The organism is Pigmentiphaga aceris (genome assembly GCF_008119665.1).
Lineage (GTDB): Bacteria > Pseudomonadota > Gammaproteobacteria > Burkholderiales > Burkholderiaceae_B > Pigmentiphaga > Pigmentiphaga aceris.
The window spans coordinates 5,983,607-6,039,449 of the sequence record NZ_CP043046.1; the positions used below are offsets into that span (position 1 = coordinate 5,983,607).

At 62.0% G+C, this 55,843-nt stretch carries 52 protein-coding genes, 1 tRNA gene and 1 pseudogene (2 of these 54 cut by a window edge); 20 read left to right on the plus strand and 34 right to left on the minus strand.

The window, feature by feature from the left end:
• Positions 1 to 151: the 5' portion of a hypothetical protein gene (locus tag FXN63_RS26855; RefSeq protein ID WP_187395036.1), read on the minus strand. Its footprint begins 14 nt before the window's first position; 151 of the gene's 165 nt are visible here — the first part of the coding sequence; the start codon lies at positions 149 to 151; its stop codon lies off the left edge, out of view.
• 387 nt (positions 152 to 538) lie between these two features.
• Between FXN63_RS26855 and FXN63_RS25845 the strand changes: the two genes are divergently transcribed.
• A complete protein-coding gene (locus tag FXN63_RS25845) occupies positions 539 to 1,150 on the plus strand; it encodes a helix-turn-helix domain-containing protein (RefSeq protein ID WP_148818477.1) in 612 nt (203 codons plus the stop codon).
• A 27-nt stretch (positions 1,151 to 1,177) separates the two neighbouring features.
• Here the strand turns inward: FXN63_RS25845 and FXN63_RS25850 are convergent, their stop codons facing one another.
• Positions 1,178 to 2,512: an aminotransferase-like domain-containing protein gene (locus FXN63_RS25850; protein WP_148818480.1), complete on the minus strand. Its 1,335-nt coding sequence runs from the start codon at positions 2,510 to 2,512 to the stop codon at positions 1,178 to 1,180.
• A gap of 86 nt (positions 2,513 to 2,598) precedes the next feature.
• Here FXN63_RS25850 and FXN63_RS25855 point away from each other — a divergent pair, with 86 nt between their 5' ends.
• Positions 2,599 to 3,216 carry a DJ-1/PfpI family protein gene (locus FXN63_RS25855; RefSeq protein WP_148818482.1) on the plus strand — a complete coding sequence of 206 codons (618 nt, stop codon included), beginning with the start codon at positions 2,599 to 2,601 and terminating at the stop codon, positions 3,214 to 3,216.
• Positions 3,217 to 3,322: 106 nt separating this feature from the next.
• On the opposite strand, the gene FXN63_RS25860 is transcribed toward FXN63_RS25855, so the two are convergent.
• Both FXN63_RS25860 and FXN63_RS25865 read right to left on the minus strand, forming a co-directional pair.
• Positions 3,323 to 3,904: a TetR/AcrR family transcriptional regulator gene (locus FXN63_RS25860; RefSeq protein ID WP_148818484.1), complete on the minus strand. Its 582-nt coding sequence runs from the start codon at positions 3,902 to 3,904 to the stop codon at positions 3,323 to 3,325.
• Positions 3,905 to 4,059: 155 nt separating this feature from the next.
• A complete protein-coding gene (locus FXN63_RS25865) occupies positions 4,060 to 4,992 on the minus strand; it encodes a 2-hydroxyacid dehydrogenase (protein ID WP_148818486.1) in 933 nt (310 codons plus the stop codon).
• A gap of 346 nt (positions 4,993 to 5,338) precedes the next feature.
• Between FXN63_RS25865 and FXN63_RS25870 the strand changes: the two genes are divergently transcribed.
• Positions 5,339 to 6,154: a hypothetical protein gene (locus FXN63_RS25870; protein WP_148818488.1), complete on the plus strand. Its 816-nt coding sequence runs from the start codon at positions 5,339 to 5,341 to the stop codon at positions 6,152 to 6,154.
• Positions 6,155 to 6,234: 80 nt separating this feature from the next.
• Here FXN63_RS25870 and FXN63_RS25875 read toward each other — a convergent pair whose 3' ends face one another.
• The 4 genes from FXN63_RS25875 to FXN63_RS25890 all read right to left on the minus strand — a co-directional run bounded on the left by FXN63_RS25875 (position 6,235) and on the right by FXN63_RS25890 (position 9,525).
• Positions 6,235 to 7,035 carry an ABC transporter ATP-binding protein gene (locus FXN63_RS25875; RefSeq protein WP_425468637.1) on the minus strand — a complete coding sequence of 267 codons (801 nt, stop codon included), beginning with the start codon at positions 7,033 to 7,035 and terminating at the stop codon, positions 6,235 to 6,237.
• Positions 7,032 to 7,895: an ABC transporter permease gene (locus FXN63_RS25880; protein ID WP_148818490.1), complete on the minus strand. Its 864-nt coding sequence runs from the start codon at positions 7,893 to 7,895 to the stop codon at positions 7,032 to 7,034. The genes FXN63_RS25875 and FXN63_RS25880 overlap by 4 nt, the downstream gene beginning before the upstream one ends.
• Positions 7,896 to 7,912: 17 nt before the next feature.
• The gene (locus tag FXN63_RS25885) at positions 7,913 to 8,878 is read right to left on the minus strand and encodes an ABC transporter substrate-binding protein (protein WP_148818492.1); all 966 of its coding nucleotides are present in this window, start codon (positions 8,876 to 8,878) and stop codon (positions 7,913 to 7,915) included.
• Positions 8,879 to 9,138: 260 nt separating this feature from the next.
• The gene (locus FXN63_RS25890; RefSeq protein ID WP_148818493.1) at positions 9,139 to 9,525 is read right to left on the minus strand and encodes a VOC family protein; all 387 of its coding nucleotides are present in this window, start codon (positions 9,523 to 9,525) and stop codon (positions 9,139 to 9,141) included.
• A 27-nt stretch (positions 9,526 to 9,552) separates the two neighbouring features.
• Here FXN63_RS25890 and FXN63_RS25895 point away from each other — a divergent pair, with 27 nt between their 5' ends.
• A complete protein-coding gene (locus tag FXN63_RS25895) occupies positions 9,553 to 9,693 on the plus strand; it encodes a YpsA SLOG family protein (RefSeq protein ID WP_148818496.1) in 141 nt (46 codons plus the stop codon).
• Here FXN63_RS25895 and FXN63_RS25900 read toward each other — a convergent pair.
• Both FXN63_RS25900 and FXN63_RS25905 read right to left on the minus strand, forming a co-directional pair.
• Positions 9,660 to 12,128, minus strand: a complete 2,469-nt coding sequence (locus FXN63_RS25900; RefSeq protein ID WP_148818498.1) for an ADP-ribosylglycohydrolase family protein — start codon at positions 12,126 to 12,128, stop codon at positions 9,660 to 9,662. The two genes, FXN63_RS25895 and FXN63_RS25900, sit on opposite strands and share 34 nt — an antisense overlap.
• Before the next feature lie 145 nt (positions 12,129 to 12,273).
• Positions 12,274 to 12,945 (minus strand): glutathione S-transferase, encoded by a 672-nt coding sequence (locus FXN63_RS25905; RefSeq protein WP_148818500.1) that lies wholly within the window; start codon positions 12,943 to 12,945, stop codon positions 12,274 to 12,276.
• Positions 12,946 to 13,108: 163 nt separating this feature from the next.
• Here FXN63_RS25905 and FXN63_RS25910 point away from each other — a divergent pair, with 163 nt between their 5' ends.
• Together FXN63_RS25910 and FXN63_RS25915 are read left to right on the plus strand one after the other, a co-directional pair.
• Positions 13,109 to 14,383: a winged helix-turn-helix domain-containing protein gene (locus tag FXN63_RS25910; protein WP_148818502.1), complete on the plus strand. Its 1,275-nt coding sequence runs from the start codon at positions 13,109 to 13,111 to the stop codon at positions 14,381 to 14,383.
• Complete coding sequence (locus FXN63_RS25915; protein WP_148818504.1) at positions 14,380 to 15,084, plus strand: metallophosphoesterase family protein; 705 nt, start codon at positions 14,380 to 14,382, stop codon at positions 15,082 to 15,084. The genes FXN63_RS25910 and FXN63_RS25915 overlap by 4 nt, the downstream gene beginning before the upstream one ends.
• A gap of 93 nt (positions 15,085 to 15,177) precedes the next feature.
• Here the strand turns inward: FXN63_RS25915 and FXN63_RS25920 are convergent, their stop codons facing one another.
• A complete protein-coding gene (locus FXN63_RS25920; RefSeq protein WP_187395037.1) occupies positions 15,178 to 16,518 on the minus strand; it encodes an aminotransferase-like domain-containing protein in 1,341 nt (446 codons plus the stop codon).
• Between the two features lie 132 nt (positions 16,519 to 16,650).
• On the opposite strand from FXN63_RS25920, the gene FXN63_RS25925 reads away from it, so the two are divergent.
• Together FXN63_RS25925 and FXN63_RS25930 are read left to right on the plus strand one after the other, a co-directional pair.
• Positions 16,651 to 17,592: a 3-hydroxyacyl-CoA dehydrogenase family protein gene (locus FXN63_RS25925; RefSeq protein WP_148818509.1), complete on the plus strand. Its 942-nt coding sequence runs from the start codon at positions 16,651 to 16,653 to the stop codon at positions 17,590 to 17,592.
• 338 nt (positions 17,593 to 17,930) lie between these two features.
• Positions 17,931 to 18,155 carry a hypothetical protein gene (locus FXN63_RS25930; protein WP_148818511.1) on the plus strand — a complete coding sequence of 75 codons (225 nt, stop codon included), beginning with the start codon at positions 17,931 to 17,933 and terminating at the stop codon, positions 18,153 to 18,155.
• Between the two features lie 66 nt (positions 18,156 to 18,221).
• On the opposite strand, the gene FXN63_RS25935 is transcribed toward FXN63_RS25930, so the two are convergent.
• The 5 genes from FXN63_RS25935 to FXN63_RS25955 all read right to left on the minus strand — a co-directional run bounded on the left by FXN63_RS25935 (position 18,222) and on the right by FXN63_RS25955 (position 24,493).
• Positions 18,222 to 19,175, minus strand: a complete 954-nt coding sequence (locus FXN63_RS25935) for a metallophosphoesterase (protein ID WP_148818513.1) — start codon at positions 19,173 to 19,175, stop codon at positions 18,222 to 18,224.
• Positions 19,176 to 19,293: 118 nt separating this feature from the next.
• Entirely contained in the window at positions 19,294 to 21,858 is a 2,565-nt protein-coding gene (locus tag FXN63_RS25940) for a TonB-dependent siderophore receptor (RefSeq protein WP_187395038.1), read from the minus strand.
• Positions 21,859 to 22,022: 164 nt separating this feature from the next.
• Positions 22,023 to 23,063, minus strand: coding sequence for a FecR domain-containing protein (locus FXN63_RS25945; RefSeq protein ID WP_148818517.1), 1,041 nt, complete (start codon positions 23,061 to 23,063; stop codon positions 22,023 to 22,025).
• Between the two features lie 38 nt (positions 23,064 to 23,101).
• Positions 23,102 to 23,611: a sigma-70 family RNA polymerase sigma factor gene (locus FXN63_RS25950; RefSeq protein ID WP_148818519.1), complete on the minus strand. Its 510-nt coding sequence runs from the start codon at positions 23,609 to 23,611 to the stop codon at positions 23,102 to 23,104.
• A 282-nt stretch (positions 23,612 to 23,893) separates the two neighbouring features.
• On the minus strand, positions 23,894 to 24,493 hold the full coding sequence (locus FXN63_RS25955; protein WP_148818521.1) for a TetR/AcrR family transcriptional regulator: 600 nt from the start codon (positions 24,491 to 24,493) through the stop codon (positions 23,894 to 23,896).
• 105 nt (positions 24,494 to 24,598) lie between these two features.
• Here FXN63_RS25955 and FXN63_RS25960 point away from each other — a divergent pair, with 105 nt between their 5' ends.
• Positions 24,599 to 25,339 (plus strand): SDR family NAD(P)-dependent oxidoreductase, encoded by a 741-nt coding sequence (locus FXN63_RS25960; RefSeq protein ID WP_148818523.1) that lies wholly within the window; start codon positions 24,599 to 24,601, stop codon positions 25,337 to 25,339.
• Positions 25,340 to 25,621: 282 nt separating this feature from the next.
• Positions 25,622 to 26,209: a BPSL1445 family SYLF domain-containing lipoprotein gene (locus FXN63_RS25965; protein ID WP_148818525.1), complete on the plus strand. Its 588-nt coding sequence runs from the start codon at positions 25,622 to 25,624 to the stop codon at positions 26,207 to 26,209.
• 133 nt (positions 26,210 to 26,342) lie between these two features.
• On the opposite strand, the gene FXN63_RS25970 is transcribed toward FXN63_RS25965, so the two are convergent.
• Together FXN63_RS25970 and FXN63_RS25975 are read right to left on the minus strand one after the other, a co-directional pair.
• Positions 26,343 to 26,726, minus strand: a complete 384-nt coding sequence (locus FXN63_RS25970; protein WP_246164973.1) for a Rap1a/Tai family immunity protein — start codon at positions 26,724 to 26,726, stop codon at positions 26,343 to 26,345.
• Positions 26,727 to 26,835: 109 nt separating this feature from the next.
• Positions 26,836 to 27,663, minus strand: a complete 828-nt coding sequence (locus FXN63_RS25975) for a tetratricopeptide repeat protein (protein ID WP_148818527.1) — start codon at positions 27,661 to 27,663, stop codon at positions 26,836 to 26,838.
• Positions 27,664 to 27,862: 199 nt separating this feature from the next.
• Here FXN63_RS25975 and FXN63_RS26860 point away from each other — a divergent pair, with 199 nt between their 5' ends.
• Complete coding sequence (locus FXN63_RS26860) at positions 27,863 to 28,018, plus strand: hypothetical protein (protein WP_187395039.1); 156 nt, start codon at positions 27,863 to 27,865, stop codon at positions 28,016 to 28,018.
• Between the two features lie 9 nt (positions 28,019 to 28,027).
• Here FXN63_RS26860 and FXN63_RS25980 read toward each other — a convergent pair.
• The 12 genes and pseudogenes from FXN63_RS25980 to FXN63_RS26035 form a co-directional block, all read right to left on the minus strand.
• Positions 28,028 to 28,911 (minus strand): annotated as a pseudogene (locus FXN63_RS25980) (PDDEXK nuclease domain-containing protein).
• Between the two features lie 225 nt (positions 28,912 to 29,136).
• Positions 29,137 to 30,228, minus strand: coding sequence for a redox-regulated ATPase YchF (gene ychF / locus FXN63_RS25985; protein WP_148818529.1), 1,092 nt, complete (start codon positions 30,226 to 30,228; stop codon positions 29,137 to 29,139).
• A 254-nt stretch (positions 30,229 to 30,482) separates the two neighbouring features.
• Complete coding sequence (locus FXN63_RS25990; protein WP_148818531.1) at positions 30,483 to 31,550, minus strand: SDR family oxidoreductase; 1,068 nt, start codon at positions 31,548 to 31,550, stop codon at positions 30,483 to 30,485.
• A 48-nt stretch (positions 31,551 to 31,598) separates the two neighbouring features.
• Positions 31,599 to 32,672 (minus strand): acyltransferase family protein, encoded by a 1,074-nt coding sequence (locus FXN63_RS25995; RefSeq protein ID WP_148818533.1) that lies wholly within the window; start codon positions 32,670 to 32,672, stop codon positions 31,599 to 31,601.
• Between the two features lie 167 nt (positions 32,673 to 32,839).
• Entirely contained in the window at positions 32,840 to 33,622 is a 783-nt protein-coding gene (locus FXN63_RS26000; RefSeq protein ID WP_187395040.1) for a CPBP family glutamic-type intramembrane protease, read from the minus strand.
• 50 nt (positions 33,623 to 33,672) lie between these two features.
• On the minus strand, positions 33,673 to 34,275 hold the full coding sequence (gene pth, locus FXN63_RS26005) for an aminoacyl-tRNA hydrolase (RefSeq protein ID WP_148818538.1): 603 nt from the start codon (positions 34,273 to 34,275) through the stop codon (positions 33,673 to 33,675).
• Between the two features lie 165 nt (positions 34,276 to 34,440).
• The gene (locus FXN63_RS26010; protein WP_148818540.1) at positions 34,441 to 35,043 is read right to left on the minus strand and encodes a 50S ribosomal protein L25/general stress protein Ctc; all 603 of its coding nucleotides are present in this window, start codon (positions 35,041 to 35,043) and stop codon (positions 34,441 to 34,443) included.
• 137 nt (positions 35,044 to 35,180) lie between these two features.
• Positions 35,181 to 36,131, minus strand: coding sequence for a ribose-phosphate pyrophosphokinase (locus FXN63_RS26015; RefSeq protein WP_187395041.1), 951 nt, complete (start codon positions 36,129 to 36,131; stop codon positions 35,181 to 35,183).
• A 134-nt stretch (positions 36,132 to 36,265) separates the two neighbouring features.
• Positions 36,266 to 36,339: transfer RNA gene (locus FXN63_RS26020), tRNA-Gln, on the minus strand.
• Positions 36,340 to 36,441: 102 nt separating this feature from the next.
• Positions 36,442 to 37,434: a 4-(cytidine 5'-diphospho)-2-C-methyl-D-erythritol kinase gene (ispE, locus tag FXN63_RS26025; protein WP_148818542.1), complete on the minus strand. Its 993-nt coding sequence runs from the start codon at positions 37,432 to 37,434 to the stop codon at positions 36,442 to 36,444.
• A gap of 154 nt (positions 37,435 to 37,588) precedes the next feature.
• A complete protein-coding gene (lolB, locus tag FXN63_RS26030; protein ID WP_246164974.1) occupies positions 37,589 to 38,185 on the minus strand; it encodes a lipoprotein insertase outer membrane protein LolB in 597 nt (198 codons plus the stop codon).
• Entirely contained in the window at positions 38,185 to 40,032 is a 1,848-nt protein-coding gene (locus FXN63_RS26035; protein WP_148818544.1) for a tetratricopeptide repeat protein, read from the minus strand. Before FXN63_RS26035 ends, lolB begins: the two co-directional genes overlap by 1 nt.
• Before the next feature lie 106 nt (positions 40,033 to 40,138).
• On the opposite strand from FXN63_RS26035, the gene mutM reads away from it, so the two are divergent.
• The 8 genes from mutM (at position 40,139) to mutY (ending at position 49,738) form a co-directional block, all read left to right on the plus strand.
• Entirely contained in the window at positions 40,139 to 40,963 is an 825-nt protein-coding gene (mutM, locus tag FXN63_RS26040; protein WP_148818546.1) for a bifunctional DNA-formamidopyrimidine glycosylase/DNA-(apurinic or apyrimidinic site) lyase, read from the plus strand.
• A 277-nt stretch (positions 40,964 to 41,240) separates the two neighbouring features.
• The gene (locus tag FXN63_RS26045) at positions 41,241 to 41,837 is read left to right on the plus strand and encodes a GbsR/MarR family transcriptional regulator (protein ID WP_148818548.1); all 597 of its coding nucleotides are present in this window, start codon (positions 41,241 to 41,243) and stop codon (positions 41,835 to 41,837) included.
• Positions 41,818 to 43,425 carry a cytochrome ubiquinol oxidase subunit I gene (locus FXN63_RS26050; RefSeq protein WP_148818550.1) on the plus strand — a complete coding sequence of 536 codons (1,608 nt, stop codon included), beginning with the start codon at positions 41,818 to 41,820 and terminating at the stop codon, positions 43,423 to 43,425. Before FXN63_RS26045 ends, FXN63_RS26050 begins: the two co-directional genes overlap by 20 nt.
• A 16-nt stretch (positions 43,426 to 43,441) precedes the next feature.
• On the plus strand, positions 43,442 to 44,578 hold the full coding sequence (gene cydB, locus FXN63_RS26055) for a cytochrome d ubiquinol oxidase subunit II (protein WP_148818552.1): 1,137 nt from the start codon (positions 43,442 to 43,444) through the stop codon (positions 44,576 to 44,578).
• Between the two features lie 31 nt (positions 44,579 to 44,609).
• The gene (gene cydX / locus FXN63_RS26060; RefSeq protein ID WP_148818554.1) at positions 44,610 to 44,768 is read left to right on the plus strand and encodes a cytochrome bd-I oxidase subunit CydX; all 159 of its coding nucleotides are present in this window, start codon (positions 44,610 to 44,612) and stop codon (positions 44,766 to 44,768) included.
• On the plus strand, positions 44,765 to 46,912 hold the full coding sequence (locus FXN63_RS27225) for an ABC transporter ATP-binding protein/permease (RefSeq protein ID WP_425468638.1): 2,148 nt from the start codon (positions 44,765 to 44,767) through the stop codon (positions 46,910 to 46,912). Before cydX ends, FXN63_RS27225 begins: the two co-directional genes overlap by 4 nt.
• Positions 46,909 to 48,546, plus strand: coding sequence for a thiol reductant ABC exporter subunit CydC (gene cydC, locus FXN63_RS26070; RefSeq protein WP_148818556.1), 1,638 nt, complete (start codon positions 46,909 to 46,911; stop codon positions 48,544 to 48,546). Before FXN63_RS27225 ends, cydC begins: the two co-directional genes overlap by 4 nt.
• Positions 48,547 to 48,577: 31 nt before the next feature.
• Entirely contained in the window at positions 48,578 to 49,738 is a 1,161-nt protein-coding gene (gene mutY / locus FXN63_RS26075; RefSeq protein ID WP_148818558.1) for an A/G-specific adenine glycosylase, read from the plus strand.
• 16 nt (positions 49,739 to 49,754) lie between these two features.
• Here the strand turns inward: mutY and FXN63_RS26080 are convergent, their stop codons facing one another.
• Together FXN63_RS26080 and FXN63_RS26085 are read right to left on the minus strand one after the other, a co-directional pair.
• A complete protein-coding gene (locus FXN63_RS26080) occupies positions 49,755 to 50,699 on the minus strand; it encodes a nitrate- and nitrite sensing domain-containing protein (protein WP_148818560.1) in 945 nt (314 codons plus the stop codon).
• Between the two features lie 78 nt (positions 50,700 to 50,777).
• A complete protein-coding gene (locus FXN63_RS26085) occupies positions 50,778 to 51,977 on the minus strand; it encodes a methyl-accepting chemotaxis protein (protein ID WP_148818562.1) in 1,200 nt (399 codons plus the stop codon).
• Positions 51,978 to 52,361: 384 nt separating this feature from the next.
• On the opposite strand from FXN63_RS26085, the gene FXN63_RS26090 reads away from it, so the two are divergent.
• Positions 52,362 to 52,808, plus strand: a complete 447-nt coding sequence (locus FXN63_RS26090; protein WP_148818564.1) for a CHRD domain-containing protein — start codon at positions 52,362 to 52,364, stop codon at positions 52,806 to 52,808.
• A gap of 65 nt (positions 52,809 to 52,873) precedes the next feature.
• On the opposite strand, the gene rodA is transcribed toward FXN63_RS26090, so the two are convergent.
• Together rodA and mrdA are read right to left on the minus strand one after the other, a co-directional pair.
• Positions 52,874 to 54,004: a rod shape-determining protein RodA gene (rodA, locus tag FXN63_RS26095; protein ID WP_148819840.1), complete on the minus strand. Its 1,131-nt coding sequence runs from the start codon at positions 54,002 to 54,004 to the stop codon at positions 52,874 to 52,876.
• A gap of 49 nt (positions 54,005 to 54,053) precedes the next feature.
• On the minus strand, positions 54,054 to 55,843 hold the 3' portion of the coding sequence (gene mrdA, locus FXN63_RS26100; protein WP_148818566.1) for a penicillin-binding protein 2. The gene runs 106 nt beyond the window's last position; 1,790 of the gene's 1,896 nt are visible here — the last part of the coding sequence; the start codon falls outside the window, past its right edge — the gene reads right to left on this strand; it ends in the stop codon at positions 54,054 to 54,056.

A 55,843-nucleotide genomic window follows, 5' to 3' on the forward strand; every position in this document is an offset into this window, starting at 1 on the left:
CGCAAAACAGCGAGGGTTCATATATCGGCATGCGGGTCGCTTGAACCGTACGCATGCCGCCTTCCCCGACATTGACCAGTCTGCCGCCAATGATGTGCCCGGTGGGCGCCACCACGCGGGCGGGATCGAAATCCAGAGTCATACGGGTCATGGAGTGTCTCGCTCCGTGTGGCGGGCGCTTGGCACCCTGCCGTTTTCATGGCGATCACGGGTGATCGCGGCCTTGATGTGATGCAAGCACCTTGCTTCACCCAGCAGTAGCAGCAATTCTACTTAGTGAAATCTTCACTAAAGTGAAGCATTCATACGTTCAATGTATGCACTCTAGTGAATACGCCGCCACAATTTTATTAGGGTTTTCACCAGTCTATCTGAAGTTTTTGATTTGTTCAGCTGCCTGAAAACTTATATCCCATGCGGCAATCGTACAGATTGGTGCCAAGTTCATTTATTGATTGCTTCATCAACATATTGAACGTATCTTCAATTTCTCTGCAAGATAAAATCGTCGGGTCGAAGGCTCGACCGAGACCACACCATGAGTCAACACAAGTTCTCTATCGACCAGACGACTGATGTGCAGTCGGAACGCCGCGTTGGCGCACGGCTGCGCGCATTGCGCTTGGCCAAGCGCCTGTCGATCAGCGGCTTGGCAGAACTGGCAGGGGTCTCGACCGGCATGGTCAGCCAGATCGAACGTGACCTGAGCAACCCATCGGTACGCATGCTGGAACGCCTGCGTGTGGCATTGGATGTGCCACTGACGGCGCTGCTTGAAGACGACACGCAGCAGCGCCCCATGAAGGAGTTCGTGCGCCGCGCCAATCAACGCCCGCACTTCACCGTCGGTCCGAACGGATTGGTGAAGGAACTGCTGTCACCGCAGGGCGATCACGACCTGCAATTCATGCTGATCACCATTCCACCGGCCAGCCGCTCGGGCGAAGTCATGCTGGGCGATGGCGAGAAAGCCGGGCTGGTGCTACAAGGCCAGGTGGCGTTGCGGGTGGGCGATCAGCAGCAGATATTGTCCGAAGGCGACAGCTTCCAGTTCAGCAGCAGGCTGCCGCATCAGGTTGAAAACCCCACCGACGAAGATGCACAGGTGCTGTGGATCATGAACACCCGGGTGCCGGTGATTCATCTTTGATATGGGTGGGTAAAGTCAGCGCAGCCGTCAATACCCCTGCGCATCCACCGCACGCCTGACCTTGCGCAGCGCGTCGCCCAAGCTTTCCAGACTGACCGACCCCAGTGCCAGCCGAATCGCATGCGGCACATGGTCCGTGGTTGCAAAAGGCTCGGCGGTGGACACCGCAATCCGCTCACGCAGCAACGTCGCGGCCAGCTGATCGGCACGACACTCCTCGCCAAGCGGCAACCAGACGAAGTAAGACGTCGGATGCCGCACGATCGGCAGTCCGTCCAGCGCCTTGGCGGCAATGGCTTGTCGCGTGGTTGCGTCCAGGCGCTTTTCTGCCTCCAAGCGCGTAACTGTGCCGTCATCCAGCCAGCCGCAGGCGATTGCCGTCATCACGCCCGGTGTATTCCAGGTGGTAGACCGGATCGCGCGTTCAAGCTTCGGCACCAAGGCCAGCGGCGCGGCGACAAACCCGACCCGCAAACCGGTAGCAACAGTCTTGGACAGGCCCGACACGTATACCGTGATGTCCGGTGCAAGCGCGGCCAAGGGCGGCAAGGAATCGTCGGCCAGAAACGCATAGGCCGCATCTTCGATGATCAACAACCCGTGCTTGCGGGCAAGCGCCACCAGTTGCGCACGTTGGTCCGCATCCATCACCCAGCCAAGTGGGTTGTGCAGCGTTGGCATGGTGTAGACGGCGCGCACGCGACGTTTGCGACACAGGCGGTCCAGCGCATCCAGATCGGGACCGTTTTCCGCTGGTGAGATCGGTGCCAGTTCCAGCCGGTGGGCTTCTGCCAGTACCTTGAAACCGGGATAGGTCAGCGCATCCGCCGCCACCACATCGCCCGGTTGCAGCAGCGCCATCACAGCAGTCGCCAGACCTTGCTGGGCACCGTTCACAATCATTACCTGCTCGGCGCTCACCGTCAGCCCGCGCGACAGCAAATGCCTGGCCACGCTTGCCCGCTCGTGCATGCGGCCACCATGCGGCTGGTAGCGCAGCAAGGCGTCCAGGTCACCCCCGGCTGCCAGCTGGCGCAAACCATCACGCAGCAGGTTCGCCTGACCGGGCAAGGACGGATAGTTGAAATTCAGATCGACCATGTCCGGTGCCACGGCATGCTGATCGATGCCCTGGTTGCGCGGAAGGTATGTCTCGCGCACAAATGTGCCCCGGCCCGGCTCGCCACTGACCAGGCCCATGGTTTCCAGCTCCGCATAGACGCGGGTGGCAGTGACCAGCGCCAACCCATGTTCATCGGCGAGCTTTCTGTGGGTAGGCAGGCGTGTACCCGGCGACAGCCGCCCGCTGCGGATATCCGCCGCAAACACATCCACCAACTGCTTGTAGCGGGCCTGAGCCATACGTCAATGTATCCATGACAATTATTTGATTGTATTGATTCCCACACCTAGGATGTCTTATCGCCATCCACCTGAACACCCCCACCATGCACATTGCCATCCTGACCTTCGACGGCTTCAACGAACTTGATTCACTGATCGCGCTCGGCATTCTCAACCGCGTGAAATTGCCGGGTTGGCGGGTGTCGATCGCCAGTCCTGCAGCGCGTGTGCGCTCGATGAACGGGGTCACGATGGAAGCGCAATGTTCACTGCAGCAGGCGAACACGGCAGATGCCGTGATCGTCGGCAGTGGTGCGCTGACGCGCGAGGTGGTTGAAGACGCGGGCCTGATGGCGCAACTGCAGTTGGACCCATCAAGGCAACTGCTGGCGTCGCAGTGTTCCGGCACGCTGGTACTGGCCAAGCTGGGGCTGCTGGAGGGGGTGTCGGCATGTACTGACCTGACCACCAAACCCTGGGTCCAGGCGGCAGGTGTCGATGTGTTGAACCAGCCGTTCTTTGCGCGCGGCAATGTGGCGACTGCGGGTGGCTGTCTGGCATCGCAGTATCTGGCGGCGTGGGTGATTGCGCGGCTGGTCAGCGTGGAGGAGGCCGAATCCGCGATCCACTATGTCGCGCCAGTGGGCGAGAAGGAAGACTATGTGACGCGTGCGATGCGCAACATCACGCCGTATCTGGAGACGTCACGGGCAGCCGCGTGACGGCCTTGCTGTCTTGCGACACAGGCAGCTGCATGACGGCGTAGCGGCCCGCGATATGGGCGGCACATGCCACCCGAGTGCAGTCCCACATCGCGCAGATCGAGCTTTAAAGCGTGCTCAGCGCCACGCCAATCACATCCGACATGCATTGACGGCGTTGCTGCGCAGGGGTTCCCTTGCCCAGTACCCGCAGCCCCTGCATGGTGCTGATCAGAAAGCGCGCCTGCGCCCGTGGATTTTTTTCAGCGGCGATGTCGCCTTCGCGCTGTCCGCGTCGGATCAATGTTTCCAAAGCCTTTTGCAGACGCTGGAAGTTGGCGGCCACCACCTTGGCCACGGCATCGTCCTGGCCCGCCAGTTCCAGCGTGGCATTGGCAACCAGACAGCCCCGCCGCTGCGGGTCACCAAGCTCATCTTCGGCGATTCGCGTCAGCAATTGCCGGATCAGCTCCTTGGGCGACCCCGGGCCGGAGACCAAGGCCACATTGACGGCAGTCAGCGCCAGATAACGCTGCAAGGCCTGTTGGTACAGCCCCTGCTTGTTCTCGAAGGTGCTGTAAAGGCTGCTGCGCGACAGGCCGGTGCCATCGACCAAGTCCTGAATCGAGGTCGCGGCATAACCGCGCTGCCAGAAAACATGCATGGCGGCATCGGCGATCTGATCGGGCTCGAAGGCTTTGGTGCGCATGGCAATTCCTTGGAAACTGGAATGCGGGTTCCAGAAAATGTAGCGCGCAATCGTCAAGCGGGATGCAGGCCGAATCACCACCCATCCGCCAGCATGAGCCAGAGCAGCAACATGGCGACAGCCGTGGAAACAGCCGTGTCCTCAGCCTGCCGGAATCACACAGGCGTGACCGGCCCCTGCCCCGAGAAAACCCCTTCCAGATTGCGCAAGAAGATGTCGAACTGGGCATCAATCGCTTCTGGCGACCAGCCTCCCACATGCGGGGACAGGATCAGCCGATCGAGCCCGATCAATTCAGCCGGTGGTTCGGGTTCGCTTTCATAGACATCAATCCCTGCCCCGGCAATCTGTCCGGTTTGCAGCGCAGCAGCCAATGCCTGGGTATCGACAAGACTGCCCCGTCCGACGTTGACCAGAAAGCCTTGCGGCCCGAGTTCACTCAGCACCTGCTCATTCACCAGATGATGGGTGCTTGCCCCGCCTGGCGCAGCGCACACCAGTACGTCGCACCAGCGGGCGAGTGCAGCCAGCGTGTCGAAGTACTCGTAGCCAAACTCGGGGCGCGGCCGCCGGTTGTGATAACCGATCTGCATGCGAAACGCCTGCGCGCGATGCGCGATGCGTTCGCCGACCGCCCCCATGCCCAGGATGCCCAGACGCTTGCCCGACACGTTGGGCGGCAGCGGAATCGAGGTGCGCCACACCCCTGCCCGACACGCGCGATCCAGCTCGCGGAAATTGCGCATGGTGGCAATCACCATGCCCATGGCGTGGTCGGCCACACACTCATCGTTGGCACCACGCCCGTGGCTCACCGGGATGCCTCGCGCACGCGCGGCATCGACCTCGACACGTTCGTAGCCGGCCCCCATGCACGCGATCAGCCGCAGCTTGGGCAGCGCATCCATTTCCTCTGCACGCAGGCCGAGCATGCCGATCGTCAACACCGCCTCGAACTCGGCCCCACGGGTCTGTATGGCCTCGGCCCGCTGCGCGGGCGTCAGCGCAAAGGTCGGACGGTAACGTTGGGACAGCAGCGCTTGCTGCGCAGCGCCGATTTCACACAGCACAAGGATGGAGATACTCATTGGGGAAAGCTCATTGGATGAAGCCCGTGGGGAGAAGCTCAGTCGTCGCGTTCGGAAAATCGAGATGGCTTGTCATGGCAAACAGGGCGCGACTTGCGCGCTAAGAGAAGCGCACAACAACACATGCAGGCAGAACATTCACCCGACAATACTGCGCGCCCCTCATGCCACCACCGCGACAATCTGGAACGATCGTTCCTGACAATGTACGATGCAGCCTCTGGTGCGTCAATGAACCGGGAATCGCGCAAGCATCGAAGACACTGACGCCGGATATCCGTACACCTCGTTCGAGGCGGCACACCACCGCAGCACCATCGGCGTGCTGTCTTTTCAGGTGCAAGGCATGGCTTTACTGGACGCGTTTCTTTCCACCATCCCGGTGGAAGCCCTGGCCGTCAGAATGCTGACCACAGCCTTGGTGGTGATGGCGGTGTCATGGGCTGTAGGCGTCTTCGGACCGATCATCGGCGGCGCGCTGGCGGGTCTTCCCATCGTGCTGGGGCCCGGGTTCTATTTTCTGGCAGCGCAAGCGCCTGCGTCGTTCGTTTCGCAGGCGGCAACCTACGCCTTGTTCTCGCTGTGCGCGACGCAGTGCTTTGTGCTTGCCTACATCGCGATGGCGAACCGACTGTCGCCCTGGACCTGCCTGATGAGTGTGGTGGGCGTGTGGGTGCTGGCAACCTTCGCGTTCCAGCTTGCGCCGGGCCAGGTGCACGTCGGCATCATCTTGTTCATCGTGACAACCGCATTGTGTTGGCACCTGGGCCGACGCTTCCTGTCGTCCACCAATTCGGCGAAGGGAAAAACCGGGTGGGGCCTGCTTGCCGCCCGGGGCTTGCTGGCCGGTGCGCTGGTGGCGGTGGTGACCAGCGCCAGCCAGACCCTGGGGGCCACCGGTGCGGGGCTGTTGATGGCTTTCCCGATCGGTTACAGCGTGGTGGCGGTGACGATTCACCAGCGCTTTGGCAGCGCAAGCCTCATCGCCACCTTGCACTCCGCGCTGCTGGGGACCAGCAGCCTGGCGGGGTTCTGCGCCGTGGTGGCGCTTGCCGTGCCGCACTGGCCAATCAATGTGGCGCTGGGCAGCGCGTTGATCACATCCGTGCTCATCACATCAGGGCTGGTACTCAGGCGGCATTTGATGGCCGCCCGCCGTTAACCTTGGGTGGGAAGTACCAAGGAAGTACCAAGGAAGTACCAAGGCCACAGACCAAACCCACAGCACCAAGCCGTCAGCGATCAGTGCGCCGACGCCATCGACTCTGCCCGGATCTCTTCCGTGAGCGTCGCCTTGATCGCCATGAATTCCGGCGAGGTCTTGATGGTGTAGTGACGCGGATGCGGGAAGTCCACCGCGAACTCGCTCTTGATGCGGCCCGGGCGTGCACTGAACACCGCCACGCGGTTCGCCATGAAGATGGCTTCGTCGATATCGTGGGTCACGAACAGCACCGTCTTGCGGGCCGATTCCCAGATGCCCAGCAGCAGTTCCTGCATCAGCACGCGCGTCTGGTTGTCCAATGCGCCGAAGGGTTCGTCCAGCAACAGAATCTTCGGATCATTGGCCAGTGCACGCGCAATCGCGGTGCGTTGCTGCATGCCGCCCGACAACTGCTTCGGGTAGTGATTCTCGAAACCGCGCAGCCCCACCTTGGCGATGAAATACTCGCTGCGTGCTTTCTGGTCGGCATCAGACATGCCGCGTTCGCGCAGGCCGAAGCAGATGTTCTGCGCGACCGTCAGCCACGGGAACAGCGTGTAGCTCTGGAACACCACGCCACGGTCAGCACCCGGGCCTTCGACTTGTTTGCCGTCCAGCAGCACCTGGCCGGTGGTCGGGTAGTCCAGGCCAGCCACGATGCGCAGCAAGGTGGACTTGCCGCATCCCGACGGGCCCAGGATGGTGACGAAGTCGTTTTCCTGAACCCTGAAGTCGATGGGCAACAGTGCCTGGGTACGTTGCCCCTTGGCACCGGTGAAAATGCGCGACACGCCTTCAACAGACAGGTGCAACCCAGAAGAATTAGACGAGCTGCTCACAACACGCTCCAGGCAAACAGGCGGCGGTTGAGCCACTTGAAGGCAAAGTCGGAAATCAGACCGATGATGCCGATGACGATGATGCCGAAGATGATCTGTCCGGTATTCAGCAGTGCCTGGCTGTCGGTAATCATGTGGCCGATACCCGACGACGACCCGATCAGCTCGGCCACGATCACGTAGGTCCAGGCCCAGCCCAGCACCAGGCGCAGGGTTTCGGCAATGCCGGGCGCGGCACCCGGAATCATCACGCGTGCAATCACGCCGCGACTGCCGGCACCCAGGGTGTAGGCGGCTTCGACCAGATCACGACGCGTGCTGCCGACGGTGACTGCCACCATCAGCACCAATTGGAAGAAGCAGCCGATGAAGATCACCAGCAGCTTCTGGGTCTCGCCGATCCCGGCCCACAGGATCAGCAAAGGAATGAAGGCCGATGCCGGCAGGTATCGACAGAAGGACACGAAGGGCTCGAAGAATGCCTCGACCCCCTTGTACGCACCCATTGCAATACCCAGCGGCACCGCCAGCACGGCAGCCAGCACAAAACCGCCGAACACACGCCACACGGTCATGCCGATGTCGTGGATGAAACCGTACTCCACGAACAGCAGCCAGGCTTCGCGCACCATCGTGACCGGGCTGGCCAGGAAGGTGGGCGACACATAACCGCCCAGCGTGAACCCCGCCCACACCGCGACGAACAGCACAAAGAACCCCAGCCCCAGCACCCAGCGGGTGGTGGCGCTGACGGGCTCAAGCGGCACGAACAGGCGATTGCGGCGAACCGGCTTGGCGGCCACCAACGCGGGAAGCGCGGGCGGTGCGACGTCGGTCGCGCGGACGGGGTGTACAGACATGGTTGAGCGCCGAAAAATTACTTGATGAAGCTGGCGTCGAAGGTCGTTGCCAGGTCGAGATCGGTTTTACGGATGACACCGGATTCCAGCAGAATCGGCGTGGCGTCCTTCATAAAGGCCGTCAGTTCGCCTGCGAAGAATTTCTGGTTCGCAGCCTTGTCCTGCCAGCGCAGGAATTCCGCCGACTTGGCGAACTGTTCGCCAGTCTGCTTCACCGCCGCGCCCATGATTTCATAGGACTTGGCCGGATCGGCCTTGATCATTTCCAGTGCTGCGAAGTAGGAATCGGTCAGCGCCTGGGCCAGCTTCGGGTTGGCCTTCAACCATGCGGGCGAGCAACCCACGGTGTCCATCACCATCGGGTAGTCGAGCGTGGTCGCCAGGATCTTGCCTGCCGACGGGTTGGCGCGCACGGTGGACAGGAAGGGCTCGTAGGTCATTGCAGCGTCGTTCTGGCCGGCCACGAAGGCTTGCGCAGCCGCTTGCGGCGACATGGTGGCCGTCTTCACGTCTTTCAGCGTCATGCCGTTCTTGTTCAGCATCCAGGCCAGGCCGAAGTACGGCGCGGTGCCCGGTGCGTCGACACCGATTGTCTTGCCCTTCAGGTCGGCAAAGCTGTTGATGTTGCCACGCACCGCGATGCCGTCGGCACCGTAGGACTTGTCCATCTGGAAGATCTGCACGATCGGCACGCCATTGGCGTTCCAGGCAACGTGCGTCTCGATAGTGGTGGCTGCACACTGAATGGCGTTGGACGCCAGCGCCAGGTGGCGATCCTTTTGCGGGATCAGCTTCAGGTCCACATCCAGGCCGTGCTTCTTGAAGATGCCGGCCTTGTCAGCCAGCGTCAGCGGCGCAAAACCGGTCCAGCCGGACATGCCCAGTGCGATCTTGGCTTCCTGCGCAGATGCACCGAACGCCAAGCCCATCAGGCAGGCACCCACGGCGAATTGCGCAACACCCTTGCCCATCAGCTTTTTCATGTTGACTCGACCCTTAATAAGGAAGGCTTATGCCTGGAAACAATGTGCTTACATTCGGATGAAATATACAGGCAAAACCCTTAGCATCGCCCACCCTGTTGTCACATAGGCAAGGCGTGGTGCAGGCGCAAAAAGACGCGGGCGCATGATACATGTGCCCGCGTCTTTTTCGTTGAATGAAACTCGGCCGATTGGATGGCGACATCGTTGATGTCGCTACCACCTTGGCCGGTTAATCCAGCCGCCAGATACACGCTTGGCTATGCGTCGTCGCCGTGGTGCACGGCTTCGATGTTGTAGCCATCCGGGTCAAACACGAAGGCCGCGTAATACCCGGCGTGATATTGGGGCCGCAGCCCAGGCGGCCCATTGTCGCGTGCCCCTGCCGCCAGCGCAGCGGCATGAAACGCATCGACCTCGGCGCAGTTGCGGGCATTGAAGGCGATATGCTTGCGCGGGGTTTGCGGCGCTCCCTGGCTGATCCAGAAATCGCCGTGCGGATCGCCGCCATTGTGGCGGTCATCGACAAAACCCGCCGCGTCATCGAACTGCCGGCTGATCGAATAACCCAGGGGTGCCAGCGCGGCTTGATAAAACGCCGTGCTGACTGCGAGTTGGCTGACGCTGATGTCGGTGTGATCGATCATGACTCACCCTTTCACTGGAATGAACGCGTGTATTTCGTCGAGAAGATCGTATCGGGTGGCCAGACCGGCAGCGACCGCGCCGCCCTGGATTGGGCCATCGTACATAAGGTGCCCCACGGTGACGGCTACGTTGCTCAGAAGCCCGGATACTTGTCCCAGGTCTTCTGATTTCGCACCGAATCTTTCGCGTATTCGCCCACGTCCCAATCCGCAAAATCGTACAGATCGCCGGCCAGTTCGGCGATCACGTCACTGAGTTCAAGCTGGGCCAGCCAGTGCGATGGAATGGCGTCCACGCCCCACTTCGCTCCCAGCAGATTACCTACCATCGACCCGGTGGAATCCGAGTCACCGTCGTGATTCACGGCCATCACCACGCCGTGCTTGAAGTCGATGGCCACCAGCGCGCAATAGATGGAAATTGCCAGTGCTTCTTCGGCCACCCAGCCTTGGCCAAGCTCCGCGATCGCGTCTTGCGAGGGTCGGCCACTGGCGGCCAGACGTTCGGCGTGTTCAATGGCCGCCAGCGTTTCCTGGTGCGTGGGAGCGGCTCGCAAGCAGGCCTTGGCGATGTCGAGCGCATCGGTCCAGCTCGCACCACCCACAGCGGCCTGGACCAGTACCGCAAACACGCCACCGGTCAATGAACCCGTTGGGTGGCCGTGCGTCAGTGCGGCCAATTCCGTGCCTATCTCGAAAGTCAGTTGCGGCAACTGCTCGAAGCGCTGCGCGAACAGGCCCACCGGTGCCATGCGCATGACCCCGCCGCAGCCCTTGCTATTGTTTTTCGCCGGAACCCCCAGGCTTGGCATGTCACGCAGCGACGACAGGCAGGTATGGCCCGGCGCGCGACGCGCATGCAAGGCATGGTGGCCAAACAACCAGCCGGACTTGTCTTCGCCGAAGACGACGTCGCATTCGCCTTGTTCACCCTGCGTGTGCAACCAGCGCAGATAGGCGTGTGCCACCACGCCAGGGTAGGTTGTGATGCCCTTAAAAGCCCCGCGCACCCAGGCACGCAACAGACCTTCAGCGGTGAACAGCGTCATCTGCGTGTCGTCGGTGATCGTGCCCAGCCCGCCGTAAGCAGGGGCGTAGTCGGTAATGCCATCGGGACCGAAGCGATGCAGGATTTCCGCGCGTTTCATGAACTCGACCGGTGCGCCCAGCGCGTCTCCCACGGCACCGCCCAGCAGGCAACCGAGGAAACGCTTGCGCAGGATGGCAGGGGTGGCGAGCTGTGTTTGGGATGCTTCGATCGATGTCTCTCCAGACGACGAAGCCGAATGCCCGCTGGTCATGGCACCCAATGCGATATTCATTGCAGCAGTCGTGGCGGATACATCGCCAGATGCCACATCAGACGCACTCTTCACCGCATGATCGGTCACCGGCTTGTCGCTGACAGTCTTACGCCGTTCCGCAGCGCCCCGCCGACACAGCATGTCCAGCCACGTGAACAGCCGGGCAAGCCCGGCTTCGCTGGTCGCGTCGGCCATGTTGTGCTGACGCGGATGCATGTTGATATCCACCGCCGTGGCGCGCCAGCCATCAGCGAATTGTGCAAAGTTCACCCGATAAATGCAGTTGCCTGTCCAGCTGCGGTGCAGATACAGCACCCCATCTTCGTAGTACACAAACCACTTGTCTTCCATCTCTTTGGGCAGCAATCCGCAGCGGATATCTGCCATATCGGTTTCGTCGAATTCATGCCCGATATTTCTTGGAATGGATATCGATCTACGCAATGCCGGCATCGGCCGGGTCTTCCAGTCTTCCCGGCTTGCAATGGGCGATGCCAAGGGTTGCGGCAAGCATGCCAATGCGGCTTCCAACACTGCCAGGTCACGCTTTCTGCCGGTGGCATTCGTAGTGAGCCCAAGCCGCTCGCGCGCCTGGTCGGGCGTGGCCCAGCACAGGGATGACGTTTCCGCGTTATCGAAAGCCAAGGTCACGTCGGGCGTGGCCAGCATCAGGAAATAACGGTTGATGGTGGTGCCGCCAAGGAACTCGCCAGGCACCGGTGTGAGTATCCGGGCAACGACACCGGTTTCCTCGAACACTTCCCGCAATGCAGTCTGACGCGGTGTCTCGCCAGGGTCGGGCCGACCTTTGGCGAAGGTCCACACATAACCGTCATAGTGGTTTTTAACTTCGCGCAGCAGCAGATTGCCACGCGCATCCATGATCACGGCACCGTAGGCAACTGCCTTCCCTGCAGGCATCGCAGCCGACCAAGGCAGGCCATCCCAAGGTGATGCGGCAGGTATCTGTGCATCGTCAGTTGTACCGGAGAGCATCGACCATGCCTTGCCACCAGCCGCTGCACGCGATGCACCCAGGCTATGCGACAACTCGTCCTGCACCACCGGGTAATCGATGTCTTTGGCGATCAAGGCCAGGGCTTTGGCGAAAGCGTCGTGCGTGGCCTTGGCACGCCACGGGTATTCGCTGCCTGGCTGCGATTGGCTGTCGGTCAGCGAGGGCAGGTAATGCTGGCGCAGACGCGTCAGGTCGTCGCGATGCCGGCTACGAATCGTCAGATGCTGGTTATCGGGTTTCTGCACCACACTGAAGAAACCGATCCGGGTCATGAGCCACATGAGACTGTCACTTTCAAGGCGCTAAAGGACAAGCCTAGCAAATCCCGATGCAGCGCATCGGCCGGCACCTTTTCCAAGTGTAGCGATGGGCTGCCGATAAAAATGGCGACATGACCGCAGCCGCCATCATCCTCCACTACCCCCATCAAGACAGCGTGAACGGACCACCGCGCGCCAAGGCTTTCTGATACGCAGGCCGGGCATGAATGCGCGACAGCCAATCCATCAGGCGCGGCCGTGACGCATCCAGGCCACCCCGCGAGGCGGCAGCTTCCAGCGGAAAACTCATCTGAATATCCGCGCCGCTAAAAGCCTCACCGGCGAACCACGTGCGCTTGCCCAGCTCGCCTTCCATGAAGTCCAGGTGCGTTTTCAGCTGCGGCGAGATGAAGCCGCTTTTGACCTTGCCTGCAATCGCCTTGGCAATTGGTTTGATAAAAAACGGCATGGGGGCTTTTTCGACCTTGTCGAACACCAGCTTCAGCAGCAGTGGCGGCATGGCCGAGCCTTCCGCGTAGTGCAGCCAGTAGCGATAACGGTCGAAGTCGGGCGATCCGGCAGGCGGTGCCAGGCGGTCGCGTCCCAGTCGTTCGACCAGGGTTTCGATGATCGCACCCGACTCGGCCAGCACCAGGCCCTGGCCGTCCGTCACCACCGGGGACTTGCCCAGCGGGTGCACGGCTTTCAATTCTGGCGGTGCCAGCATGGTTTCCGGGTTGCGCTTGTAGTGAACGATGTCGTAGGGCTCACCCAGCTCTTCCAGCAGCCACAGAATGCGTTGAGAACGTGAATTTTCCAGGTGGTGAATGGTCAGCATGAAGGGGCTTCCTTGACGGATAAGCCCCATTGTCATGCCGGCGCAGGCTGGCTGGTGTGTCCGACGGTTAGCGACCGATTCGCGAGAGAGCGCCGGGGTTGGCAGCAGTAGCGCGCAATATCGGCTGCTAAGATTCAAGCCCCCCGAGGAGGCCCGGATACCGATGCCGCAATTCCCCGCCAGACACCTGGCCAAGCCGTTCGCCCGACAGCTGTGGCTCCATGCCCAGGGCCTGACCACCGCTGCGCCCTTCGGCACCGGTCCAGCCGCCACGCTGGCCGCCACACGCCAGCTTGGCTACGTGCAGATCGACACCATCAACGTGATCGAGCGCAGCCACCACCACATTCTTGCCACCCGCATTCCCGACTACCGGCGCGACCACCTGGCGCAGGCGCAGTCGGTGGACAAGACGGTTTTTGAATACTGGACCCACGCGCTGTCGTATGTGCCGGTCGAGGACTACCGTTTCTACCTGCCCGCCATGCAGGACCATCGCAACAATCCCCGATCGTGGTTCGACAGTGTTGACCGCGATGCCGTGCGGCGACTGCTGAAACGCATCGAAGCAGAAGGTGCCTTGTCGCTGCGCGACATTGACGACGATGTGCTGGTCGACAAGACCCATGCCTGGGGCAGTCGCAAACCCTCGCAGCGTGCGATGAAACTTGCGTTCTACCAAGGCGCGCTGACGGTCAGCGCCCGCAGCGGCATTCTGAAAACCTACGAGCTGACCGACCGGCATTTCGGCTGGCCGCCACGGCCACGAACGGCAACGCCCAATCAGATCACGGCCTACCTGCTTGACCGTGCGCTGCGCGCGCAGGCCATCGTCAGCCTGGATTCGATCTGCCATCTGGATGCACCCAGCAAACCCGCCGTGCGCGCCTTGATCGAACAACGGGTAAAACGCAAGACGCTGGTGCCGGTGCAGCTGGACGACACGCCCACTGCGTACTGGGCAGAACCCGCCACGCTGGATGCAAGCCACGCACCGCTTGCCGACGACCAGGTGCATATCCTGTCGCCCTTCGATCCGCTGATCATCCAGCGCAAGCGGCTGATGCAGTTCTTCGACTACTTCCACCGTTTCGAAGCCTACGTGCCTGCAGCCAAACGTGTGCTTGGCTACTTTGCATTGCCGGTCTTGCTGGGTGACCGCATCGTCGCCGCCATCGACCTGAAAACCGATCGGGCGCAACAAGCCTTGCGTGTACAGCAGTGGACGTGGTTCGAAGACGTGCCGGCGGCGGGCAAACAAGCCATCGACCACGCCCTGCATCGCTTCGAAGCGTTCCAGTTGGGACGGGAGGCAAGCCCGGACATGCCAGCCCGACATACCCAAGCCGCACCGCCGTTCAACGTGCCTGCCGAATTGGCAGAGGCCACCGCACAGGCAATGCCGCCCGAAATACCGCCAAAGGCACCACGCCGATGATTCTTTTCTGCGGAGACCCGCACGGCCGTTTCGACCACATCATCGACGCCGTGCACGAACACCGTCCCGCGGCCATTGTGCTGCTGGGCGACCTGCAGGCCCCGCAGCCCTTGGAACAGGTGCTGGCATCGATCCTAGACAAAACCGACATCTGGTTCATCCACGGCAACCACGACACCGATTCCGATGCGGACTACGACAACCTGTTCGGCTCGGCACTGGCCGACCGCAATCTGCACGGCCGCATTGTCGAGATCGATGGCCTGCGTGTCGCGGGGTTGGGTGGCGTATTTCGGGGTCAGGTCTGGGGACCACCCGCCGCGTGGAATGCCGAGACGCCGGAAGAGTATGTAGCCCGCTGCGGCCAAGGAAACTGGTGGCGTGGCGGCTTGCCGCGACGCCATCGCAGTTCGATCTTTCCGGTCGACTATTTTGCGCTGGGCGGCAAGACCGCAGACGTGCTGGTCACGCACGAAGCACCCAGCGTGCACCGCCATGGCTTCTACGCGATTGATGAGCTGGCTCGCAGCCTGAAGGTGTCGAAGACTTTCCACGGCCACCATCACGACCGGTTGGACTATCGACGCGCCTGGCAACGTGTGGGCTTTGAAGCCTGGGGTGTGGGGCACTGTGGCATATCGGATTTGAATGGCACGATGCTGCGTGAGGGTACATTTGATGAGATGCGCAGCAGGCGTTGAAAATCAGGTGCAGATTGGTTGGCGCTGCGTAAGCGACGGCACCACGTAAGCAGCATCAAGCACCCTGCCGCCAGCACCACACCACAAATGCGATCAAGGCGGCGCACCCAACAGGTCTGCCACGCACTGCAAGGCCGTGCGCAGTTCCGCCTGATTCCTGGCAGACCCGGTGGCGATCCGTACCGCATTCGACGACACGCCCTCACCTACCGCAAATGCGTCGCCCGCCAGAATGCCGACACCGCGCTGCGCGAGTGCGTCGACAAACGCTGCCGGTGTCCAAACGGCTGGCAACCTGAGCCAGATGCTTAGCGGACCGACCGTAATCAGGTTGCGAAACTCCCGAAGTATTTCCGCTGCAATAGCCGCCCGCATCCGCCCTTCCGCCCTCACCCGTGCGATGTGCCGGAAGGCCGATTTGTCGCGCAGCGCCTGGATCGCCAAGGCACCGACAATCGGGGATGGCGACAGCATGGTGGTACGCAACAAGTCGTCCAGTGCACGCGACTGCTGCACGCTTGGTGACACGACATACGCCACCCGCAAACTGGGCGACAGACACTTCGACAAGCTGGCGATGTAATAGGTCTGCCGGGGAGCCAGACTGGCAATCGGCGGCACTGGCTGCTCAAGCAGTTCGCCGTAGACGTCATCCTCGAAAATGCGCAAACCCTGCCGCTCGGCAATGTCGGCAATCGCTTGCCGGCGTTCCAAGGGCATGGTCGCATTGCTTGGATTCTGCGCATTCGGCACGCAGTAGAGCGCCTTCGCACCGGTTCTGAGCATGGCGTCTTCCAGCGCCGAAGGCACGATGCCGTGCGCATCCATGGCCACCGGCTCAACGCGGATGTCGAACATCGCAGCCAGCACCCGTATCGTCGGCCACGCCATTTCCTCGGCCAGTAACACGCCTGAGGTGCCGACCTCCAGACGCATCAATGCCATCAATGCGGCGCGTGCACCCGCAGCCGTGGCAACCCGGTTCAACAGTGTTCCCGCAAAACGCGGCTGCAACCACTGCACCGCCGGGGCAATGGCAGACGGATCGCGTCGATACGCGCGCTCGGAAAACAGCGCCACCCCGTTCTCCCCACCCAGGGCCACCAGCGCAGTCGCCAGATCAAACGGAATCCGCAAGGCAGGCGGCCACACCGATGCAAGGTCGATCTCCGGCCGGGGAGACTGCGCGTCCTGCACCAATGCCGTCTGATAATCGGTGGACACCGTCGTGCCGCGACCGGGTTGCGCCGCAATCAAGCCCCGCCGCTTGGCTTCGGCATACGCACGCGTGACCGTCGTGAAATGCAGGCCCAGATGCTGGGCAAGCTGCCGCTGCGAAGGCAATGGCGTACCCGCGCGCAACTCGCCGGAATCCACGCCAAGCGCCAACACCCTGACCAGCCGCATATACGCGGGGCCATCCGATTCGCGCATATGCGTTGCCACATACATCAACACCGATTCATGCATACACCGACTTGAGTCCCTTCCATCGCGGTTCGACACTTGATCCCACTGCGAAGATCAGCAGCGCCAATCAGTGTACGGACCGACAGCGGGGATTGCATGCAAGAAAACAGGGAAGAAAAAGCGGTAGTCATCATCGGCAGCGGCATCATGGGGCGCGATATCGCAGCCATTTTTGTCGCAGGCGGCTGGACCACCCAACTGGTGGCACGCGACCAAGCGCGCTGGCCCGACGCACGCCAACTGCTGGCTGCATCGGCACGACAACTGGGCAACCACGACGATGCAAAAGTGGTGTTCCGCGCCAGCATCAAAGACATCGACTGGCAACACGTACAGGCCGTGCTTGAAGTCGTGCCGGAACAGCTTGCCTTGAAGCAGTCGCTATTCGCCGAACTCGACGCCGCCGCGCCCGCGCACGTGGTCTTCGGGTCCAACAGTTCAGGCATTCGCATCACCGACATTGCACAAGGTCTGCCGGGTGCCGGACGCATGGCCAACACCCACTTCTTCCAGCCAGCCCACCTGGTGCCGCTGGTAGAAATCGCCAAAGGCGAAGCCACCACCCAAGCCACCATGGATCGGCTCTACGACATCTTCGCCAGCCTGGGCCGCGCCCCGGTACGCGTAAACCGCGACCTGCCCGGCTTCCTGGCCAATCGCATCCAGCACGCCCTGATGCGCGAAGCCTTCGCAGTCATCGACAGCGGCTTGGCCAGCGCAGACGACGTCGACCTAGCCGTGCAATTCGGCTTCGGATTCCGCTACGCAGCGGCCGGCCCGATGCTGCTCAAAGAATTTGCCGGATTCGACACCCAGCACGCAGCCGCCACAGCGATCTACCCATCCCTGAGCAACGACACCGCACCCGGCAAGACCTTGGCAGGCCTGGTGCAACAAGGCCGCTTCGGCATGAAAGCGAAGAAAGGCTTCCGCGACTGGACCGACGAAGCCATTGCGGAAGAACGAACACGATATGAAGCAGCCTTGGTGAAAGCAGCAGCCGTACTCGGGCCGCCAAAGATCAAGCGAAGCACCTGACGCAGCGTGCGCCGCGCACGTTCAAACTGTGGGCGCTGGGGCTGTGACGGGTTGGCAGCCTTTAGTCAGTGACTTCGCTTGCGAAAAATGCATATCCAAAACAAAGCGCAAACACGCACCGCGCAGCGAGCAGCCACACGAAGCCACCAGCCCCCCATTCATTCTCCCGCAAGCCGTTCACGTGCGGCCACCCGCTTCGCTGTCACCCCACCCTCAAGCAGACGCGCAAATATTCTTGAGTGGCGCTGCGGTAAAAGGCTGCTGAAGAACCCACCGAATCGTGAGCCGGAGACACCGCTTCGTGGCGACCTGGCCAGCCAATCCCCGGAGCCAGCCGCATGGCAATCAAGAATGGTGGCCAACGAATGCCGAGAACCAAGTCCAGCACCAAGCAGCCAGAAAAACAGAAGCCGCCCAAAGGCGGCATGCACTGCGAACCAAACGTCTTTGAAGGCGTGGGTGGTGGGGCCGGATTGGCTGCCCTTCTGGACGAGGTGGAGGGCGGGAGCCCCGACGCCAAAGTCCAGCGGGGCAGACGAGCCGGCCCCACCACCCACGACTGACTCAAGAACCAAACACCCTGCCCAACGGCGTCCCCCTCGTGCACTCAACGCACACCAGACACCCCGTCAGACGACAAAAAACTTCCCGCCATCCAACACCGCTTCCCCATCCCACCGATAAGCAACCAAATCACCCCCCTTCCCCGCGCTGTAATCCACACACGCCGCCATCGGCGTCTGCAAAGCAGGCGTGCCAGTCATCCAGTAATGCCCGAAAAACACCGGCTTCTCACCCGCATAACGATGCAGGTCACCCACAGCCACCGCAAGTTCGGGAAGCGCCAGACGCTCAGTCTCCGGCATCATCGCCAACGCACGATAAGTCAGCGCAGACTCATCCCACCAACGCGTGCGCACCTCATATCGCGCCACCCCATCCTTATCGTGGAAAAAGTGCCCATCCGGCAAGGCCAACTCCAACCCCTTGGTCACCCCCTCCACCGCCCGATACGCCGCCGACCCCTTGCGACTCGCAGCAACCACCAGTTCCGGCGTCAGTTGCAAGTCTGCCGTCAGCAACGGACGAATCTCATTCATATAGCCATCGTGCCAACACGCATGAACCACTCGGAAGCCGGGTGCTTCCAGCCATAGCGGAATAGTCATGAACCAGTCGATCAATTCCTGATGCAAAGCCGGCCGGTGCTCGACCTCTGCCAGAAAAGCCGCATGCTGATGACGGTTCTTCACGCCCACCGCGCCACTGCGCGGCCGTAGATATTCACCTGCACGCTCGGGGTCGGGCGTGTGCCAGGCGATGGCGTTGTACTCGTGATTGCCCATGATGATGCGGGCCGATCCGGCATCCACCATCCGGCGCACCAGCATGACGGTATCGACCTGCCGAGGGCCGCGATCCACCAGGTCACCCACAAAAATGGCGGTGCGATCAGGGTGGCGATACGCACCCAAAACATCCCGATAGCCGAGCTTTTCCAGTAATGCGATCAGCTTGTCGGCCTGTCCGTGGATGTCGCCGATGATGTCGACGCCTTGCGTGGGGAATGTCGTGAGGGTCATGGAAACACTGCCTGTCTGGTGCGGACGGCAAGCTGCAAAAAACCGCCTTGCGCGTTTGCCGCCCGACAGATTGACGCCAAGATGAATGGCGAATTGGACCCTCGATTTTACGACCTGATCAGAAGCGTCCTCGCAGGGTGACCTGCACGCTGCGTGGTTCGCCCCAATGCACGCCGCTGTAGAAGCCGACGTTGCGGTAGTAATGTTTGTCGAACAGGTTGTTGACGTTCAAGGACATGCTCAGGTTGTCGGTGATGCGGTATTGCGCCATCAGATTCACCAGATAGACCGAGGACTGCGTCATGCGCGTAGGTGCATACACCAGCGTGCCGTTGGCGCGTTCGGCCACCGGGCGATTGCCATCACGGAACAGGCTGCTTTGCCATGTCAGCCCACCACCCACCGTCAGGCGATCCAATGCACCCGGCAATTTGTAGGTGGTGAAGACGCGCAGCAGATTCGACGGCGTGGTGGTGTTGATCGGCACGCCCAGTGCGTTGCGCGTCACGGATCGACTGAAGCCCGCCGACACGTTCCAAGCCGGCGACAACATGCCGCTTGCCTCGACTTCCCAGCCGCGCACCGTGTTGCCTTTGCCGGTGGATCGGTATGCGCTCTCACCGCCTGGCAGGTAGCCTTCCGGCACGCTGTCGTCCAGTTCAGCCACGTTGTCCTGTTTGCTGCGGAACACCGCTGCAGCCAGGTTCAGTTTGCCATCCAGCAATTCCGATTTGGCACCGATCTCGTAGTTGGCCCCCACCACCGGATCAAGGTACTGGCCATTCTTGTCGCGATTGCTTTGCGGCCGGAAGATATCGGTGTAGCTGGCGTATACCGTGGTGCGACGATCGATGTCGTACAGCAGGCCAGCGTAGGGGGTGAAGGCCTTGTCGGGCGAATACCCGGTGTGGGACCGGAAAGTGCCATTGGTGTTGAAGTTGTCGCTCTCGGTGCGCCAGCTGCTGTAGCGCGCACCCAGCACAGCCGCCAGCGGATCGGACAGTTTCACGCGTGCCGCGCCGTAGGCAGCCGATTGTCGCAAGGTGGTCGTCGAGCTGGGATAGCCCAAGTAAGTGGCAGAGGGCTGTGCCACGTTGCCGTTCCAGTTGCGCCAATCGGGAATGACGTTCCACGATGCAGGCATGGCCGACGTAATCGACGCTTCCGACGCACCGTAACGGCGATTGGTGGTGTAGCCGAACGTCAGGTCATGACGCTGGCCGAACAGATCCACCTTGCCCACGGCATTGATATCGGCCACGGTCATGGTTTCGTCGTAGCGCGAATTCATCGCTGCAATCGTCACGCCACTGCCGTCGGGCCGGGGCGTACCACCAAAGCCGAAGTAAACGTCGGTATCGACCTTGCGACTGCTGTGGCTGTAGGTGCCCTTGATCTTCCAGTTGTCGTTCAGCTCGTGTTCCAGCGTGGTAAACGCGGTCGACTCGGTCGGTGCCCAGGTGCCCCAACTGCTGCTGAGGTTGGTCGATCGCGGCATGTTGACCAGGTAGGACTGTTTGGCGGCCGGGTCCCAGCCCCAGTACAACACGGTGCCCCAGGTGGGCGCGCTAGGGGTCTGCTTCTGGTATTCGTAACCCAACGACAGCACCGTGCGCTCGCCCAGGTCGGCTTCCAGAATGCCGTAGGCAACCTTCTTTTCCATCTCGTAGAAATCGCGGAACGATTCACGGTTTTCGTCGGCCACTACCAGACGACCACGCAGGTGGCCGTCGAAGGCCAGCGGGCCGCCGACATCAGCCTCGGCGCGGCGCAGCTTCCACGAGCCGGCCAGCAGAGCACCATTGGCCGCAAACTCATGTGTGGGTCGTTTGCGCACCAGGTTGACGCTGCCCGACGGGTCGCCGGCCCCGGTGGTCAGGCCGGTGGCACCACGCACGACTTCCACGCGGTCGTAGACAATCATGTCGGTGTTCTTGCCACCGATGCTGCCGTAGGTATTCAGCACCCCATCGACCTGGAAGTTGCTGATCGCGTAGCCGCGCGACGAGAAGGTGATGCGCTCGGAATCGGTTTCCTGCACCAGAATGCCGGTGGTCTGCGCCAGCACTTCAGACAGCTTGTTCACGCCCATGTCGTCCAGCCGTTGACGCGTCACCACGGTGACCGACTGCGGGGTTTCGCGCGGCGACAAGGCAAGCTTGGTGGCGGTATTGGTGGATCGCGCGGCGTATGACGGCGACCGCTCGGTCACCGGGTCGTCGATGGCATTGGCGCTCACACTGACCGGGGCCAGCGTGGCTGGGCCGGTGCTGTCCAGGGCAGCACCTGCCGGCAAGGCGCGCAGTACATAACGTCCGTTCTCGGCGTGTGCCCGCATGCCGGTGCCTGCGATCAGCGCAGCCAGGCCTTGTTCCACCGTGTAGGTACCTTGCAAGCCGGCGCTGCGCTTGCCCGTCGTCAACCCGGCATCGACCGCAACCATTGCACCCGCTGCGCTGCCAAAATGTGCCAACGCTTCATCGAGCGGACCGGCCGGGATATCAAAACGACGTTGTGCCGAGACGTCCTGGGCTGCCATCTGCGCCATCGCCGCGCCCGACACCTGAATGGCTCCCACCGCCATGCACCACAGCGCACCGCATACCGCCTGAGCGATCCGATCGGGTCGGCGTTGGCGGCCGGATGAAGCAATGTGGGTGGGCAGGCAATGGCGGTGCACCATGAACAGATTCCTTTCGACAGGGCAAAAAAATGAAGGCAGTACCGCGACCACATGCGGCATGTCCTGTTTGCCAATCGAGGCGAATAAATCTGCCCTGCTGTTACAAAATTTGGGGTCGAAGCGCTACGTTGCGGGCCTGAGCAGACCTGCTGTCGATACGGCGATCACGCCGCGCGCACCGTCACCCAGTAACGCGTGCGTGTGTCCACCCGTACCGGCAGGCTGTCCTGCAACGCCGCCAGGATCTGATCGGTATCGGCAATCGGAAACGTGCCGGTCAGCCGAAGGTCGGCCACGTTGGCATCCCAGCCCAGTCTGCCCGGCCGATAACGGCCCAGATCGGCCAGGAATCCACCCAAGGGGCGGCGTACCGCTACCAGCACCCCACCCATCCACGCATGGGTCTGCAGATCCAGCGGTTCGACCGTGCCCGTGGCCTGACGGGTGAAGGTGCATTGCTCACCAGCCCGCAATGGCTGCGACATGCCCTCACGGCAAGTGAGCAAAACATCTCCCGCATGCACACCGACCTGCGTGGATGCAGCCAGGTCTTCAAGACGACGCACGCTGAAACGCGTGGGCACGCCCTTGGCCGCCGACTGCACGGCCCCGTCAGCGGTTTCTATCCAGATTGGCGGAATGGGTTCGGCACTGCGGGTATCGATCATCAATTCGCCATCGAGCAGGCGGATACGCCGCTGGCTGGCGTTGCACGCCACCTCGATCTCGGTGCGGGTGTTCAGCCGCAACCGGGTGCCGTCTGCCAGGACCAGGCTGCGCTGCTCACCAACGCCGGTCTGATGCCGCTCGGCTGACAGCGCACGCCCAGACAGATTCAGCATTTCGCTGCCAACGACCAAGGGCACGAACACTGCAGCGGCCTTCAGCACGCGACGACGCTGACATACGCGCTTTTCGGCCGACAGCACCGACGCAGCGGCCAGGGGCCCAACACGTTCAGCGGTATGCCGCAGGTAGCGGCCCATGTCGCTCAGTTGTTCCCAGGCTCGCTGATGCTCGACATCGGCCTGCCGCCAAGCCAGGCAAGCGTCCTCTTCGTCCCGGGTTGCGGCCCCCGACTGCAAGGTGGCAAACCACACGCAGGCCTGATGAAGGACATCCGGGGCAACAGCACCCCGTGCAGCGCCATCGTGATCGGGCCGGCCGGCACGCAGCGTGGACCCATGCAATACGAGATCAGTCATGGTTTGCAGACATGGGCAAAAGCCAGCCTTTCCTGGAATCAGGCATGCAGGGCCAGATAGCAGTGCTGCATCGCACGCACCATGTATTTCTGCACCATGTTGACCGAGGTTGCCATTTGATCAGCGATCTGCGCATAGCTCAGCCCATCGAACTGCGACAGCAGAAATGCTTCGCGCACACGCGGCGGAAGTCCATCGAGCATGGTGCCGATGGCAGTCAGGGTTTCGACCAGAATGGCCATCGTCTCTGCGCTTGGCCACTGCGGCTCTGGCAGTTGCGCCAGGGTTTGCAGATAGGCGCGCTCGATTTCACGTCGGCGGACATGGTTGACCATCAGGCCGTGCGCAATGGTCGTCAGGTAGGCGCGCGGCTCGCGCAATTCGATCGTGCGGCGCGACGCCAAGACACGCAGAAAAACGTCATGCGCCAGATCGGCCGCGTCTGAGGTGCTGCCAAGTTTTTTCCGCAACCATCCTTGCAACCAGCTGTGGTGATGGGTGTAGAGCTTGTCCACGCAATCGGGATCGGCGAACTGGGCCGGCTGCATCCAGGGGCTTCCATCCAGAGGCTTGCATAAGACACGGACGAACCGCGGCAATCAAATGCGTATGAGAATCGATATCATTATGAATAATTTATGAAACTTTGGATATCGAGATGCGCCAATGTGTCGCGGCACGATCATCAGGGTTAACCCTTTGATTGACACACGTTTGCAGCTTTCTAGGTGATGGCAGCGCTTGTCTGCTCCAGTGTCTGCTCCATTGCCGCTGACAGCCGATATGCCACAGATCGCCTGGCTGACTCGCCGGAATCAGCCTAGACGAAATCAGCGTGGTGACCCCGGCCACGCGCGCATGGCCGCCTCAGCCATGGCCTCCAGCTCAGCTTGGCTCGCCCCATCGCGCGCCTGCACCGACATGCCTTGCTGCACACCCAGGAACATGCGGGCCGTGCCTTCCACATTCAGGGATGCAGGCAACTCGCCTTCATTAACCGCCCGACGCAGCCGGGCTTCCAAGGCTGCCAAGGCACCGTTTCTGCCCGCCACGACAAGCCGGCCCAGGTCTTCCACGCCCTCACTGGCCACCGTCGACAACGTCAACATGCAGCCCTTGGGACAGGTTTCCTGAGTCAACAGATGCGCCGACGCGGTCAGGAAATGCTCGAACCCTTCGCGAGCCGTTGCAGCTGCTTCGATGGGTGCCCACAGTTGCGGGGAGAACGACTCCACGTAATGCGCCATTGCCTCGGCATACAGCGCTTCCTTGCTGCCGAAAGCCGCGTACAGGCTAGGCGAGTTGATGCCCATGCATTGGCACAGATCGGTCATCGACGTGGCCGTGAATCCCTTTTCCCAGAACAAGGTCATGGCTGCGTTCAAGGCCGCATCACGATCAAAGGCCCGGGGTCGTCCACGCGCTGCCATTGCTGATCCGTAATTTATGTATTGATCGACATAATATTCTCGTTGACAGGCATCGGCAAACGCAGGCACATTTCTGTATCGATCAACACAAAAAAAAGATCAGTCATGACACAACTCGCAGGTAAACGCGCTCTTGTCACCGGTGCCAGCCGCGGAATCGGCCGCGCCATCGCCGAAGCCCTGGCCGCACAAGGCGCAGACGTTGCCATCACCTATCAATCGTCCGCCGACAAAGCACAGGAAGTCGTGCGCGCCATCGAGGCCACCGGCCGTCGTGCCGTTGCCATTCAGGCCGACAGCGCCGACCCGCAAGCCGTACAAGCCTCGATCGCACAAACCGTCGAGGCCCTGGGCGGTCTGGACATCCTGGTCAACAACGCTGGTGTCGCGACCTATGAATCGGTTGCCGACGTGAGCCTGACAGAACTGGACAGGCTGCTGAACGTGAATGTCCGCGCAGTCGTGCTGGCCACCCAGGCTGCCTTGCCGCACTTGGGCCAGGGCGGACGCATCATCAACATCGGCAGCAGTCTGGCCGAGCAAGTCCCCTTCCCTGGCGTGACCATCTACTCGATGACCAAGTCGGCACTGATCGCGCTCACCAAGGGCCTGGCCCGCGACGTCGGCCCGCGCGGCATCACCGTGAACATGGTGAACCCCGGCTCGACGGATACCGACATGAACCCCGCCGATGGCGCAAGCGCCGACGGTCAGCGCAGCCTGACGGCGCTGGGCCACTACGGCAAACCTGAAGACGTGGCGGCTGCCGTAGTGTTTCTGGCAAGCCCGGCGGCGAAGCAGATCACGGGTACGCGTCTGACGGTGGATGGCGGGGCCAACGCCTGATTGGTTCGGGCCTAGGGTGGGTAACCAGGCCGCCGCGCAGAATTTGCCATCGGCATGCTGCATGGCTGGTAAACGTTACCTTCGATCGAGCCGCAGTTGGTCTCAAGTGGATGAGTTGCAGCAAATCTGCGCAGCGCAATTCATCCCATCTCTCTGAAGGAAAACAGGTCAGGACCGCTTTTTGCTGATCCGTCGCCCAGCACAGGCAATTCACGCCGAAAGCGAAAGCCGACACATTCCGTAAGCCGGCCTTCTTTGCCCGTCTTCCCCCAGGAGAAACCCATGCGCTTCCAACGTCTCGCCATCGTCGCCACCATTGCAGCATCCGCCGTCTTCGCCGGTTGCACGACGACGACCACCACCCCGAAGGCCGACAGCAACAAGACCACCGCCGCTGAAAAGCGCACCTCGGTGAACAGTGCCGCTGACGCCACGCTGGCCCGCCTGTATCAGCAGTCGCCGGACAGCCGCGCGCTGGTGCAACGTGCACGCGCTGTGCTGATCTTCCCGGAAGTGCTGAGCGGTGCGTTCGTGGTGGGCCTGGAGCACGGCACTGGCGTGCTGCGCGTTGGCGGCCGTAACGAAGGCTATTACACGACCACCGGCGGCTCGATCGGCTTCCAGGCTGGCGCACAATCGAAGGCCATGGTCATCGCTTTTGCGACCGACGCGGCTTACCAGAAGTTCATCAACAGCAAGGGCTGGACGGTTGGCGCTGACGCCACCGTTGCCGTGGCCAGCATCGGTGCCAACGGCAACGTTGACTCGAACACGGCTCGCCAGCCGGTCGTCGCTTTCGTGATGAACAACGGTGGCCTGATGGCTGGTGTGTCGATCGACGGCACCAAGATCTCGCCGGCCAACTTCTAAGTGGACGCTTGAGCGGGTGCCACGGCACCTGCTCTCGTCGGATAGGCCAGCACGCAGAGTCGGTTCACGCCGACCCTGCGTTTTTTTCGTCTTGACCACGGTGGCTCGCAGCAACCTGGTTGCCGCCACGCGCCTACGCCGCAGGTTTACTTGCCTGACAAGGAAATGCGCGACCCAGTGCGTTGGCTACCAGCGGTGCCGCCTTGCCGCGCAAACCCGCTTCGGGCCGGTCGGTCAGATAGGTGTGAACCCGGTCGCTCAATTCGTGAGGCAAGACAGCACCGCGTGTGCACCAGCTTTTACCCTGACCCTGATCGGCAATGCCCGTGATGTAGGCCTGTGCATACGCGGACGAATACAGCTTGCGCATGGCCTCGTCCCTAACTTCGGACGGTCGCTTGCCTTCGAGCGCTTCCTTCAGCTCCGCGCCTGACAGATACCAAGTCCTGTTGTCCTGTGCATGGCAGACGGTTGTGGCCGCGAGCAACACGCACAGGGAGATGAACCGTTTCGACAAGATGCCTCCTGGATGATTTGAATGATGAATCTTTCCTGTGAATAGCATCCTATCCATGTCAAAGATGCATGCTGGCAACAGGCAGATACGATGATCGCAGCAGCTTGAATCAGGCGTTTGAACTGACTGCCTGCTGCTCACGGAAACAGGCTGCCTTGCTTTCGCGGGCAAAATTCTGGGTGGGCGGCCGGCAATACGCATCAGCATGACCAATCGCCTCGTCAAACGCGGCACGGGCTTCATCCATGCGACCCGCGCGAAAGCGCACGCCACCCAGCCATGTCAGCGTGCTTACCCGCTTGCCAGGATCTTCCTCGGCTTCGACATCAGGGATGCTGGCGCTGCGTTCCGCGTAAGCCAGTTCGCCTTCGATGTTGCCCAGCCGTCGTTCGCTGTCGCATAGCAGCCCCAACATATGGCGGACTTGCGGGCTGTCCGGTCCGTACTGGCTCGTCACGTCATCCAGCAGCGGCTCGAACCAGTCCAGACCCATGCGGGCACGTCCGTGCTTGCGCTCGTATACGCCTTTGTTCTTGCGGACAGAGAAAGCTTCGTAAGCGGGCCGACCGAGTTTTTCGTGAAGCAAAAGGGCTTGGTCGAGGTGCATCGCGGCACGGGAATCATCCGTCCAGTCCACGCCGACAGCGGCGCAAAACTGATGCATGAAATACCGCGACTCATCGGATAACGCGCCGCTTGCAAGATGGGCTGCCAGCGCACGGTCGGCATGATCCAGGCAGATTTCCTCGTCGCGCTTGGCTTCGACGATGGCCAGCTCTCGGAACAATGCTGCTTCTGCTGCCGTGTCGGGCAAGTCAGGCACCAGCGCCAACAGATCGTCGCGCATGCCTTCGCCCCAATAGCTCGCATCAGGGTCGTCCAGTACCTGCTTCAAGGCGGCAAATCGTGTGTCGTATCCACGTCGGTCTGAAACCATGCGTCTCCTTTGCGCGAAGCGCGCCGTGAGGCGTTGAACGCAATATGTTGATCGCAAAGTTCAACACATCCACATCTTTCACGATGTAATGCTTTCCTTCAGCGTATGGCCCGCGCTCGTGGATGTCGTGAATGCGCTTACGTCTGCACGCTTTTGCCGCAAGCGACAGTCGAGATTCCGCAAACCCTGCTATCCGACAATGAAAGAAATCACCACGATGAAAGAACTTGTCCCTTTCATCGCTGCGCCGCTGGCCATCCTGGTCTTTTCAGTTGACCTGATCTGCGCGTTGGTAATGTGGTTCAGTCCATCGGGTGGTGGCATGCTCTTTATGCTCGGTACCGTACCAAGTTAGGCGATGCACTCACTCATGCTCGCCTCCCACCTCGCGTTCGATTTGCTCGATGCTGGGCAGGCTGGTTTGCAGTTCTTCAGGCAGGGATGCCAACAGTTGGTACTCGGCAATGCTCATGGGCTGGGATTTGCCGCCCAAGGCGTATTCGGCCACAACCTTGTTCTTGCTCTTGCACAACATAAGCCAATGGTGGGGTTGTCCTGCTCGCTTTTGACTTGGCGATCGATGGCAGTAAGGTAGAAGCCCAGTTGCCCCAGGTGCTCTGGTTTGAATGCGCCGCCCTTGAGTTCGATCACCACGTAGCAGCGCAGCTTGAGGTGGTAGAACAGCAAGTCGATGAAGAATTCGTCACCACCCACGTTCACCAGCACCTGACGGCCAACGAAAGCAAAGCCGGCACCAAGCTCCAGCAAGAATTCGGTGACGTGTTTGACCAACGCGCTTTCTATTTCGCGCTCCTGCGCTTCATCGGTCAGACCCAAAAAATCGAAACGATATGGGTCTTTCAGTGATTCGCGGGCGAGGTCGGATTGAAGGACAGGTAGACGGGCGTCAAAATTGGTCACGGCGTTGCTGCTGCGTTCCAGCAAACGGGATTCAATCTGCATCACCAAGACATTGCGCGACCAGTTGTGTTCGATTGCCTTGGCGACATACCACTGCCGAGCTTCCAAGCTGGGCAGCTTGTCCAGCAAAGCGAGTTGATGGTACCAAGGCAATTGTGCAAGCACTGCTTGCACAAAGTCGGCGTCCGGCCAGGCTTGGGCAAAAGCGCGCATGTACTTGAGGTTGCGCGGGGAAAAGCCTTTCATGTCCGGGAAGGCGGTGCGCAAATCATGCGCCAGCCGTTCAATGACCTTGGCCCCCCATCCCTGCTTAGTGTGTCGCTGCAAAGGGGCAGCGTCGGCAGGCCATTGCTAACATCCCGATTAAACGGAAAGACAGCATTCCTGTTTTGAGTGTTTTTTTACCCTGGTGTCCGAACGCACGATTGGCTTGGACTAAGACCACACATGGGTGGAATGCATACCTCGACCAAAACGAGAGGTCGATGTTGAAGAGTAAAAATCAAGCCACCGTGGGAGCGTCGTCCCACGGTGCAATACACAAAGAGCCGCTTAGACGTTGAACAAGAAGTTCAACACGTCCCCATCCTTCACGATGTAGTCCTTGCCTTCCGCACGCATCTTGCCCGCTTCCTTGGCTGCCGACTCGCCCTTGAACTTGATGAAGTCATCAAACGCAATCGTCTGCGCGCGGATGTAGCCGCGCTCGAAGTCAGTGTGGATCACGCCAGCGGCTTGGGGGCCGGTGGCACCGATCGGCACGGTCCAGGCGCGCACTTCCTTCACGCCGGCGGTGAAGTAGGTCTGCAGGCCCAGCAGCTTGAAGGCGGCGCGGATCAGGCGGTTCAGGCCCGGCTCTTCCATGCCCATGGAGTCCAGGAATTCCTTGCGGTCGGCTTCTTCCATTTCACCGATTTCGGCTTCGATGGCGGCGGAAATGGCAACCACCGGGGCGTTCTGCTTGGCCGCGTATTCTTTCAGGCGGTCGAGCATCGGGTTGTTCTCGAAGCCGTCTTCCGACACGTTGCCCACGTACATGGCGGGCTTGGCGGTGATGAAGCACATTTGCGCCATCAGGCCCAGGTCGTCGCTGCTCAGGCCCATCGAGCGGATCGGCTTGGCCTGGTCCAGGTGGGCGATGACTTTTTCCAGCACGGCGACGATCTTGGCGGCATCTTTGTCGCCTGAGCGTGCGGTCTTGGCGAAGCGATGCAAGGCCTTGTCGGCGGTTTGCATGTCGGCCAGGGCCAGTTCGGTTTCGATGGTTTCGATGTCGGCGATCGGGTCGACCTTGCCGGCTACGTGGATCACGTTCGAATCCTCGAAGCAACGCACCACGTTGATGATGGCGTTGGTTTCGCGGATGTGGGCCAGGAACTGGTTGCCCAGGCCTTCACCCTTGCTGGCGCCCGCCACGAGGCCTGCGATGTCGACGAATTCGACGGTCGCGGATACGATGCGCTCGGGTTTGACGATTTCTGCCAGCTGGTCCAGACGCGGGTCCGGCACTTCGACCACACCGGTGTTCGGCTCGATGGTGCAGAAGGGGTAGTTTTCGGCAGCGATGCCGGCTTTGGTCAGGGCGTTGAAGAGCGTGGATTTGCCGACGTTGGGCAGGCCCACGATGCCGCATTGCAGGGCCATGGTATTCCTTTGGTTATCGAGGCACGGGACAAGCCGGTCGGGCGTCCGCGATGCGCGCACCGCGCAGGCGATGCAGCGGCAGGTTCGGGGTTGGATTGGGGAGACTACAGCCGGATTGCTTCAACAGTCGTGTCTTCGCCTGGCCCCGGAAAGTCCAAGATTGTAGCCCCCAGGGGGACCTGCATCAAAGGTGATCCCCGGGAGTGTCTCGTGGGCGCACTTCTGCAGGCACCCCCGCCTGCTCGATCAACGTATCAGGGGATCAGCCGATCTGCCCGCAGTTGCGTGAACAGGTCGAAGAAGGACTCATCCGTTGCCTGGTAGGCGGTGAAGCCCAGCTTGCGGCTGTTGGCCATGTCGGTCATGACTTCAATGGGCCGGCCCAGATCCAGATCGGTATGCCAGGGCGACGCGAGGCGCGTCAGATCGGGTTCCACCAGACCATGCCGTTGCGCGATGTCGCGCCAGAGGGGGCCGTCACCGGCCATCTCGGCTTCCAGCGGATGAAGGGTGCCGTCGAAACCGACAGCCTTCACGCCGAACCAGTCGGCCAGCCATCCCCACAACCAGCTCCAGCGGAAAATGTCGCCGTTGACGATGTTGAAGGCTTGGTTGCGTGCGGCCGGCGTTTTTGCCGCCCACACCAGCTGCTGCGCCAGTACCCGGGCGTCGGTCACATCCGACAGGCCTTTCCACTGCGCTTCCGACCCGGGCCAGCGGAACGGCCGTCCGGTTTCCTTGCAGATCGACGCGTAGACGGCCAGCGTGGTGCCCAGGTTCATCGCGTTGCCCACGGCCTTGCCGATGACGGTGTGCGGGCGGTGGATGCTCCAGCCGAAGCCGTCACGTGCGGCGGCAGCGTAGACCTCGTCTTCCTGCGCGTAGTAGAAGTTCTCGACATCCAGCCGTGGCCGAGATTCGCGAAGGGGTGTGGGGGGCAGTACGCCTTCGCGTGCATAGGCGTCGAAGGGGCCAAGGTAATGCTTGAGCCCGGTGACCAGTGCCACATGCCGCACGTGCCTGCCGGCCGACAAGGCCTCAAGCAGGTTGCGCACCATGGCGGCGTTGACCCGAATGTTCTCGGCTTCCGTGGTTTGCCGCATCCAGGTGGTGATGAACACGTGGCTGGGTGCCACGTCTTGCAATGCGTGCCACAGGCTGCCCGGGTCGAGCAGGTCGGCGGCAATCGGCACCACGCCTGGCACGCCTGCGTCGGGCTTGCGTGCCAGTCCGTACACTTTCCATCCGTCAGCGATCAGGGCGCGGGCGGCATTGCTGCCAGTTATGCCGCTTGCACCGGCGATCAGGGCGACCTTGCTCATGCTGACTCCACACGACGTATCCAGGCCGCCCATGATACGGGCGGTGGTTCACGCGTAGCGTAGCGAAGGCTTTTCAGTACGTTCCCGAAGGTAAGCGCTCAGGGGTTTCTCGACCCACAGATGGAAGGCCACCGCCACGATCACGCACACGATGAAGGTACCGACGTAGGTGATGACGGCACCCAGCATGCCAAGCTGACCCAGACCTATTGCCATCGCCAGCTTGCAGACAATGGACAGCACTGGGTAGTGAATCAGGTACAGCACAAAGGACGCGTTGCCCAGCAGCTGCATCCAGCGGTTGCCCATCACGACCTGCCCCTTGTCTTCGGCCCGCACCAGACCAATCGCCAGGAAGCCAGCAGCAATACCGTAGATCAGCGTGCGGCCGTCATTGTCGAAGCTGCTGTCATGGACGGTCAGCGAGGCAACCACCCCGAAGATGATCAAGGCCAGCACCGCCAGCCGCATCGGCTTTTCGATCACGACCTTGGACGACTTGTTGATCATGGCAACCAACATGCCGATGGCGAACAGCCACAGGTACGGACTGAGGATGAACGACACTACGAAGGGTTGGTGGACATCCAGGTAGAACAGCTTGAGTCCTACCCACGCAGCCACCATGATCGGCAGGAACCACTTGCTGATGATCAGCAGGCCGAACAGCAGGTAGAAAAATACCTCGTGATGGAGCGTCCAGGCCACCGTGATGACTGGAGCACCGGTGCCGCCGATCACGTTCTTGTCCTGCGGGATCAGGAACAGGCCCTTCACCAGGATTTCAAGATCGTGTGGCACCGTGTCGCGTGTTGCCGGAATGGCCACCGCGAGGAAGAACACGGCGAAGAAGATCGCCCAGAAGACCGGGAACACGCGTATGAAGCGCTTGCTCAGGTACCGTCCCAGCCGGTGCGGTTTCGAGAAATCCGAGCTGTGTGCGGTGCAGATGATGAAGCCGCTGAGCACAAAGAAGGAATCGATACAGAGCATGCCGAACGAGAACGGGATCTTGAATATGTCTGTCCCGAAATACTTGTCTGCGGCCAGCGTCAGCCCCAGGTGATAGAGCACCACCACGATGGCCGCGATGGCCCGTCCTGATTGCAATGACTTGTACATACGCCGACCTTTCGCTGTTGGGTGTGTCGTGAAGACGAGTCCCGCGCCTCAATCTCATCCGTGGGGGGAGGGACTTGAGCTCGACTATCAGCGTTTTCCGGCCGGTTGGGCATGCCCCGCTCTGCATTGTTTAGAAACTCGGGCATAGCGCAAACCCCACGCTCGCGTCAGTACAGGTACAGCAGAAACAGCGGCAGCGAATTGAAGCCAGCATGCATGGCAATGGCGGCACCGATGCCTTGACGCACCCGCATCCAGGCCAGCACCAGGCCGGTGAACCATTGCGGCAGCACCACCAGCGGCAACAGCCACCAAGCGGTGTCGCCGCCCTGGTAGTTGCCAAGGTGGCCTAGCGCGAACGCCAGCACCGACAGATGCAGGTAGATGGGGAAACGGCGGCGCAAGCGGCGCAGACGTGCCCACGGCAAGGCCTGTGTGGGCTGCAGCACCTGTACCAGCCGCCATGCGCCCAGCGACACGACGATCAGGGCCAGCCACCAACCTGGCCCGAGCAGAAATGCGGCGGCGGCCATCAGGGTATACAGCGGCCAACCAGGCGGTCTGCGCAGCCAGAAACGGAACAACATCTCTTCGACCAGCGGTGCCCACAGCACCACATAGGGCCACTGGGATGGCAGAAGTGGGCGGACCCGCTCTACCCCATTGCCATCGGCCACGCCGACGGCAAGCGGCCCCAGCACCATGAAATTGACGGTCCAGAGCACAACCAGCCAGAACAGCAGGCGTGACAGCGCAAGGCCGGACGTCCACTCTGCTGCGGCACCGGACACAGGCACGCGACCGGCCAGCCGGCCAGCCCCGCGCCGCAACGTCGGGTGTTTCAGAAAGGCCAGGAAATCGCCCAGTTCGCGCCAGAGCGAAAGACGGCCAGGTGTGGTCGGGGATTTACCGGCTTGTGTGTCAGCCGGATCAAGACGGCGGTCCGACACGCGCGGGCCCGGAGCCTGGTCCTGGTCAGCGCCGTCTTGCCCGCCCGGTGTCATTTCTCGTTGGCCGTGTGCAGCGAGTGCGTCGCGCGTTCGACATCGCCTTTCAGCAGGAAGGGAATGACGACGCGGCAGCGGTCGATGGTTTGATCGATGGGTGTCTGCTCTTCACGACGTGGGGGGTGCAGCACAAAGTCCGCCACGGGTTGCGCAAGGTTCAAGGTGCGCGGGTGACCGATACCCAGACGCAGCCGCCAGAAATTCGGTGTGCCCAAGGCGGCCTGAATATCTTTCAATCCGTTGTGGCCGGCATGCCCGCCGCCTTGTTTCATCTTCACCTGGCCCGGCAGCAGATCCAGTTCGTCGTGGGCAACCAGCACCTGTTCCGGATTGAACTTGTAGAACCTTGCGACCGCGCCCACCGCTTGGCCTGAGCGGTTCATGTAGGTCATGGGCTGGAGCAAGATGATCTGCTCGCCATCGACACGTGCCTTGGCGACGTTGCCGAAGAAGGCTTTTTCGAAGCTGAAGCTGGTTTTCAGATCGCCCGCAATCTGGTCAAGCAGCCAGAAACCGGCGTTGTGGCGCGTGCGTTCGTATTCCGGCCCGGGATTGCCGAGGCCGACGATCAGGCGAATGGGAGAGACAAGAGGCATTGCGATTCATGGGCCGGGTCGTGGACAGGTGCCATTGTAGGCGCTGGCATCTGGCTCGACGGCTGCGCAAGCGCGAATCGCCGTTGGGTGTGCGCCCATGAAAAAACCCGCCAGGCTTGCACCTGGCGGGTTTTCATCTTCGACGCGCAAGCGTCGAGGAAATGCTTATTCTGCTGCGCCTTCGGCTTCGTCTTCAGCCGAGACCAGCGGAGCCAGTGCCGTCACGACAGCCGGATCTTCTTCGTTGCCGTGGTTCGGCAGGGTCACGCCCTTCGGCAGCTTCAGTTCCGACAGGTGGATCGACTGGCCAACTTCCAGAGCCGACAGGTCGACTTCGATGAACTGGGGCAGGTCTGCCGGCAGCACATTGATGTCGAGTTCGTTCAGCACGTGGTTGATGATGGCGTTGCCCAGCTTCACAGCCGGCGAGACATCAGCGTTGATGAAATGCAGCGGCACCTTGACGTGGATCGATTGCTTTTCGTTCACGCGCTGGAAGTCAACGTGCAGAACTTGTTGCTTGTAGGGGTGCCATTGCACAGCACGCAGCAGCACTTTTTCGACCTTGCCCGCGACGTCGAGGTCGAGGATGGACGAGTGGAACTCTTCTTTACGCAGCGCGTGGTAGATCGAGTTGTGATCGAGTTCGATGCTGGCGGCTTGGGTGCCAACGCCGTAGACGACGGCGGGCACGCGGCCTGCGCGGCGCAGGCGGCGGCTCGCACTCGATCCCTGTACGCTGCGCTCGGTGGCGATAACGGTGGTCATAGAAGTACTCCAGGTAATGACGCCGCACGACCATCGCGCAGCGTCCGGCACCGCCGCGACCAGCGGCACCGTAAAAGACCGTTGCCCCGACGGGGCAACGGTTAAAGCGTTTTTTTCAGTGCAGCTGTTGGTTGAATTTATTCAACGAACAGCGAGCTGACCGAGTCCGCGCGCGAGATGCGCAGCATGGTTTCGCCGATCAGTGCAGCGCACGACAGCTGGCGGATGCGACCGCAGTTGCGTGCTGCGTCGGACAGCGGGATGGTGTCGGTGACGACCAGCTCATCCAGGTCCGATTCGACGATGCGCGAAATTGCCGAGCCCGACAGCACCGCGTGAGTGCAATACGCGTAGACCGCGAGTGCACCACGTTGCTTCAGGACTTGGGCAGCCTTGCACAGCGTTCCGGCGGTGTCGACCATGTCATCCATGATGATGCAGGTACGACCTTCGACATCACCGATGATGTTCATGACTTCCGACACGTTGGCCTTGGGCCGACGCTTGTCGATGATCGCCAGGTCGACTTCCAGGCGCTTGGCCAGGGCCCGCGCACGCACCACACCACCGACGTCCGGCGACACAACCATCAGATTTTCGAGGCTGCGCTTCCAGATGTCGCCCAACAGAATCGGGGCGGCATAGATGTTGTCGACGGGGATGTCGAAGAAGCCTTGGATCTGGTCGGCGTGCAGGTCCATCGTCATGACACGATCGACGCCAACCACTTGAAGCATGTTGGCCACCACCTTGGCCGAGATCGCGACGCGCGCCGAGCGCGGGCGACGATCCTGGCGCGCGTAGCCGAAGTACGGCAGCGCAGCGGTGATGCGTCCGGCCGATGCGCGGCGAAGCGCGTCGACCATGACCATGATTTCCATGAGGTTATCGTTGGTCGGGACACAGGTCGGTTGCAGCACGAAAACGTCTTTACCGCGGACGTTTTCGTTGATTTCGACCATGATTTCGCCGTCGGAGAACTTGCCGACAGTCATCTTCCCGAGGGGCAGGCCAAGGTGGCTGGCAACATCTGCAGCCAACCGGGGATTGGCCGTCCCGGTGAAGATCATGAAGTTTTCTTGCGCCATGACGGGGAGGGTCCGCGGCTATGACCAGCTTGCGGGCGTGGTGCCCACAGCGCAGTCTGCATCAACAAAACAACAAAGCTGTTGATCTTCCGGCAGTGTGCACCGAAAGCCTCAACAGCTTTTAAGAATGAGGGCTGGGGAAGAAGGATTCGAACCTTCGCATGCCGGAATCAAAATCCGGTGCCTTAACCAGCTTGGCGACTCCCCAACGCGTGAACATCGAACAAGTCCGACGTCCCGATAAAACTTTCTTGCTTGCATGCTTACTTATGCATGCGGCCTGCAACTTAACACATCTTCCGGTCTGAATTCAGATCCAATCCAGAAGTGGGTGCACTTTTAGTCCGGCTGTTGCCTGAACCCATCGTACGCCCTGTATTTTAGGGGCGATTTGCTGCGCTGCGGCAAGTGCCTTGGCTTCCGACTCATGTTCAGTGAAGAGACATGCGCCTGAGCCTGACATTCTAACCTTGCATTGCGATCCGGTCGAATCGACCGCACTTGGACGACTCAAAGACCCCGCTGCAAGCAGCGCATCGACTTCCCGCGCTACCCGGGCCACTTCTTCGAACCGCGCAAACACTACAGGTTCAAGATCGTTGCGACCAAAGCAGCGTTGAAACCCAACGCTTCCAATACCCCCGACTTCGTCAGCAGCACTGGTTTTTCCTGTAAGCCCTCCCCCCGAAGAAAGATTAAGACTCGCAGAAAAGTCCGCTATTGTGATCAGTGGCGTGTCCCTTGTCAAGTCCGGCGCAGTAAATATTGCGCCAGTCGGCACACTCGCATTCGGCTGAATCACAACATACCAGCGCTCGGGCAAGGTCACGGCCTGCAAATCCTCGCCCACGCCTTCGGCAAATGCGTTCTGGCCGAACACAAAAACCGGCACATCGGCCCCCAGCGTCAGGCCGATTCGCATCAATTCCTGGCGCGACAGACCGGTGTTCCACAGCCGATTCAGCGCCACCAGCACACTGGCGGCGTCGCTGGAACCACCACCCAGACCACCGCCGGCAGGCAGATTTTTTTCCAGCGCCACGTTCACGCCATAGCTGGTGCCGGTTGCCTTCTGCAGCGCCAGGGCGGCTCGCAGGCTCAGGTCGATTTCCTCCGGCACACCCGGCAGGTCGATCGCCCGCACCACGCGACCATCGTCGCGACGTTCCAGCTGGATGCGATCCTGCACGTCGATGAAACGAAACACGGTTTGCAGCAGGTGATAGCCGTCGGCACGCCGGCCGGTCACGTGCAGGAACAGGTTCAGCTTGGCGGGTGCGGGGATGTCGTGCAGAGCGGGCATGGCGGAGACAGGGCGAAGAAAAACGGGCCGGGCAAAACCCGAGGTCGCGTGGACCAGTCCGGGTACGCCTGCAAAAAGAACGCCCCCGGGTGGACGGCGGGGCCGAACGAATCCGGCCGATGGCTTACCTGGTGACGACTTATTCCGTGATGACTTATTCAGTGATCACCAGGCGAAGGTCGATGGTGCGGCCCGGCTCGGCGCGCGTCATGTGCAGACGCACCGGACCGGTGTCATCGTATTGGCTCACGCGAACGTCCCAGCCGTCTTGCTCGAAGGCGGTTGCACGGGATTTTTCATCGCGAGCAGAGACTTGTCCGCGCGGCGCATCTGCCACCCGTCCACGCAGCCAGTCGCGCAGACCGGCCACCGGAATCGGGCTGCCCAGCGCCCGCGCAGCCAGTCCGTCCGGATCGGCGGCAAAGGTCTCGCGGCCGTTCGATTCGCGCAGCATGGCACCGTCCGGGCCGGATTCGACCCGCGCCAGCGTCGTGCCCAGTGGGTTCGCCAGATCGAGCACCAGTTTGCGCCCGTCGTCCTGCCAGGCAAAGCCGCCCTGAATCGCTTCCGGCTCTTCCATCGGACGTTGCACACGCAGCGCAAAACGCCCGACACGTGAAATGGTGGTGGCAGCGTCACCCTCTTCGTTCTTGGCAATACGCTGCGGCGTGGCGCAGGCCGCCAGCACCGAGGCCGCAGCCAGGGTGAGCAGCATGCGACGGCCACGACGCATGGCGGTCGACGCCGCCATCAAAGCGTGGCCCCCAGGCGCGTCAAGGTGGCGCGCAGCGACGCGTTGGCGGGTTCCTGACGATTGGCGTCTTGCCACAGGCTGCGTGCTTCGTCGCGCTGGCCGGACACCCACAGGACTTCGCCCAGGTGAACCGCGATTTCAGTGTCCTGACGAATGCTGTAGGCACGGCGCAGGAAGTACAACGCCTGGGTGTTGTTGCCCTGGCGGTAGTAGACCCAGCCCATGCTGTCCAGAATGAACGCGTCATCCGGGGACAGCGACAAGGCCTTTTCGATCAGGGTGCGCGCTTCGTCCAGACGCTCATTGCGGTCGGCCAGCGAGTACCCCAGTGCATTGAATGCATGGGCGTGGCTGGGTTGCAGCACGATCAGGCGACGCAGGAGCGTCTCCATTTCGGTCATGCGGCCTTCGCGTTCGTACAGCATTGCCAGTTCGTACATGATGTCGGGCGTGTCTGGCAGCCGCTTATTGGCGGCTTCCAGCACACTCAGGACTTCCGCCGTCTGACCAGCGCGGCGCAGCACCTGGGCTTCGGTCAGTGCCACCAGCGCAGCTTCACTGTCCTCAGAAGTGGGGATGGCACGCAGCAAGGCGCGGGCAGCGGGCACATCACCCTGCTGGCCGCGCAGCACGGCCTGACGCAGCTGTGCCGTCAGGCGCGCTTCGGGCTCTTCAATGCGACTGAGCAGGTTGAAGGCCTCTTCAGGCTGCTTCTGCTGCTCGGCGATATCTGCCAGCAACAGCAGCACATTGGTGGGATCGGGCACACCCGATGCCCCCGCCTCCGCGCGCTGCGCCTGGATGCTCAGGAACTGGTTCAGAAAGACCTTGGCCTGATCGAGTTGGCCCGACTGGTAGGCGATCAAGCCCTGCAGGTACAGGACTTCGAAATCTTCCGGGTTGCGCTTGGCCATGCCGGCCAGTTCGGTCTGCGCGCTGGTGTAGTCCTGGCGCTGCGCGAAGGCACGCACCACCATCAGGCGCAGATCACGCGCTTCAGGCTGGGCACCCAGGAATTGGCGGGCATCCTGAATGGCGCGGTCGGGCTCGGTTTCGATCCCGAACTGCAACAGCAGCATTGCCGCGAATTCCCACTGTGGACGCAAGGCCAATGCCGCGCGCGCTTCGGCCATGCCGCGCTGCGTGTCACCAGCAAGCCCTGCGGCCTGCGCAATGGCGATGTGCGCCTCGGGCAAATTGAGCACATCGGACAGCGCCGTTTCCAACACTTTCAGGGCGTCCTGCTTGTTTTCGATGCGCGCCAGCACCCGCTGCGCGCGAGCGATTGCCGCCGGCTTGTCGTTTGCGGTGCGGATGCGTTCACGCAAGGTGGCACCCAGGCCATCGACACGGCCGCTGGCAGCGGCCAGCGACAATTCGGCCTGCTTGGCTTCCGGGTCCAGCGGGTCGATGTTGGACCACGCCTGTGCAGCCAGATAAGCAGCCGGGAAATCGCCAGCAGCCATCGAGAATTCAAGCGCGCGACGCGCCAGGCGCGGATCGCGGGTCTTCACCGCCAGATCGGTCAGCGTGCTGGCAGCCGCATCCGTGGCACCGCGCTGGGCGGCGATCTCGGACGCAAGAATCTGGAACAGCAATTCGCCAGTCAGTTCGACCGATGGCAATTCTGGCGTACGACGCGGCCCCGCCGGGGGCGGACGCAGCATGAGCGTCTCGCCATTCGGCCCTTTGGCCGGCTGGAGACTGGGCAGCGATCCACCGCCCGCAGGCGCAGGCACCACCACATCCGGTGTCTGCGCGAGCACGGCAAGCCCCACTCCGAGGCTCAGGCCGACGCCCAAACTGAGCGACGCCAACCCTCGGCGGTACGAAATCAACGACATGGCACAATCCTTGTGGTCCGGCGATCCCCGATGCGAGCTGCGGCGCGTGCGGCGACCGCCTGCACATACGCCACGCTACCGCGCGCCAGACATCCTTGTTTCCATCATGCCAGAACTACCAGAAGTCGAAGTCACCAGGCGCGGCATTGCCCCCACAGTAGAAGGGGAAATTCTGCGCGAGCTGGTGGTACGTGAACACCGCTTCCGTTGGCCAGTTCCGGCTGAACTACCCGGCATTGTCGCCGGGCAGACGGTCCGCAAGGCGGATCGGCGCGGCAAATATCTGTTACTGGACATGGCATCGGGCACGATGATCGTGCACCTGGGCATGTCTGGCTCGCTCAGACATGTACGGGCGGACGACCCACCCCGGACGCATGACCATGTGGACTGGATTTTCGATCGCGGCATCATCCGCATGCACGATCCGCGCAGGTTCGGTGCGGTGCTGTGGCACCCGGTGGCGCACGGTCCGATTCTCGAACACAAGCTGCTGGCCAACCTGGGCATCGAACCCTTCGACCCGCGTTTCGACGGCGAATGGCTGTATCGGTACACCCGTGGGCGAGCGCCCGCTATCAAGCAGGTGCTGCTGGCCGGGGACATCGTGGTGGGCGTGGGCAATATCTATGCGTCAGAAAGCCTGTTCCGGGCAGGCATTCACCCGGTGACGCCCGCCGGGAAGATCAGCCGCATGCGCTATGACCGGCTGGCCGCTGCGGTTCGCCAGGTACTGGCCAGCGCCATCGAGTCGGGTGGCAGCACCCTGCGCGACTATGTCGGCGTGGGCGGCGAATCGGGATATTTCCAGCTGAACGCACAGGTTTACGACCGCGAAGGGCTGCCATGCCGCGTCTGCGCCACGCCGATCCGGCGCATTGTGCAGGGGCAGCGCGCGACTTATTTCTGCCCACGCTGTCAGCGAAGCTGATCCAGGAAAAATCCAAACGGCCCGATCAGGGCCGTTTTTATTTCCTCAAATTGAATGTATGTACTCACAAACCAGAGCATTCAGTCAGACGTGCCTGCCCTCCAGTCGTGCTCAAGACACACTCTCGTTGGTCGTAACCTTTGGTTATGTCTATAATTTCAGTAATTACTGAAAATTCAGCAATTAGTGTTGACTTGCATCACGTGGGTTCACCGGACCCATCGCACAGGCGGCACTCAGGCTGCCGTTTCCTGACCTTCATCAAATAGTTGTCGCCATGCCCAACACCCTTCCGATCGCCGTCACGCCGCTCACGCCACAGATCGAGCGTTTTGTTCTTCATTTCGGCGAGATGGGCAGCCGGTGGGGCGTCAATCGCACGGTTGGTCAGATCTACGCGCTGCTGTTCATCTCTGAACGCGCGCTCAATGCCGACGAGATTTCCGAGCTGCTGGGGTTTTCGCGCTCGAACGTCAGCATGGGACTGAAAGAGCTTCAGTCCTGGCGCCTGGTGAAGATGGCGCACCAGCCGGGTGACCGCCGCGAATACTTCGGCACGCCGTCGGACGTGTGGGAAATCTTCCGCACCCTGGTCGAGGAAAAGCGCAAACGCGAGATCGATCCCACGCTGACCATGCTGCGCGACGCGCTGCTGGAAAAGCCCAGCGACGACCAGGAACGTTATGCCCAGCAGCGCATGAGCGCGATGCTGGAGTTGATCGAGTTGAGCACCACTTGGTTCGACGAGGTCCAGCGCATGTCGCCGGAGACCTTGGAGAGCCTGATGCGTCTTGGCTCACGTGTTCAGAAAGTCCTCGGCTTTGCCGACAAGCTGCGTTTCTCAGGAAAGAAAAATGACACTCCCGACGCTTGATGTCGTCGATCTTTCGCGGCTGCAATTTGCCGCGACGGCGCTGTATCACTTCATCTTCGTGCCCCTGACGCTGGGCCTGTCCTGGATCCTGGTGATCTGTGAGACGGTCTACGTGATGACCGGCCGCGAAATCTACAAAGACATGACCCGCTTCTGGGGCAAGCTTTTCGGCATCAATTTCGCGTTGGGTGTTGCCACTGGCATCACGATGGAATTCCAGTTCGGCACCAACTGGGCCTACTACTCGCATTACGTCGGCGACATCTTCGGCGTGCCGCTGGCCGTCGAAGCCCTGATGGCCTTCTTCCTGGAAGCCACCTTCGTGGGCCTGTTCTTCTTCGGCTGGGACCGCATGTCGAAGACCAAGCACCTGATGGTGACCTTCCTGGTGGCCTTGGGCTCGAACCTGTCGGCGCTGTGGATTCTGATCGCCAACGGCTGGATGCAGCACCCGGTGGGCGCGGAGTTCAACTTCGAGACCATGCGCATGGAACTGACCAGCATCGCGGATGTGATCTTCAATCCGGTGGCGCAGGTGAAGTTTGTGCACACGCTGGCTGCGGGTTATGTGGCGGCGTCGATGTTCGTGTTGGGCATTTCCGCCTGGTATCTGCTGAAGGCACGCGACACCTCGTTCGCGCTGCGTTCGTTTGCGGTCGCGGCGGGCTTCGGTCTGGCATCGACGCTGTCTGTGATCGTGCTGGGCGATGAGTCGGGTTACACGATTGGCGAATCGCAGAAGGTGAAGATGGCCGCCATCGAAGCTGAATGGGAAACCCAGGAAGCCCCGGCATCCATCACCTTGTTCGGCATTCCGAACCAGGAAGAACAGCGCACCGATTACGCCATCAAAATGCCTTATCTGCTGGGCATGATCGCCACCCGCTCGCTGGACGGCGAAGTGATGGGCATTCGTGAGCTGAAGGAAGTCCACCGCGCCAACATTCTGGAAGGCATGGAAGCCTACGGTGCGATGCAGAAGCTGCGCGCAGGCGATACCTCGCCCGCCTTGCGGGCCGAGTTCGACGAGCACAAGAAGAACCTGGGCTACGCGCTGCTGCTGAAGAAGTACACCGAGCACGTGACCGACGCCACGCCTGCACAGATTCAAAGCGCGGTGGACGATTCCATTCCGCGTGTGGCACCGCTCTTCTTTGCCTTCCGCATCATGGTTGGTCTGGGCTTCTTCTTCCTGCTGATGTTCGGTGCCGCGTTCTACCTGCTGGTCGCCAAGAAGCTGGCACCGCAGCGCTGGTTCCTGAAGCTGGCCACTTGGTCGATCCCCCTGCCCTTCATTGCGATCATGGCCGGCTGGATCGTGGCGGAATACGGTCGCCAGCCGTGGACGATTGCAGGCGTGTTGCCCACCTTCCTGTCAGTGTCTGACCTGAGCCTGTCGCAGGTGTGGTTCAGTCTGATCGGCCTGGTCGTGGTGTATGCCATTTTGCTGACGATCGAGATGTGGCTGATGGTGAAGTTCATCCGCCTGGGACCGGCCAGCCTGCATACCGGTCGTTATCACGGCGAGACGCCTGCCCCAGGAGATGAAGTGCTGCCCGCCGTCACCCCTCACCCCGCTATTTCCTGATCACAGGGGACACACCATGTTCGACTACGAAACCCTGAAGATCATCTGGTGGGTACTGATGGTCACCCTGATGCTCGGCTTTGCGCTGACCGGCGGCTTCGACCTGGGCGTGGCCACGCTGCTGCCCTGGGTGGGGCGCACCGACGACGAGCGCCGGGTTGCCATCGGCACCATTCACGCCACCTGGGAAGGCAATCAGACTTGGTTGATCACCTTTGGCGGCGCATTGTTCGCGGCCTGGCCGCTGGTCTATGCAGCCGGATTTTCCGTGCTGTACATCGCGCTGATCTTCACGCTGTTTGCGCTGTTCCTGCGGCCGCTGGGCTTTGACTATCGCGACAAGCTGAAGTCGCCGCGCTGGCGCAACAACTGGGACTGGGGCCTGTTCGTGGGCGGCGCGTTCCCGGCACTGGTGTTCGGTGTGGCGATTGGCAATCTGTTCCTGGGCCTGCCCTTCACCTTCAATGCCGATATGCGCATCAGCTACCAGGGCGGCTTCTTTGGTCTGTTCAGCCCGTTTGGCGTGTTCTGCGGTGTGCTGGGTCTGGCGATGCTGGCCCTGCATGGCGCGGCCTGGATTCACCTGCGCACCGATGAAATTGTGCAGTCGCGTGCACGTCGCGCCACCATCGTGTTGGGTGTGGTCGTGGCCCTGCTGTTTGCGCTCGGTGGCTGGTGGATGCAACACATCCCCGGGCTGCGTGTGGACACCATCGGTGACCTCAATCGTGCGCTGACGCCGTTCTCGAAAACCGTCAGTGCCGCACCGGGCGCATGGCTGGACAACATGCACAACTGGAAGTGGGTGTGGCTGGCCCCGGTGGCAGGTATTGCCGGTGCACTGCTTGCCGCCTTGGGTGCCGCGCGTCGTTCGGGCTGGACCGGCCTGGCCGGCAGCAGCCTGGCGGTCACCGGCATCATCGTCACGGCAGGTCTGGCGCTCTTCCCCTTCGTGTTGCCCTCTTCCAGCAGCCCGGTGTCCAGCCTGACGGCCTGGGATGCCGTGTCGAGCCAGAAGACGCTGGGCATCATGTTGATGGTGGTTGTGGTCATGCTGCCGATCATTGCGCTGTATACCGCGTGGGCGTATCGCATCATGCGCGGCACCATCACGCTGGCCCATGTGCGCGACGAAGATCGCGCGGCGTATTGAACCTCGTCTACAGAATTCAGGAGAAAACACGATGTGGTATTTCACATGGCTGCTGGGCCTGGGACTGGCCCTGGGCTTCGGCGTGATCAACGTGATGTGGCTGGAAAGCAATTACGCCTTCGGCCGTCGTCAGGAAGAAATCACGCGCAAGCGTTTTGAAGATTTCCGCAGCGATCGCGACCGTCGATGAGTTCAACGGCGGAACACGATCCTGCCCGCGCCGCGATGTCACCAGCGCAGGCCGCCTGGCTGAAAACGCTGGTGGCGCAGGCGCGTGGTCCGCTGCGCCGCGCCAGTGCCGCACCGGTGATTGGCGGCGCGTTGCTGATTGCACAAGCGTGGTTGCTGGCGCGGGTGATTGAACGTGCCGTGGTAAATGGTGCGGACTTGGCAACGCTGGCACCGTGGTTGTTTGGTATTGCGGGGCTGGTGCTGGTGCGTGCATTGATTACCCGCTGGGGTGACATTGCCGGCGCGCATGCTGCCGAGGGCATCAAGCGTGCACTGCGCGATGCCTTGTTTGCCCAGCAATTGGCACGACCGCCGCAGTGGTCACGCCAGGCGTCGTCGGGAGAGCTTGCGGCCAGCATGGTCGATCAGGTCGATGCACTGGAAGGCTATGTTGCGCGTTACTTGCCGGCGCGCAATGCGGTGGCGATTCTGCCGCTGGCCTTCTGTGCATTCCTGATGCCGGTGGACTGGGTGGTGGGTTTGCTGCTGCTGATCACCGCGCCGCTGATTCCCCTGTTCATGGCCCTGGTTGGCTGGGGCGCACAGTCTGCCAGCCAGCGTCACATGCAGGCGATTGCGCGCTTGTCCGGCATTTTTGCCGACCGGCTGCGCGGGCTAACGACGCTGCGTTTATATGGCCGTGCGCAGGCCGAAGCCGATACGGTGACGCAAGCCAGCGAAGACCTGCGCAAGCGCACCATGTCGGTGTTGCGCATTGCGTTTCTGTCTTCTGCGGTGCTGGAATTTTTTGCTGCGCTGGGTGTTGCCGGCGTGGCTTTGTATGTGGGCCTGAGTTACCTGGACATGATTGCGGTGCCGGGCACCAAGATGGCCTTGCAGGCAGGTTTGTTCTGCTTGCTGATGGCTCCCGAGGTCTATCAACCGCTGCGCCAGTTTGCGGCGCATTATCACGATGGTGAAGCCGCGAAGGCGGCGGTGACGGTGATTGCGCAGACCTTTGATGATTTGCCGGATGTGGGGGTATCGAAGGCAGGACAGCTCGATACCGCTGCGCCGAGCCAGGCATCCACGCACAGGGCAGTGTTGAGGAGCGCAGATGCTGCGGCAACGTCGATCAAACATACTGAGCCGACCAGCCATCAACGCGCGAATACGCTGAATGTGGCGGGTAGTCGTGGGCTGTCGGTTCATCGAGCGGCATCGCTTGAAGTCCGTGGACTGGACATCGTTCGACTGGCGCGAAGCGCACTCGAACACGCACAGGCGGGGCTGCCGCAACAGGGCGCGTCGTCCGCGCCCCAGGCTACGCACGATGCGCAATCCGGTCATCACACCGAACTGGTTCTGCAGGACCTGCGCTTTGCCATCGGGGCGGGTGAGCATGTTGCGCTGGTGGGTGAAAGCGGTGCGGGCAAATCGACTTTGATCGAAGCGCTGGCGGGGCTGGGCAGCAGCCCGACGCGCATTTTGCTGGATGGCATTGCGCTGGCTGATTGGAAGAACGGCCCGCTGCGTCAGCGCATCGCTTGCCTGGGCCAACGCGCGCACCTGTTCCACGGCAGCATTGCAGACAACATCCGGCTGGGTCGGCGTGACGCGACAGATGAAGACGTGTTGACTGCCGCCCGGCTGGCTTGTGTCACCGACTTTGCTGACCGCTTGCCTGCCGGACTGAACACCCAGATCGGCACGCGCGGTCACGGCTTGTCGGGTGGGGAACGCCAGCGCGTTGCGCTGGCGCGAATTTTTTTGCGCGACCCTGGTTTGATTTTGCTGGACGAGCCTACGGCCTCGCTTGATGCCGAGACGGAAGCACGCGTGCTGGACGCAATCATCGACTTTGCCCAAGGCCGCACGTTGCTGGTGGCCACGCATTCCGATGCGGTCGCGCAGCGTATGGGGCGCATGCTGAAAATTGCAGGCAATCGGGTGCATGCCGTCGCGAATGCTGAAGCGCGGGCCGAACCTCAGCATTCGTCTCTGGGCACGCAGGCAGCACGCATGGACCTGCCGCCCAACGATTCGCCCGACGCACTGGGCACACGTGTTGGCGACCGCCGCACAGCCGCGCTGGCCGACGCGACGAACCAGCCGCATCACACACATGCCCTGCACCCATCACGCACCGGAGCCGCGACATGACTGCCTTGTTCAGCCTGCTGCCGCACTTTCGCCGTCGTGCTTGGGGACTGGGCTTTGCACTGGCGCTGGCCGTGCTGACGCTGATGGCGGGCGTGGCCTTGCTTGGCGTGTCGGGCTGGTTTCTGACCAGCGCCTTTCTGGCCAGCAGTCTTGCCCCCTTCAATCTGTTCGGCCCCTCGGCCAGCATTCGTGCGCTGTCGATGCTGCGCATTGGCGCACGTTACGGCGAACGCGTCAGCGGTCACGAAGCCACCTTGCGCCTGCTGTCAGACCTGCGTCGCTGGCTGTTCCTGCGCATGATTCCGCTTGGCCCGGAACGCCTGGGGCGATTGCGCGGTGGTGACCTGGTGGCGCGGCTGACTGCCGATGTGGATGCACTGGACACCGTATTCCTGTTTGCGTTTGCGCCGATTGCCACTGCGCTGATCGGCGGTTCGGTGCTGGCCGTCGTGTTCCACATGGCCTTGCCGCCTGCGGCCTGGATCATGGGCATTGCCTTGCTGCTGGCCGCACTCGGCGTGCCGATCTGGCTAGTGCGCCGCAGCCGTCGCCCGGGTGAAGCCGTGGCCCAGACCAGCGGTGACTTGCGCGCGGCGGTGCTGGACGGCGTGGAAGGCCATGCAGACCTGATCGCCTTCGATGCGGTGGACACTGCACAAGCGCAGTTTGAACACGCCGCGCGTGATGCAGGCACGGCACGATTGCGACTGGCACGAGCTGCTGCCGATGGCCAGGCTTGCGTACAGGCGCTGGCAGGTTTGTCGGCAATCGGGGTACTGGCAGTCGGCCTGATTGCGCTGCGTGCCGGCACCTTGTCGGCCCCCTGGATGGTGGGCATGGTACTGGCCACGCTGGCGATTTTTGAGGTGGTCGGCCCCATCATGCGCGGTTCCACGCGATTGAGCGTAGCGGCCGCTGCTGCCACCCGCATCGACGCGCTGACCAGCGGCCCGGGCGGACCTGCCGACCCCGCTGTGCCGCGCCAGGTATCTGCCCAGGGCACGCTGATGTTCGATGACGTGCGCTACGGCTACGACGCAGCACGCCCGGTGCTCGACGGCTTCTCGCTGCGCATCGATACCGGCGAGCGCGTGGCGCTGGTTGGCCCAAGCGGCGCGGGCAAATCCACCGTGCTGCAATTGCTGCTGCGTCTGAACGATGTGCAAGGCGGCGCAATCAGCTTCGACGGCGTAGACATTCGCGACATGGCACAGGCCGACTGGCATCGCCATGTGGCCTTGCTGTCGCAAGACGCGCCCGTGTTCCTGGGCACCATCCGCGACAACCTGCGCATTGGTGATCCCCAGGCCGACGATGCACGCTGCCTGCGCATGCTGGACCACGCTCGCCTGGGCGACTTCGTACGCAGCCTGCCGCGTGGCCTGGATACCTGGCTGGGCGAAGCGGGCAGCACGCTGTCAGCCGGTCAGGCGCGCCGTCTGTGCCTGGCGCGTGCGCTGTTGTCACCCGCGCAATTGATCGTGCTGGACGAACCCACTACCGGCTTGGATCGTGACAATGAACTGGCGTTCTTCCAGGACATTGTGCACGCCACCCAGGGCCGCACGGTACTGCTGGTGACACATGCGCAGTTGCCAGCGGGCACGGTGGATCGGGTGGTGCAGCTGGGCTGAGGCATACCCGGCCGCCGGTTATGCTCTCGCCATGAATGAGCCAATTTTGTCCGCCACGGACACGCTGAACACCGCATCGGACAACGCCTTGCCCGATGCGGCATCCTGTCCGCCCGCGGCGGCGACGCGCGGGTTTGCCGAACGTGTGGTCACCTGGCAGCGCCAGCATGGCCGCCATGCCTTGCCCTGGCAGAACACCCACGATCCTTATCGGATCTGGCTGTCGGAAATCATGCTGCAGCAGACCCAGGTTGCCACCGTGATGCCGTATTACGCGCGCTTCCTGGAACGCTTCCCCACTGTGGCTGACCTGGCCGCCGCACCTCAAGCGGTGGTGATGGAGCTGTGGGCCGGACTGGGCTACTACGCCCGTGCGCGCAACCTGCACGCGTGTGCGCAGCAGGTGGTGGAAAAATGGGGCGGCAAGTTTCCGCCTACTGCTGAAGACATCCAGACACTGCCCGGCATTGGCCGATCCACCGCTGCGGCCATTGCGGCCTTTGCGTATGGTGAGCGCAGCCCGATTCTGGATGGCAACGTCAAACGGGTTTTCGCGCGCCATTTCGGCATTCACGGCGATCCGACTACCCGCGCAGTCGAACTGCGCATGTGGGACTACGCAGAAAAAGCCCTGCCCCCTATCGGCCCTGATACACCAGACGCCATGCGTTCGTATACCCAGGGGCTGATGGACCTGGGCGCGACCATCTGCAAACGCGGCGACCCGGACTGCGGCGTGTGCCCGGTGCGTGCCACCTGCGTGGCCCTGCGAGAAGCGCGCCAGCACGAGCTGCCTACCGCGCGCATTCGCAAGGCGATTCCCGAACGCAGCATTGGCATGTTGATCGTTGAACACGAAGGCCGGGTGCTGCTGCCCCGCCGCCCGGCCACGGGCATCTGGGGCGGCTTGCTGAGCCTGCCGGAATTCGACGGTGAAGAACCCGGCACCGCGCTGGCAACGTTTGGTCTGCCGGCCGATGCCATCGTGCGCATCGACCGCCTGGCGCTGCTGTCGCACACCTTCACGCACTTCAAGCTGCACATCACGCCCTGGCATATTCGAAGCCAGTCGGCAGGGTCGCTGAATACGGATGATTGGCTGGCTATCGATGCGCTGCCAAGCGCGGCCTTGCCTGCACCGGTGCGCAAGCTGATCGATGCGCTGTACGGGCAAGACGACCTGCTGCGCTAGAAATGACCAAGCGTCATCACGTTGCACCCACCGGCGCAGCGCTGGCAGCCAATCCCGCAGACAAGGCAGGTGCCGTGCGTTCGCGCACTCCGCCCGCCAGCCGCCCTTCGACCTCATCCGCCACCCGTTGCCACAGCGCCAGGCAGACATCGATGGTCTGCGTGGCGCTGCGGAAGTACTCAGCCGACGACAGATCGATGCGGTCTGTGCCGATCAGGCGTGTATCGATCAAGGCCAGCAAACCGGCGACTTCGGCAGCCTGAGCTTGCGCGCTGCGCTGCCAGTCCGGCATGTCGATCAACGCAGACAGCGCTTCCTGACCTGTGCCGATGCGCTGCGCCAGAAAGCGCAGACGAATGCGGCCCACCGCCCCGCAATGCCCGCGTGCCGCGAAGCCCGAACCCAGCGCACGCGCCTGCCCGATGTGTTCGACCAGCGGCGGCAGTCGTTGCAACAGCAGTTGCACCAGCCGGCGTTCCGCGTCGCGATCGGCGCGGCGTCCATCCCCACCGGCCAGCAACCCCGCCTGTTCACCCAGGTCGCCCAGCAGATACAGCATCTGCTGCACCAGCCCGGTGTGCGCGGCAAAGCTTTGCTCCGGTGTCATGTCCTGCACCCGCCCGGCTAGTTGCCGCCACTCGGCAGTGATCCGGTCGCGGCGCGGCGCACAGACCGCCAATGCAGGGGTCTCGTCAATGCGCGCTCCCAAGGCATGCAGGGCTGCGTCGACGTCCGTTTGCTTGGCGCTCAGTCGCGGACCAAAAGCCTTGTCGCCGTTGAGCAGCGCCACCGACATGCCGCGATGCTGCTGCACCGCCGTCACGCAGGCAAGTGATTCCCGCACTGCGGCCAAGCCGGTCTGGCGCAGGTGGCGACGCTGTTTCTCCTGCCCCATCCAAGCCAGGCTCAAGACACCAGCCGCCACTGCGATCCCGCTCAGACTACCTACCAATGCGACCATGTTCGCTCCGTGCCGATCGTTCCAAAACGCTTGTCAGACTCACGCGTGAAACCGCGCCCGGCATCATCAATCCGGTCATCAAGTACGAAACCGCAACACCGTCCCGCGCAGCCCGCTTGCCAAGCCTGCCAGGTGCTGCGCCACCGATGCGGCCTCGCTGCTGGCGGCATTGTTGTTGCGCGCTTGTCCGGCCATACGATCCATGCTGCCTGCCGCGTGGCCACTTGCTTCGCGTTGTTCACGAATGGCCTCTGCCATCGCGTGCACGCGATCCTGCGTCAGACGTGCGCTGTTGCGAATGGCCAGCAAGGCGTCGGCGGCGCGGCCCGCGAACTGCACACCGCGCTCGGCCTGCTCGCGGCTCTGGTCCATGCGCGCAACCGCCGTATCGATCTCGGACTGGATCGCCTTGATGACGCCGCCGATCTCGCCGGTGGCCTGTCCGGTACGTTCGGCCAGGCGGCGCACCTCGCCCGCCACCACGGCAAACCCCCGCCCCTGTTCACCCGCGCGTGCTGCCTCGATGGCTGCGTTCAAGGCCAGCAGATTGGTCTGGTCGGCAATCTCGCGGATGACACCGACAATGCCGCCGATCTCGTCGGACCGCTGCCCCAAGGTGCCCACCAATACCGCCAGTGCGGCCACGCTGTCGCGAATGCCGCTCATCTCTTCGCCTGCGGCTCCCACTACCGACGCGCCATCGCTGGCCAGGGCCTCGGACTGATCGGCCAATGACTCGGTTTCGTCGGCACCCGCCGCAATCGATACGGTGCTGCTGCGGATCTGTTCCACTGCGCTTGCGCTCAGATCGGACAAGGTCAGTTGTTCTCCCGCGCCCGCCAATACCTGGGCTGCCGCACTGGACAGCTCTGCCGCCGCGCCCGCGACTTCTTCGGCAGCACCGCGCACTTCGTCGATCAGCCGGGCGTTCTCGCGCGCCATGTCATTGAGCCGGATGGCCACTCGCGCCAGTTCGTCACGGCCGCGAACTTCCGTGCGAGCCAGCAAGTCCCCTTCCGCCAGGCTGTCGACCGTGGCCAGCAAGGTGCGGGCAGCTGCGGACATCGACAGGTAAAGCGCCAGAAACAGCCACGCGCCCAGCGCCATCGCCGTCCAGGCAGCCGCATCCAGCACAGCTTGTGCAGCGGGTGGCAGAACCAATCCGTCCAGAACAGCCGCCAGCGCCGGCATGGCCAGCAACAGCCCGATCAACAAGAATTTGCCTGACAGATTGAGACGCTGCATCAGGCTGAGGGCGGGACCCATGAATACGTTCATCCTGGCGCTCCTTGCGCGTGGAGGGGCGACTGCGGCGATGCCAGCCTGAACAACCGCAATACGCAAAAAAAAACGTCCCCATGACCAAGGTGATTTCGGTCTGCGGGGACGTCTTTGTCCGGTGGACGAACCGTCGTTGGTTGGTCACACCGAGTTGATGCAAGGCCCATGCCATCGCGTCAGATCATGCCGTGCAAGGTCACTGCACGGTCTCCACGCGAGTGCCGCCCCGTCGTAGCGCATGCTGCGAGCATGGTGCGCACCGGCAAGGTGCAAACAGTCGCAACATGGCGCTATCCGGTGCGATGGGCTGGAGATATATTGAATGCGCCGATTGCCGATCCCGGTGATCGCCTTCCCCCACCTCTGCCCAGGAAAACGACCATGACGCACATTCGCAAGGCTGCGGCCGCTGCCGCTCTGACTGCTCTGGCGCTTGTCGCCGGTTGCGCCAACACACCGCTCGACCCGAACGTGGCCGCCATGCGCGCGAGCCTGAGCGGCATGAGCGAGGTTCCGCAAGTGGCCACGCAAGGCATGGGTGAGGCCGAGGTCTGGCTCAACAAGCAGACCAATGTGCTGAAGTGGAAGGTCACCTATTCCGGCCTGTCGGGCCCGGCCACCATGGGCCACTTCCACGGCCCGGCAGTTGCCGGCGTCAATGCCGGTGTGGTGGTGCCGTTCCAGAATCCGGTCACCAGCCCGATCGAGGGTCAGACCACGATTACTGCGGCGCAGGCGAAGGAACTGACCAGCGGGCTGTGGTACATCAACATCCACACCGCCGCCAATCGTGGTGGCGAGATTCGCGGCCAGGTCCTGCCGCGTTAAGCGTTTGTCGGGGCGGCTGCGCTGCCCCGACAGTTACTGCTTGCAGAAGGGCAATCCGCCGTTCGCTAGTTCTTCTGCACCAGCGGCCGGTGCCGCTGAATCCCCATCAGAATGCCGGCTGCGCACCCCAACGTCAGCAAGGCCGTGCCTCCGTAGCTCATGAACGGCAACGGCACCCCCACCACCGGCAAGATGCCGGTCACCATGCCCATGTTCACAAAGGCATAGACGAAGAACACCATGGATAAGGCTCCCGCCAACAAGCGGGTGTAGAAGGTGGGTGCCCCCGCCGCAATCGTCAGCCCTCGCCCGATCAGCAGCACATACAGGAACAGCAGCACCAGGTTGCCGATCAGCCCGAACTCTTCGGCGTAGACCGCGAAGATGAAGTCAGTCGTGCGCTCGGGGATGAATTCCAGGTGGGTCTGCGTACCCTGCATGTAGCCCTTGCCCAGCGTTCCCCCCGAGCCGACTGCAATCGTCGACTGGATCGTATGGAAGCCTTTTCCTAATGGGTCGGTATTGGGATCGAGCAGCGTACACACCCGGTGCTTCTGGTATTCGTGCAAGACCACCCAGTCGATGTCGGGCTGGCACAGGAATTCTTCGGAAGCGACCAGTGCCCCGATGCCGATCACACCAGCCAGCGTGATTGGCACCAGAAGCTTGAACGACAGGCCCGCGAAATACAGCACAAAGAAACCTGCGCCGAACACCAGCAGGCCGGTGCCCAGGTCAGGCTGTTTGGCGATCAGCGCAAAGGGCAGCAGCAGCAACACTGCCGCCACCACGAAGTCGCGGAAACGCACCTGCCCTTCGTGGCGATGGAAGTACCAGGCCATCATCATCGGCACAGCGATCTTCATCATCTCGGATGGTTGAATGCGCGTGATGCCCAGGTTCAGCCAGCGCGTGGCCCCCTTGCTGGTTTCACCGGCCACCTCGACCGCCACCAAAAGCAGCACACCCAGCAAGTACGCCGGCACAGTGACGCGCATCAGTGCGTGCGGGGAAAACTGCGCGGCGATCCACATCGCCACCAGCGCGATGCCGAAATTGCGTGCCTGATCGGCGAAGCGCCCATCGAAGCCGCCACCCGCCGAATACATCGACACCAGGCCAACCAGCGCCAGCAGGCTCAGGATCAGCAGCAGCATCCAGTCGAACACCCAGATGCGCGCCACCAGCGCCCGCATCCAGTAATACCGGTTCATGGTCGTCATGCTGCTGCTCACTACTGCTCTCCTAGTCCCGCGCCGTCAGATCAGGCGTGACCGCTTTATCGGGCTCGGTCGGTTTCTTGCCTTGCAGCCAGTAATCGAACACGCGGCGTGCAATCGGCGCGGCTACCTTGCCGCCGAAACCGTCGTTCTCGACGATCAGCGCTACCGCGATCTTGGGGTTGTCGGCCGGCGCAAAGCCCATGAACAGGCCGTGGTCACGCAGGCGTTCGTTCAGCTTGGCCGCGTTGTAGCGTTCGCCCGCGCGCAGGCTGTACACCTGGGCGGTACCGGTCTTGCCGGCCGCCTGGTACGGCGCGCCGATGAAGGGCCGCTTGGCCGTGCCTTCGCGCACCACGTCGGCCATGGCGCGTTTGACGAAGTCCAGGTTGGCCTGCTTGAGCGGGATGGTGTAGCTGGGGTCGCGTACCGTCAGCGTCTGCGCACCGGTGCGGCTGTTCTGCACCGCACGAACCAGGTGAGGACGCATGAACACGCCGTCGTTGGCCAAGGTGGAGGTGGCTTGCGACAGCTGCAGTAAGGTAAACGAGTTGTAGCCCTGGCCCACGCCCACCGACAGCGTTTCGCCCAGATACCAGCGCTGCTGATCGGGGCGTCGATACGCCGCGCGTTTCCATGCAGTTGACGGCAGCACACCGGCTTTTTCACCGCTCAGGTCGATACCCACTTTCTGCCCGAAACCGAAGGGTTTCATGAAATCGTGGATGGCATCGACGCCGATGTCGTTGGCCAGCGAGTAGAAGTAGGTGTCCGAAGACACCACCAGCGCCTTGTGCAGATCGATGTGGCCATAGCCCACGTCACCGGCATTACGGTAGCGGCGGTCGGCGAATTCGAAGAAGCCCGGGTCCCACATGGTCTGCGTCATGTTGCGCTTGCCCATCTCCAGACCCGCCAGCGCCATGAAGGGCTTGTAGGTCGAGCCGATCGGGTAGGTGCCGTACAGCGGGCGGTTGATCAGCGGGCGGTCGGGCGATTCGTTCAGCGCTTTCCAGTTCTCGACATCGATACCGTCGACGAACAGGTTGGGGTCGAAGCCCGGGCGCGACACGAAGGCCAGAATGTCGCCGGTTGCCGGTTCGATGGCGACCAAGGCACCACGGCGATCACCAAAGGCGGCTTCCACCAGCTTCTGCAGTTCGATGTCGATCGACAGCACCAGGTTGTCGCCGGTGACCGGCGGCTTGCGCGACAAGGTGCGCACGGCCCGGCCGCCTGCGGTGATTTCGACTTCTTCCACGCCGGTGGTGCCATGCAACTGGGCTTCGTAGGACTTCTCGATGCCTTCCTTGCCGATGTAATCGGTACCGCGATAGTTGGCGGCGTCTTCCGTCTCATCCAGGCGATTCTGGTCACGCTGCGAAATCCGGCCGATATAACCGATCACGTGGCCCGCCGATTCACCCATCGGATATTGGCGGAACAGGCGGGCACGGACATCGACACCGGGGAAACGGAAACGGTTGGCGGCAATCCGCGCCACTTCTTCATCCGACAGGCGACTGCGGATCGGCAGGCTCTCGAAGCGACGCGACTCTTCCATCAGCTTGCGGAAGCGGCGGCGGTCGCGCGCATCGATGGTGACCACATTGGACAGTTCGTCAATGGTCTTTTCCAGGTCAACGACCCGTGACGGCGTAATTTCCAGCGTGTAAGCGGAATAATTGCGCGCCAACAGCACGCCGTTGCGATCCAGGATCAGGCCCCGATGCGGCGGAATCGGCACGACCGATATGCGGTTTTGCTCGGCGCGTGCGGAATAGGCGTCGTGCTTGTAGACCTGCAGCCACCAGA

Excerpts from the sequence above, each read along its gene's own strand:
- FXN63_RS26090 (WP_148818564.1), top strand. The coding sequence starts at position 52,362 with ATGACGCACATTCGCAAGGCTGCGGCCGCTGCCGCTCTGACTGCTCTG.
- FXN63_RS25990 (WP_148818531.1), bottom strand. The coding sequence starts at position 31,550 with ATGAGCAAGGTCGCCCTGATCGCCGGTGCAAGCGGCATAACTGGCAGC.
- FXN63_RS26045 (WP_148818548.1), top strand. The coding sequence starts at position 41,241 with ATGCCCAACACCCTTCCGATCGCCGTCACGCCGCTCACGCCACAGATC.
- FXN63_RS25910 (WP_148818502.1), top strand. The coding sequence starts at position 13,109 with ATGCCGCAATTCCCCGCCAGACACCTGGCCAAGCCGTTCGCCCGACAG.
- FXN63_RS25900 (WP_148818498.1), bottom strand. The coding sequence starts at position 12,128 with ATGTGGCTCATGACCCGGATCGGTTTCTTCAGTGTGGTGCAGAAACCC.
- rodA (WP_148819840.1), bottom strand. The coding sequence starts at position 54,004 with ATGCGGGCGCTGGTGGCGCGCATCTGGGTGTTCGACTGGATGCTGCTG.
- FXN63_RS26860 (WP_187395039.1), top strand. The coding sequence starts at position 27,863 with ATGAAAGAAATCACCACGATGAAAGAACTTGTCCCTTTCATCGCTGCG.
- FXN63_RS26050 (WP_148818550.1), top strand. The coding sequence starts at position 41,818 with ATGACACTCCCGACGCTTGATGTCGTCGATCTTTCGCGGCTGCAATTT.
- FXN63_RS26035 (WP_148818544.1), bottom strand. The coding sequence starts at position 40,032 with ATGTCGTTGATTTCGTACCGCCGAGGGTTGGCGTCGCTCAGTTTGGGC.
- FXN63_RS25855 (WP_148818482.1), top strand. The coding sequence starts at position 2,599 with ATGCACATTGCCATCCTGACCTTCGACGGCTTCAACGAACTTGATTCA.
- FXN63_RS25890 (WP_148818493.1), bottom strand. The coding sequence starts at position 9,525 with ATGATCGATCACACCGACATCAGCGTCAGCCAACTCGCAGTCAGCACG.
- ychF (WP_148818529.1), bottom strand. The coding sequence starts at position 30,228 with ATGGCCCTGCAATGCGGCATCGTGGGCCTGCCCAACGTCGGCAAATCC.
- FXN63_RS25920 (WP_187395037.1), bottom strand. The coding sequence starts at position 16,518 with ATGCGCGAATCGGATGGCCCCGCGTATATGCGGCTGGTCAGGGTGTTG.
- FXN63_RS25850 (WP_148818480.1), bottom strand. The coding sequence starts at position 2,512 with ATGGCTCAGGCCCGCTACAAGCAGTTGGTGGATGTGTTTGCGGCGGAT.
- pth (WP_148818538.1), bottom strand. The coding sequence starts at position 34,275 with ATGCCTCTTGTCTCTCCCATTCGCCTGATCGTCGGCCTCGGCAATCCC.
- FXN63_RS25885 (WP_148818492.1), bottom strand. The coding sequence starts at position 8,878 with ATGAAAAAGCTGATGGGCAAGGGTGTTGCGCAATTCGCCGTGGGTGCC.
- FXN63_RS26010 (WP_148818540.1), bottom strand. The coding sequence starts at position 35,043 with ATGACCACCGTTATCGCCACCGAGCGCAGCGTACAGGGATCGAGTGCG.
- mutY (WP_148818558.1), top strand. The coding sequence starts at position 48,578 with ATGAATGAGCCAATTTTGTCCGCCACGGACACGCTGAACACCGCATCG.
- FXN63_RS25930 (WP_148818511.1), top strand. The coding sequence starts at position 17,931 with ATGGCAATCAAGAATGGTGGCCAACGAATGCCGAGAACCAAGTCCAGC.
- FXN63_RS25945 (WP_148818517.1), bottom strand. The coding sequence starts at position 23,063 with ATGACTGATCTCGTATTGCATGGGTCCACGCTGCGTGCCGGCCGGCCC.
- FXN63_RS25845 (WP_148818477.1), top strand. The coding sequence starts at position 539 with ATGAGTCAACACAAGTTCTCTATCGACCAGACGACTGATGTGCAGTCG.
- FXN63_RS25915 (WP_148818504.1), top strand. The coding sequence starts at position 14,380 with ATGATTCTTTTCTGCGGAGACCCGCACGGCCGTTTCGACCACATCATC.
- cydB (WP_148818552.1), top strand. The coding sequence starts at position 43,442 with ATGTTCGACTACGAAACCCTGAAGATCATCTGGTGGGTACTGATGGTC.
- FXN63_RS25965 (WP_148818525.1), top strand. The coding sequence starts at position 25,622 with ATGCGCTTCCAACGTCTCGCCATCGTCGCCACCATTGCAGCATCCGCC.
- FXN63_RS25880 (WP_148818490.1), bottom strand. The coding sequence starts at position 7,895 with ATGTCTGTACACCCCGTCCGCGCGACCGACGTCGCACCGCCCGCGCTT.
- FXN63_RS25950 (WP_148818519.1), bottom strand. The coding sequence starts at position 23,611 with ATGCAGCCGGCCCAGTTCGCCGATCCCGATTGCGTGGACAAGCTCTAC.
- cydX (WP_148818554.1), top strand. The coding sequence starts at position 44,610 with ATGTGGTATTTCACATGGCTGCTGGGCCTGGGACTGGCCCTGGGCTTC.
- FXN63_RS25975 (WP_148818527.1), bottom strand. The coding sequence starts at position 27,663 with ATGGTTTCAGACCGACGTGGATACGACACACGATTTGCCGCCTTGAAG.
- FXN63_RS25860 (WP_148818484.1), bottom strand. The coding sequence starts at position 3,904 with ATGCGCACCAAAGCCTTCGAGCCCGATCAGATCGCCGATGCCGCCATG.
- FXN63_RS25955 (WP_148818521.1), bottom strand. The coding sequence starts at position 24,493 with ATGGCAGCGCGTGGACGACCCCGGGCCTTTGATCGTGATGCGGCCTTG.
- FXN63_RS25865 (WP_148818486.1), bottom strand. The coding sequence starts at position 4,992 with ATGAGTATCTCCATCCTTGTGCTGTGTGAAATCGGCGCTGCGCAGCAA.
- FXN63_RS25925 (WP_148818509.1), top strand. The coding sequence starts at position 16,651 with ATGCAAGAAAACAGGGAAGAAAAAGCGGTAGTCATCATCGGCAGCGGC.
- lolB (WP_246164974.1), bottom strand. The coding sequence starts at position 38,185 with ATGGCGGCGTCGACCGCCATGCGTCGTGGCCGTCGCATGCTGCTCACC.
- FXN63_RS25870 (WP_148818488.1), top strand. The coding sequence starts at position 5,339 with ATGGCTTTACTGGACGCGTTTCTTTCCACCATCCCGGTGGAAGCCCTG.
- FXN63_RS26015 (WP_187395041.1), bottom strand. The coding sequence starts at position 36,131 with ATGGCGCAAGAAAACTTCATGATCTTCACCGGGACGGCCAATCCCCGG.
- ispE (WP_148818542.1), bottom strand. The coding sequence starts at position 37,434 with ATGCCCGCTCTGCACGACATCCCCGCACCCGCCAAGCTGAACCTGTTC.
- FXN63_RS25905 (WP_148818500.1), bottom strand. The coding sequence starts at position 12,945 with ATGCTGACCATTCACCACCTGGAAAATTCACGTTCTCAACGCATTCTG.
- FXN63_RS25935 (WP_148818513.1), bottom strand. The coding sequence starts at position 19,175 with ATGACCCTCACGACATTCCCCACGCAAGGCGTCGACATCATCGGCGAC.
- FXN63_RS26085 (WP_148818562.1), bottom strand. The coding sequence starts at position 51,977 with ATGAACGTATTCATGGGTCCCGCCCTCAGCCTGATGCAGCGTCTCAAT.
- FXN63_RS25995 (WP_148818533.1), bottom strand. The coding sequence starts at position 32,672 with ATGTACAAGTCATTGCAATCAGGACGGGCCATCGCGGCCATCGTGGTG.
- cydC (WP_148818556.1), top strand. The coding sequence starts at position 46,909 with ATGACTGCCTTGTTCAGCCTGCTGCCGCACTTTCGCCGTCGTGCTTGG.
- FXN63_RS25960 (WP_148818523.1), top strand. The coding sequence starts at position 24,599 with ATGACACAACTCGCAGGTAAACGCGCTCTTGTCACCGGTGCCAGCCGC.
- mutM (WP_148818546.1), top strand. The coding sequence starts at position 40,139 with ATGCCAGAACTACCAGAAGTCGAAGTCACCAGGCGCGGCATTGCCCCC.
- FXN63_RS27225 (WP_425468638.1), top strand. The coding sequence starts at position 44,765 with ATGAGTTCAACGGCGGAACACGATCCTGCCCGCGCCGCGATGTCACCA.
- FXN63_RS26080 (WP_148818560.1), bottom strand. The coding sequence starts at position 50,699 with ATGGTCGCATTGGTAGGTAGTCTGAGCGGGATCGCAGTGGCGGCTGGT.
- FXN63_RS25940 (WP_187395038.1), bottom strand. The coding sequence starts at position 21,858 with ATGGTGCACCGCCATTGCCTGCCCACCCACATTGCTTCATCCGGCCGC.